Source organism: Azospirillum picis (genome assembly GCF_017876115.1).
Taxonomy (GTDB): Bacteria; Pseudomonadota; Alphaproteobacteria; order Azospirillales; family Azospirillaceae; genus Azospirillum; species Azospirillum picis.
This window is the reverse complement of record NZ_JAGINO010000017.1, coordinates 56,285-111,234: the sequence shown is the minus strand read 5'-3', so window position 1 is coordinate 111,234 and position 54,950 is coordinate 56,285. Positions and strand designations below refer to the sequence as shown.

General features: G+C 69.6%; 61 protein-coding genes and 1 other RNA gene (2 of these 62 running past the window's edge). 36 read left to right on the top strand and 26 right to left on the bottom strand.

Annotation, left to right across the window (positions count from 1 at the left end; translation table 11 throughout):
• The 9 genes from J2850_RS21090 to J2850_RS21050 all read left to right on the top strand — a co-directional run.
• Positions 1-96: the end of a hypothetical protein gene (locus J2850_RS21090; protein ID WP_209985839.1), read on the top strand. 897 nt of this gene lie to the left of the window's left edge; the window shows 96 of its 993 coding nt (coding positions 898-993); its start codon lies beyond the left edge, outside the window; it ends in the stop codon at positions 94-96.
• 368 nt (positions 97-464) lie between these two features.
• Complete coding sequence (locus J2850_RS21085) at positions 465-797, top strand: hypothetical protein (protein WP_209985837.1); 333 nt, start codon at positions 465-467, stop codon at positions 795-797.
• Between the two features lie 4 nt (positions 798-801).
• The gene (locus J2850_RS21080; RefSeq protein ID WP_209985834.1) at positions 802-993 is read left to right on the top strand and encodes a hypothetical protein; all 192 of its coding nucleotides are present in this window, start codon (positions 802-804) and stop codon (positions 991-993) included.
• A 10-nt stretch (positions 994-1,003) separates the two neighbouring features.
• Positions 1,004-1,477, top strand: coding sequence for a hypothetical protein (locus J2850_RS21075; protein WP_209985831.1), 474 nt, complete (start codon positions 1,004-1,006; stop codon positions 1,475-1,477).
• Positions 1,467-1,757 (top strand): hypothetical protein, encoded by a 291-nt coding sequence (locus J2850_RS21070; protein ID WP_209985828.1) that lies wholly within the window; start codon positions 1,467-1,469, stop codon positions 1,755-1,757. The genes J2850_RS21075 and J2850_RS21070 overlap by 11 nt, the downstream gene beginning before the upstream one ends.
• 33 nt (positions 1,758-1,790) lie before the next feature.
• Entirely contained in the window at positions 1,791-2,072 is a 282-nt protein-coding gene (locus J2850_RS21065) for a hypothetical protein (protein ID WP_209985825.1), read from the top strand.
• Positions 2,065-2,370, top strand: a complete 306-nt coding sequence (locus tag J2850_RS21060; RefSeq protein ID WP_209985823.1) for a hypothetical protein — start codon at positions 2,065-2,067, stop codon at positions 2,368-2,370. Before J2850_RS21065 ends, J2850_RS21060 begins: the two co-directional genes overlap by 8 nt.
• Positions 2,363-2,680, top strand: a complete 318-nt coding sequence (locus J2850_RS32360) for a helix-turn-helix domain-containing protein (RefSeq protein ID WP_209985820.1) — start codon at positions 2,363-2,365, stop codon at positions 2,678-2,680. The genes J2850_RS21060 and J2850_RS32360 overlap by 8 nt, the downstream gene beginning before the upstream one ends.
• A 20-nt stretch (positions 2,681-2,700) precedes the next feature.
• Positions 2,701-3,561: a tyrosine-type recombinase/integrase gene (locus tag J2850_RS21050; protein WP_209985817.1), complete on the top strand. Its 861-nt coding sequence runs from the start codon at positions 2,701-2,703 to the stop codon at positions 3,559-3,561.
• Between the two features lie 29 nt (positions 3,562-3,590).
• Here the strand turns inward: J2850_RS21050 and J2850_RS21045 are convergent, their stop codons facing one another.
• The 3 genes from J2850_RS21045 to J2850_RS21035 form a co-directional block, all read right to left on the bottom strand.
• Positions 3,591-4,445, bottom strand: coding sequence for a phage capsid protein (locus J2850_RS21045; RefSeq protein ID WP_246513311.1), 855 nt, complete (start codon positions 4,443-4,445; stop codon positions 3,591-3,593).
• A 323-nt stretch (positions 4,446-4,768) separates the two neighbouring features.
• Positions 4,769-4,993: a hypothetical protein gene (locus J2850_RS21040; protein WP_209985812.1), complete on the bottom strand. Its 225-nt coding sequence runs from the start codon at positions 4,991-4,993 to the stop codon at positions 4,769-4,771.
• Positions 4,990-5,412, bottom strand: coding sequence for a Fur family transcriptional regulator (locus tag J2850_RS21035; RefSeq protein WP_209985809.1), 423 nt, complete (start codon positions 5,410-5,412; stop codon positions 4,990-4,992). Before J2850_RS21035 ends, J2850_RS21040 begins: the two co-directional genes overlap by 4 nt.
• 151 nt (positions 5,413-5,563) lie before the next feature.
• On the opposite strand from J2850_RS21035, the gene J2850_RS21030 reads away from it, so the two are divergent.
• On the top strand, positions 5,564-6,115 hold the full coding sequence (locus J2850_RS21030) for a superoxide dismutase family protein (protein WP_209985807.1): 552 nt from the start codon (positions 5,564-5,566) through the stop codon (positions 6,113-6,115).
• Positions 6,116-6,435: 320 nt separating this feature from the next.
• Positions 6,436-7,947 carry a DEAD/DEAH box helicase gene (locus J2850_RS21025; RefSeq protein ID WP_209985804.1) on the top strand — a complete coding sequence of 504 codons (1,512 nt, stop codon included), beginning with the start codon at positions 6,436-6,438 and terminating at the stop codon, positions 7,945-7,947.
• Positions 7,948-8,041: 94 nt separating this feature from the next.
• Here the strand turns inward: J2850_RS21025 and gstA are convergent, their stop codons facing one another.
• The 7 genes from gstA to J2850_RS20990 form a co-directional block, all read right to left on the bottom strand.
• Complete coding sequence (gene gstA / locus J2850_RS21020; RefSeq protein WP_209985801.1) at positions 8,042-8,647, bottom strand: glutathione transferase GstA; 606 nt, start codon at positions 8,645-8,647, stop codon at positions 8,042-8,044.
• A 101-nt stretch (positions 8,648-8,748) separates the two neighbouring features.
• Complete coding sequence (locus J2850_RS21015; protein ID WP_209985797.1) at positions 8,749-9,573, bottom strand: acyl-ACP desaturase; 825 nt, start codon at positions 9,571-9,573, stop codon at positions 8,749-8,751.
• Between the two features lie 266 nt (positions 9,574-9,839).
• Complete coding sequence (locus J2850_RS21010) at positions 9,840-10,256, bottom strand: F0F1 ATP synthase subunit epsilon (protein ID WP_209985793.1); 417 nt, start codon at positions 10,254-10,256, stop codon at positions 9,840-9,842.
• Between the two features lie 149 nt (positions 10,257-10,405).
• Positions 10,406-11,827, bottom strand: a complete 1,422-nt coding sequence (atpD, locus tag J2850_RS21005; protein ID WP_209985791.1) for a F0F1 ATP synthase subunit beta — start codon at positions 11,825-11,827, stop codon at positions 10,406-10,408.
• An 86-nt stretch (positions 11,828-11,913) separates the two neighbouring features.
• Positions 11,914-12,798: a F0F1 ATP synthase subunit gamma gene (locus tag J2850_RS21000; protein WP_209985786.1), complete on the bottom strand. Its 885-nt coding sequence runs from the start codon at positions 12,796-12,798 to the stop codon at positions 11,914-11,916.
• 87 nt (positions 12,799-12,885) lie between these two features.
• Positions 12,886-14,415 carry a F0F1 ATP synthase subunit alpha gene (gene atpA, locus J2850_RS20995; protein WP_098739059.1) on the bottom strand — a complete coding sequence of 510 codons (1,530 nt, stop codon included), beginning with the start codon at positions 14,413-14,415 and terminating at the stop codon, positions 12,886-12,888.
• On the bottom strand, positions 14,415-14,984 hold the full coding sequence (locus tag J2850_RS20990) for a F0F1 ATP synthase subunit delta (RefSeq protein ID WP_209985784.1): 570 nt from the start codon (positions 14,982-14,984) through the stop codon (positions 14,415-14,417). Before J2850_RS20990 ends, atpA begins: the two co-directional genes overlap by 1 nt.
• Positions 14,985-15,441: 457 nt before the next feature.
• On the opposite strand from J2850_RS20990, the gene J2850_RS20985 reads away from it, so the two are divergent.
• Positions 15,442-15,846: a hypothetical protein gene (locus J2850_RS20985; protein ID WP_209985781.1), complete on the top strand. Its 405-nt coding sequence runs from the start codon at positions 15,442-15,444 to the stop codon at positions 15,844-15,846.
• Positions 15,847-16,012: 166 nt separating this feature from the next.
• On the opposite strand, the gene J2850_RS20980 is transcribed toward J2850_RS20985, so the two are convergent.
• Positions 16,013-16,516: a cache domain-containing protein gene (locus J2850_RS20980; protein ID WP_246513309.1), complete on the bottom strand. Its 504-nt coding sequence runs from the start codon at positions 16,514-16,516 to the stop codon at positions 16,013-16,015.
• Between the two features lie 194 nt (positions 16,517-16,710).
• Positions 16,711-19,026 (bottom strand): primosomal protein N', encoded by a 2,316-nt coding sequence (locus tag J2850_RS20975; protein ID WP_246513307.1) that lies wholly within the window; start codon positions 19,024-19,026, stop codon positions 16,711-16,713.
• Between the two features lie 105 nt (positions 19,027-19,131).
• Between J2850_RS20975 and fsa the strand changes: the two genes are divergently transcribed.
• The 4 genes from fsa to J2850_RS20955 all read left to right on the top strand — a co-directional run bounded on the left by fsa (position 19,132) and on the right by J2850_RS20955 (position 23,959).
• Positions 19,132-19,788 (top strand): fructose-6-phosphate aldolase, encoded by a 657-nt coding sequence (gene fsa, locus J2850_RS20970; RefSeq protein WP_209985775.1) that lies wholly within the window; start codon positions 19,132-19,134, stop codon positions 19,786-19,788.
• A 15-nt stretch (positions 19,789-19,803) separates the two neighbouring features.
• Positions 19,804-20,517 carry a DUF484 family protein gene (locus J2850_RS20965; protein ID WP_209985773.1) on the top strand — a complete coding sequence of 238 codons (714 nt, stop codon included), beginning with the start codon at positions 19,804-19,806 and terminating at the stop codon, positions 20,515-20,517.
• Positions 20,514-21,464 carry a tyrosine recombinase XerC gene (locus J2850_RS20960; RefSeq protein WP_209985770.1) on the top strand — a complete coding sequence of 317 codons (951 nt, stop codon included), beginning with the start codon at positions 20,514-20,516 and terminating at the stop codon, positions 21,462-21,464. The genes J2850_RS20965 and J2850_RS20960 overlap by 4 nt, the downstream gene beginning before the upstream one ends.
• A gap of 314 nt (positions 21,465-21,778) precedes the next feature.
• The gene (locus J2850_RS20955; RefSeq protein WP_307354502.1) at positions 21,779-23,959 is read left to right on the top strand and encodes a methyl-accepting chemotaxis protein; all 2,181 of its coding nucleotides are present in this window, start codon (positions 21,779-21,781) and stop codon (positions 23,957-23,959) included.
• A 109-nt stretch (positions 23,960-24,068) separates the two neighbouring features.
• On the opposite strand, the gene lpdA is transcribed toward J2850_RS20955, so the two are convergent.
• On the bottom strand, positions 24,069-25,466 hold the full coding sequence (gene lpdA / locus J2850_RS20950) for a dihydrolipoyl dehydrogenase (protein ID WP_209985766.1): 1,398 nt from the start codon (positions 25,464-25,466) through the stop codon (positions 24,069-24,071).
• Between the two features lie 87 nt (positions 25,467-25,553).
• Positions 25,554-26,204 carry a Uma2 family endonuclease gene (locus tag J2850_RS20945; protein WP_209985763.1) on the bottom strand — a complete coding sequence of 217 codons (651 nt, stop codon included), beginning with the start codon at positions 26,202-26,204 and terminating at the stop codon, positions 25,554-25,556.
• Between the two features lie 171 nt (positions 26,205-26,375).
• On the opposite strand from J2850_RS20945, the gene J2850_RS20940 reads away from it, so the two are divergent.
• Positions 26,376-26,534, top strand: coding sequence for an entericidin A/B family lipoprotein (locus J2850_RS20940; protein ID WP_209985760.1), 159 nt, complete (start codon positions 26,376-26,378; stop codon positions 26,532-26,534).
• Positions 26,535-26,592: 58 nt separating this feature from the next.
• On the opposite strand, the gene rfaE1 is transcribed toward J2850_RS20940, so the two are convergent.
• Positions 26,593-28,038, bottom strand: coding sequence for a D-glycero-beta-D-manno-heptose-7-phosphate kinase (gene rfaE1 / locus J2850_RS20935; protein WP_209985757.1), 1,446 nt, complete (start codon positions 28,036-28,038; stop codon positions 26,593-26,595).
• 128 nt (positions 28,039-28,166) lie between these two features.
• On the opposite strand from rfaE1, the gene J2850_RS20930 reads away from it, so the two are divergent.
• Both J2850_RS20930 and J2850_RS20925 read left to right on the top strand, forming a co-directional pair.
• Positions 28,167-29,636 (top strand): sensor histidine kinase, encoded by a 1,470-nt coding sequence (locus J2850_RS20930; RefSeq protein ID WP_209985753.1) that lies wholly within the window; start codon positions 28,167-28,169, stop codon positions 29,634-29,636.
• A 117-nt stretch (positions 29,637-29,753) separates the two neighbouring features.
• On the top strand, positions 29,754-29,942 hold the full coding sequence (locus J2850_RS20925) for a hypothetical protein (RefSeq protein WP_209985750.1): 189 nt from the start codon (positions 29,754-29,756) through the stop codon (positions 29,940-29,942).
• Between the two features lie 62 nt (positions 29,943-30,004).
• Here J2850_RS20925 and J2850_RS20920 read toward each other — a convergent pair whose 3' ends face one another.
• Positions 30,005-30,628 (bottom strand): ParA family protein, encoded by a 624-nt coding sequence (locus J2850_RS20920; protein ID WP_209985747.1) that lies wholly within the window; start codon positions 30,626-30,628, stop codon positions 30,005-30,007.
• A gap of 11 nt (positions 30,629-30,639) precedes the next feature.
• Positions 30,640-32,244: a CYTH and CHAD domain-containing protein gene (locus J2850_RS20915; protein WP_209985744.1), complete on the bottom strand. Its 1,605-nt coding sequence runs from the start codon at positions 32,242-32,244 to the stop codon at positions 30,640-30,642.
• A gap of 340 nt (positions 32,245-32,584) precedes the next feature.
• Here J2850_RS20915 and J2850_RS20910 point away from each other — a divergent pair, with 340 nt between their 5' ends.
• From J2850_RS20910 to recR, 5 genes are all read left to right on the top strand, one after another.
• A complete protein-coding gene (locus tag J2850_RS20910; protein ID WP_209985741.1) occupies positions 32,585-33,778 on the top strand; it encodes a phosphoglycerate kinase in 1,194 nt (397 codons plus the stop codon).
• Positions 33,779-34,082: 304 nt separating this feature from the next.
• Positions 34,083-34,180: signal recognition particle sRNA small type (gene ffs, locus J2850_RS20905), an RNA gene on the top strand.
• 110 nt (positions 34,181-34,290) lie between these two features.
• Positions 34,291-36,183, top strand: a complete 1,893-nt coding sequence (locus J2850_RS20900) for a DNA polymerase III subunit gamma/tau (protein WP_209985738.1) — start codon at positions 34,291-34,293, stop codon at positions 36,181-36,183.
• A 3-nt stretch (positions 36,184-36,186) separates the two neighbouring features.
• Complete coding sequence (locus J2850_RS20895) at positions 36,187-36,510, top strand: YbaB/EbfC family nucleoid-associated protein (RefSeq protein ID WP_085090301.1); 324 nt, start codon at positions 36,187-36,189, stop codon at positions 36,508-36,510.
• Positions 36,511-36,703: 193 nt separating this feature from the next.
• Positions 36,704-37,297, top strand: a complete 594-nt coding sequence (recR, locus tag J2850_RS20890; RefSeq protein ID WP_209985735.1) for a recombination mediator RecR — start codon at positions 36,704-36,706, stop codon at positions 37,295-37,297.
• Positions 37,298-37,353: 56 nt separating this feature from the next.
• Here recR and gluQRS read toward each other — a convergent pair whose 3' ends face one another.
• Together gluQRS and J2850_RS20880 are read right to left on the bottom strand one after the other, a co-directional pair.
• Entirely contained in the window at positions 37,354-38,199 is an 846-nt protein-coding gene (gluQRS, locus tag J2850_RS20885) for a tRNA glutamyl-Q(34) synthetase GluQRS (protein ID WP_209985733.1), read from the bottom strand.
• A gap of 102 nt (positions 38,200-38,301) precedes the next feature.
• On the bottom strand, positions 38,302-38,469 hold the full coding sequence (locus J2850_RS20880) for a hypothetical protein (protein WP_209985731.1): 168 nt from the start codon (positions 38,467-38,469) through the stop codon (positions 38,302-38,304).
• Between the two features lie 370 nt (positions 38,470-38,839).
• On the opposite strand from J2850_RS20880, the gene J2850_RS20875 reads away from it, so the two are divergent.
• A complete protein-coding gene (locus tag J2850_RS20875) occupies positions 38,840-39,403 on the top strand; it encodes an HNH endonuclease (RefSeq protein WP_209985728.1) in 564 nt (187 codons plus the stop codon).
• 121 nt (positions 39,404-39,524) lie between these two features.
• Here J2850_RS20875 and trxB read toward each other — a convergent pair whose 3' ends face one another.
• Positions 39,525-40,529 carry a thioredoxin-disulfide reductase gene (trxB, locus tag J2850_RS20870; RefSeq protein WP_209985726.1) on the bottom strand — a complete coding sequence of 335 codons (1,005 nt, stop codon included), beginning with the start codon at positions 40,527-40,529 and terminating at the stop codon, positions 39,525-39,527.
• 55 nt (positions 40,530-40,584) lie between these two features.
• Positions 40,585-42,522 (bottom strand): hypothetical protein, encoded by a 1,938-nt coding sequence (locus J2850_RS20865; protein ID WP_209985723.1) that lies wholly within the window; start codon positions 42,520-42,522, stop codon positions 40,585-40,587.
• Between the two features lie 247 nt (positions 42,523-42,769).
• On the opposite strand from J2850_RS20865, the gene J2850_RS20860 reads away from it, so the two are divergent.
• From J2850_RS20860 to sigJ, 10 genes are all read left to right on the top strand, one after another.
• Positions 42,770-43,414: a PadR family transcriptional regulator gene (locus J2850_RS20860; protein ID WP_209985719.1), complete on the top strand. Its 645-nt coding sequence runs from the start codon at positions 42,770-42,772 to the stop codon at positions 43,412-43,414.
• Between the two features lie 55 nt (positions 43,415-43,469).
• Positions 43,470-43,757: a DUF2218 domain-containing protein gene (locus tag J2850_RS20855; protein WP_209985716.1), complete on the top strand. Its 288-nt coding sequence runs from the start codon at positions 43,470-43,472 to the stop codon at positions 43,755-43,757.
• A 256-nt stretch (positions 43,758-44,013) separates the two neighbouring features.
• Positions 44,014-44,469: an RrF2 family transcriptional regulator gene (locus J2850_RS20850; protein ID WP_209985713.1), complete on the top strand. Its 456-nt coding sequence runs from the start codon at positions 44,014-44,016 to the stop codon at positions 44,467-44,469.
• A 188-nt stretch (positions 44,470-44,657) separates the two neighbouring features.
• Positions 44,658-45,617, top strand: coding sequence for a cysteine synthase A (gene cysK / locus J2850_RS20845; RefSeq protein WP_209985710.1), 960 nt, complete (start codon positions 44,658-44,660; stop codon positions 45,615-45,617).
• A 171-nt stretch (positions 45,618-45,788) separates the two neighbouring features.
• Positions 45,789-46,571, top strand: a complete 783-nt coding sequence (locus J2850_RS20840; protein ID WP_209985708.1) for a hypothetical protein — start codon at positions 45,789-45,791, stop codon at positions 46,569-46,571.
• Between the two features lie 101 nt (positions 46,572-46,672).
• Positions 46,673-47,461 (top strand): HesA/MoeB/ThiF family protein, encoded by a 789-nt coding sequence (locus tag J2850_RS20835; RefSeq protein WP_246513305.1) that lies wholly within the window; start codon positions 46,673-46,675, stop codon positions 47,459-47,461.
• A gap of 32 nt (positions 47,462-47,493) precedes the next feature.
• Positions 47,494-47,958, top strand: coding sequence for a DsrE family protein (locus J2850_RS20830; RefSeq protein WP_209985701.1), 465 nt, complete (start codon positions 47,494-47,496; stop codon positions 47,956-47,958).
• A gap of 83 nt (positions 47,959-48,041) precedes the next feature.
• Positions 48,042-48,299: a hypothetical protein gene (locus J2850_RS20825; protein ID WP_209985697.1), complete on the top strand. Its 258-nt coding sequence runs from the start codon at positions 48,042-48,044 to the stop codon at positions 48,297-48,299.
• A gap of 84 nt (positions 48,300-48,383) precedes the next feature.
• On the top strand, positions 48,384-48,836 hold the full coding sequence (locus J2850_RS20820) for a carboxymuconolactone decarboxylase family protein (RefSeq protein ID WP_209985694.1): 453 nt from the start codon (positions 48,384-48,386) through the stop codon (positions 48,834-48,836).
• A gap of 24 nt (positions 48,837-48,860) precedes the next feature.
• Entirely contained in the window at positions 48,861-49,814 is a 954-nt protein-coding gene (gene sigJ, locus J2850_RS20815; protein WP_209985691.1) for an RNA polymerase sigma factor SigJ, read from the top strand.
• 42 nt (positions 49,815-49,856) lie between these two features.
• Here the strand turns inward: sigJ and J2850_RS20810 are convergent, their stop codons facing one another.
• The 4 genes from J2850_RS20810 to J2850_RS20795 all read right to left on the bottom strand — a co-directional run bounded on the left by J2850_RS20810 (position 49,857) and on the right by J2850_RS20795 (position 52,284).
• Positions 49,857-50,231: a response regulator gene (locus J2850_RS20810; protein ID WP_209985687.1), complete on the bottom strand. Its 375-nt coding sequence runs from the start codon at positions 50,229-50,231 to the stop codon at positions 49,857-49,859.
• Between the two features lie 154 nt (positions 50,232-50,385).
• Complete coding sequence (locus J2850_RS20805) at positions 50,386-51,255, bottom strand: HAD family hydrolase (protein ID WP_246513304.1); 870 nt, start codon at positions 51,253-51,255, stop codon at positions 50,386-50,388.
• Positions 51,256-51,322: 67 nt separating this feature from the next.
• Positions 51,323-51,655, bottom strand: a complete 333-nt coding sequence (locus J2850_RS20800; protein ID WP_209985684.1) for a hypothetical protein — start codon at positions 51,653-51,655, stop codon at positions 51,323-51,325.
• 197 nt (positions 51,656-51,852) lie between these two features.
• Complete coding sequence (locus J2850_RS20795; RefSeq protein ID WP_209986042.1) at positions 51,853-52,284, bottom strand: Fur family transcriptional regulator; 432 nt, start codon at positions 52,282-52,284, stop codon at positions 51,853-51,855.
• Between the two features lie 392 nt (positions 52,285-52,676).
• Between J2850_RS20795 and J2850_RS31835 the strand changes: the two genes are divergently transcribed.
• Positions 52,677-53,924, top strand: coding sequence for an ATP-binding protein (locus tag J2850_RS31835; RefSeq protein ID WP_209985681.1), 1,248 nt, complete (start codon positions 52,677-52,679; stop codon positions 53,922-53,924).
• Here the strand turns inward: J2850_RS31835 and J2850_RS20785 are convergent.
• A protein-coding gene (locus tag J2850_RS20785; RefSeq protein WP_209985678.1) for an RNA-binding protein crosses the window boundary here: on the bottom strand, positions 53,892-54,950 show its 3' portion. The gene runs 114 nt beyond the window's last position; the window shows 1,059 of its 1,173 coding nt (coding positions 115-1,173); the start codon falls outside the window, past its right edge; it ends in the stop codon at positions 53,892-53,894. The genes J2850_RS31835 and J2850_RS20785 overlap by 33 nt on opposite strands.

Here is a 54,950-nt window from a genome sequence, read left to right as displayed (position 1 = left end):
GACACTATCGCCGCCGAGGATGGTCGCGTCGGGGCAATCGCCGATCTGGTGCGGACCTACGACGCCGCCCTCCGCGCCGCCGGGGAGGGCAAGTAAATGGCTGAGACGGGAGAGGGCGCAATATCAGAATTCACCAGACAGATTTGCCGGGAAATCTGCGCTCAACAGGGGATCGACTTGGAGATCGCGCGGCTTACCGCAAAGGCAGATGCCATGCGAGCGCGCGGTTACAAATCGTGGAGCGAGGCTACCGAAAGCGAGCGGCAGCTTGACGACGATATGGCGTGCCGGTCGGCACGGTTGCTGGACGCCGCCTCCCCAAAGACGCCGCTCGCACCCGCCCCCGGTCCACAGCCACGACCAAAGCAGATGGACATGTTTGATCCTCTCGGCCCGCGAACCGAGAGGCGGCGGAGGCTGGACCGCAAACACGAAACAGAGCGCGCTGCGAAAAGGAGGCTTTGATGACCGCCCCGAACCCCACCGCCGCGACCGACTTGGCGCAAGACGCGCTGAACCGCTTGCGTCGCGCTGATGCCCGCGGGACCGGCTGCCACCTGACCGCCGAAATGGTGCAGGCGCTGAGCGTCACCAACATCGGCGAAATCTGGAACCAACCGGACCCGCGCGATGAGACGGAGGACCAAGCCATGGCCATCCATGCCGCTGCGCCACTCGACCACTGTGTTGCCGGCAAGGACGGCGAATGCAACCACCCCGACTGTCCCCAACTCCGCGACGGCGAGCCGGCCAAGAGCCGCCGGCATTGCCCGCTGGATGCCGATGATGAGGACTGAACCGATGAGCACGACCCCCACCGCCGCGACGCCCTGCGTCGTCCCCGGCTGCGATCATCCCGCCACTGCCGGGGACCGGTGCCGTGCGCCCGCCCCCGACATGCTGTCGCTCGCCCCGGAAGATCGCTGCGGCGACTGCGGCGCCCACCTCCTGGTCGACACCGACGAATGCTGCCCCTGCTGTGGAGCCGGCTGAAATGAGCGAAGTGACCCCCAACGCCGCGACGCCGCAAGACGACGACGCCGAGAGTTTCGACGACATCCGGCTTGACCGCATCGGAAAGTTGATGGACGCCATTGCTGACGAGCAGGCAGAGAAGGACCGCCTGATCGAGGCCCAGCGGGCGGAGATCGAGCGGCTGACGAAGGAGAACGCCCGCCTTGGTTGGGGCCTCTCCTACGCTGAGGAAGGGCGCGACGACTTCAAGGCACGCGCCGCCGCCGCAGAGGCCGCGCTTGCCGATGCCAGGGCAAAATTCGAGAGGGCTGCGGCGGCGCATCATCGATGCCACGACGCAAGGGAGGCCGCGCTTTCCGCATCGCAGGAGCGCGAGCGGGCGATGCGGGAGGTGCTGGGACGCCTCGTCGATTTCGAGGGGTCGATCTGGACGACCGAATTCCGCAAGGCAATGGCCGATGCCCGCGCCGCCCTCCAGCAGGAGACCGCCGATGTCCGCTGACCTGTTGGAGCGCGCCCGCTCTGCCGTGACGGTGGAGGAGAAGCGCGAACGGCGCCCCATGACGAAGGCAGAAGCTAAGTGGTGGGGCGACTTGAAGGCCGTCCTGCGGCGGATGCCGAGGAACGTTGAGCTGCATGCCCGGATCGGCTGGGTCGGCATCGCACCCGCGGGCGCTGGGCAGGCCTATTCCAACAAGCACGGGCACGCCGACGACTTCGCCTCGACCGAGTGGGAGGGCGCCGCCGTCAAGCGTCTCGACGGAAGGGACAGCCACACATGAATGCTCTCATCGCCATCCTGGAGGCCAGCAACCATGGCTAGTGTCATCCGTCAGGCTTGGCGCCACGCCCGCACCGGCCACCACTGCTACCTCTGTGGCCACCCGATCCGGCAGCACGACGAATATCAAGACGTCACCTTCCGGGCCGGCTGTCACGATCGGTGGAGTGGCCTGCGCTTCGCCAAGGTGTGCCGCCACTGCTGCGGCTACACCATGAACCCGCACAGCGATTGCGATTACGTCGTCAAAGCCGAGGCGGCGGAGAAGATCCCCGACTGGCTCGCCGAACCCAGCCTGGAGGCACCCCATGGCTGACCAGCACCAGGGGCGCCAGGACGGAATGCGGCCGATGTCCGAAGCCCCGCGAGACGGAACGATCTTCCGGGCCGAAATCCGCGGCCACGGCGATAACCACCTGATCGCATGGATCGACTGCATCGGCGTGGATGATGACTGCAACCCGTGCGGCGCTTGGGTTCATCACGGCCCCGGCGAGCCGCCGCCGTGCTGGTCGGATGGCGCATGCTGGGACAGCAATGCTGATGAGGTGATGTCAGCGCCGCCCATGGCCTGGTGGCCGGCAGCGCAGGAGGGGGAGAAGGCGAATGGGTGACAGTCAACCGCCCTGCATGACCGTGCGTGATGTAGCGGCACATTTCGCCGTGTCGGCGGAAACGGTATACGCATGGTGCCGCGCCGGCCGGCTCCCCCACCTCCGCCTACCCGGCGGCAACATCCGCGTCAGGCGCTCCGACATCGCCACCTTCGAGGCGTCTCAATGGCAAGGCCAAGAAACCCCGTCCCAATCTACCGCCTCCGCCAAAACCGACATGGCGTCTGGTCGGTCACCTGGACCGAGGCTGGGCGCTCGCGATCCATTTCAACGGGGACGCGCGACCGCAGCGAAGCGGACGGCTGGTTAGCCAAGTTCGCGGCCGGGCAGATGGCCCCCATCCTGTCCGGCCCCTCCATCGACGCCATTCTGGACGCCTACCTCGCCGCCAAAACCGACCGCCCCAGCTACGGGAGCCTGGTCGCCACCGCCAACATGCTCCGCCCCAGGTTCGGTCGGCTGGAGCCGCGCCACGTCACCCAGGCACTGGTGCAGCAGCACGCCAAGGAGCGCGCCGCCGCCGGCCGATCGAACAGCACCATCGTCAACGATATGCTGATCCTGCGCGCCGCCGTGAACTGGGCCATCAAGCAGAAGCTGCTTCAACCGGCGGACAAGCTGACCTTCGAGGCGCCGGTTCCGCGCAGCAAGCCGCGGGACCGCTGGCTCACCCGCGAGGAGGCGAAGGCCCTGGTCCAGGCGTGCAAGGCCGCGCATGTGCGTCTGTTCGTCGTGCTGGGGCTGGTGACCGGCGCGCGCCGGGACGCGATCCTGTCGCTGACCTGGGATCGGGTGGACCTGAGCCGCCGGCGGATCGACTTCGGGGAGGGGGTGGGGAACAAGCGCCGGGCGGTGGTGCCGATCAACGACACGCTGCTGGCCGAACTGAGGGCCGCGCGGGAGGTGGCGACCACGCCGTTCGTGGTCGAATACGGCGGGCACCACGTCACCGACATCCGTACCGGTCTGGAGGCCGCAGCCAAGCGGGCCGGGCTGGATCACGTCCACCCTCACCTGCTGCGCCACACCGCGGCGACGCATATGGTCATGGCGGGCGTACCGACAGCGGAGGTTGCCCGGTATCTCGGCATGACGGAGGCGATGGTCGAGCGGGTCTATGGGAAGCACTCGCCGGAATGGCTCAGCCGGGCGGCTACCTCGCTGGACATGGACCTTTCGCCAGCAGGTTGATAGAATGGGTACGCGGAAATCGCGGGGGTTTATGCTGCACGGGTACGGAATAACTCCCCGCGCGCCCGGTCTGGACCGGTCGAAACCACACTGATTATAAAGGGTTTCCGCCGCGTCTGACGCCAAGCCGTAATGTTGTTGACGAAATGCGCGGCCCGGTCGCCGTGCCAGGTGATGTCGGTCTTGACGTCGGCGCCGGCGGCATGGCCGACCGCCGTCTTGTGGTACCAGTGGCACAAACGGACGCCGCCGGCCTGGGTCAGGCTGGAATGCGGCAGCCACAGGGTGCCCAGCCAGCGCTTGGCCTGGGTGCCGCGCCAGGGCAGCTCGTCGGAGCCGACATAGTCGGCGCTGGCGAACTCCTCGATGGCCAGGAGCTGGCTCCACTGCTTCCAGCCGACGACGGCGTAACGCTGGCCGTCGTCCGGCACGTCGGCGTTGCCGAGCATCTCGAAGGCGGTCAGGATCTTGGCCCTGGTCAGGCCGTCGCCGGCGTCGCCGGCATAATGGGTGGACCTGTTCAGCTCGGCGATCAGCAGTTCGTCGGTCTTGCGGCCCAGCGCATAGGCGCCGCCGTTGGCGATGATCTGCCGCTCGTCGATGTTGGTCTTCAGCTCGTCCAGCCTGTCCACCCAGTCGCCGGCATAGAAATCGTAGAGCGGGCATTCGACCGGGGTGTGGTCCAGGTTCATCACCGGGATGGCGCCGTGGCGCGCCTTGGTGGAGGCGGCGCCCTTGCCCACCTTCTGGAAGACGGTGGAGGCGCCCTGCACGCTGTTCTTGGTGCGGACCGTGTTGCGCAGCTTGGAGCCCATGCGCTGGTAGGCTTCATGGACCTCGCGCTCGAACTGCTTGACGAACGCCTGGTTGACGGTTGTCGACATCAGTATTTTTCCTTTCGCGTTCCAGCGGAGCCCTCCGGCGCTGCCTGGAGGGGGGAACCCGTCCCGCCACCCGGTTGTCGGGATGCGCACAGGGGCGCGTCGCCGGCCGCGGGCGGAACGCGAAAACGAAAAAGGGCCGGCCGGGCCATCCTCTGGTCGGGGAACCAGGAGGGGTTGTCCGGCCGGCCCTGATCGGACCGAAGCGAGGGGGGAGCTTTGGTGCCGTCAGGCGGCGGTCCGGGGGATGGACCTGTCGCCTTGACGGGCTTGTTTTAGGACTTTATGCCAAATCGATCAAGGATTATTTTCATAAAATCGGCTGCTCAGTGTCGGACCGGTCCCGCGACCCAATGGCTGACGATGGTTTCGGCCTGGGACGGCGGGATCTCGGGATGATGGTAGCGGTAGACGGTGACCGCCGCCTCCAGCGCGTAGCGCTCAGGCTGGCCGCAGCGGCACAGGCCGGAATAGCAGCGCTGCACCGCATCGCGGCAGGCGATGGCGTCGGTGGGAGGCTGGTCGGCCTCCAGGAAACGGGGATCGGTCATGGACGGTCTTCCTCATCCAGCGGCACGCCGTAGATCTCCAGCCGATGGCCGACGATCTTGTAGCCGAGTTCGCGGGCGATGCGTTCCTTCATCGCCTCCAGCTCCGGGCTGGCGAACTCGATGATCCGGCCGGTGCGGGTGTCGATCAGGTGGTGGTGGTGGTCGGCGGTCGCCTCCTCGTACCGGGCGCGGCCGTCGCCGAGATCGACGCGCTCGATCACCTGCGCGTCCTCCAGCAGCCTCATGGTGCGGTAGACGGTGGCGATCGAGATGCGCGGGTCGATGCTCACCGCACGGCGGTGCACCTCCTCGACGTCCGGATGGTCGTCGGCCTCCGACAACACCTGCGAAATGACCCGGCGCTGGCCGGTCATCTTCAGGCCCTTTTCCAAGCACAGTGCTTCCAGACGCGACGTCATCACCCCAACCCTGGTCTTTGCTTGCCGAGACCCCCATCATACTGAAAACCGTTCGCAATCCCAGAGCGGTTTCGTCGCGGCGCAAGGTCGCGAACGATTGTCAGCCCGGCCGGCAACGCAGGCGGCCGGCCAAGATGGAGGAATAACCAGCATGATCCGTGCCTCGATGACCCCGGCGCTTCTGGCCGCCGGCCTGACGCTCGGCATCGCCGCCCTCGCCGCTCCGGCGGCGGCGCAGCAGGCGGCGCCCGCCCCGGCTCCTGCGGCGCAGGCCGCGATCGCCGACGCCCAGGGCAAGCCGCTCGGCACCGTCACCTTCACCAAATTCCCGCACGGCATCCTGGTCCATGGCCAGCTCGAAGGGCTTCCGCCGGGCTGGCACGGCATCCACATCCACGAAAACGGCGCCTGCACGCCGAATTTCGCCGCCGCCGGCGGCCATTTCGGCGCCAAGGGCTCCAAGCACGGGCTGGACGCCGATCCCATGCATTACGGCGAGCTTCCCAACATCTGGGTCGACCAGACCGGCAAGGCCGGCTTCGAGGCGATGACCCACATGGTCAGCCTCGGCGACGGCAACGACGGGCTGTTCAAGCAGGGCGGCACCGCCATCGTCGTGCACGCCCAGCCCGACGACTACCTCAGCCAGCCGGCCGGCAACTCCGGCGACCGCATCGCCTGCGGCGTCATCGGCAAGTCGTAAGGCGGCCGCGCGGCGGGGCGGGAGCAGCGGAAGCGGGGCGGCAGGGCGCGACCATTTGCCGCGCCTGCCGCAGGGCCGGACGGCGGCGGCCGCCCCCCGCCGCCGGGTTTCCCGGCTGCTGCACCCCTGCCGCGCGCCGAGTTTTCTTGCCAAATCAAGCCGCCGGCCCTATCTGTCCGGAGTCGGCCGGCGGTCGACGCCGCGCAGGTTCGCGGTCCCGCCGCCACCGATGGCTCCGCGCCACCCCGCCGCGGAGCGCGCAAGCCCGGCCGCCCCCTCCTGGAGCGGCCCCCATTCTGGTGACCAGGACCATCTCCTCCATGACCGAATTCTCCGGCCTCGGCCTGATCGAGCCCCTGCTGCGCGCCGTCGCGGAAGAGGGATACGCCACGGCCACGCCGATCCAGGCCGGCACCATTCCGCTCCTGCTGGCCGGCCGCGACGTGCTCGGCCTCGCCCAGACCGGCACCGGCAAGACCGCCGCCTTCACCCTGCCCATGCTGCAGCGGCTGTTCCAGAACAAGAAGCGCGTGGCCAACAAGGCGCCGCGCGCCCTGATCCTGACGCCGACGCGCGAGCTGGCGCTGCAGATCGGCGACAGCTTCTCCACCTACGGCCGCCACCTGCCGATCCGCCGCACCGTCATCCATGGCGGCGTCGGCCAGAGCCCGCAGGTCGCCGCCATCGCCCGCGGCACCGAGGTGCTGATCGCCACCCCGGGCCGCCTGCTCGACCTGATGGCGCAGAACCACCTGCGGCTGGACGCCATCGAGCTGTTCGTGCTCGACGAGGCCGACCGCATGCTCGACATGGGCTTCATCCGCGACGTGCGGAAGGTGGTCGCGGTGCTGCCGAAGGAGCGGCAGACGCTGCTGTTCTCCGCCACCATGCCCGACGCGGTCGTGGAGCTGGCCAACAGCATCCTGACCGACGCCGAGCGCGTCGAGGTCACGCCGCAGTCGACGACGGTGGAGCGCATCAACCAGCGCGTCCTGTTCGTCGACCGTGCCGACAAGCGCCGCCTGCTGGCCGACCTGCTGGAGGACGAGGCGATGGAGCGCACCATCGTCTTCGCCCGCACCAAGCACGGCGCTGACCGCATCGCCGACCACCTGAAGAAGGCCGGCATCGCCGCCGACGCCATCCACGGCGACAAGTCGCAGTCGGCCCGCGTCCGCGCGCTGGAGAGCTTCCGCAACGGCGAGCTGCGGGCACTGGTGGCGACCGACATCGCGGCGCGCGGCATCGACATCGACGGCATCAGCCACGTCATCAACTTCGACCTGCCCAACGAGCCGGAAAGCTACGTCCACCGCATCGGCCGTACCGCCCGCGCCGGCACCGAGGGCAGCGCGGTGTCCTTCTGCGACCTGGAAGAGGTCGGCTACCTGAAGGACATCGAGAAGACGATCCGTCAGCCGATCCCGGCCGACACCGGCCACCCCTACCACGCGGTGGAGGTGGCGGAGGTCCACGCCTCGTCCAAGCGGCCGCCCAAGCCGAAGGCGCCGGGCAGCAACCGCAACCAGAACAACCGCAACCAGCAGCCGGCCCGCCCGACTGGCACGGCCCCGAAGGCGGCTCCCCGGTCGGCCGCTCCGAAGCCGGCGCCGCAGGCTGCCAAGACCCCGCAGAAGGCTGGCAAGCCGGCCGGGGCGCTGCGTCCGGATAGTGCCCGCAGCGACCAGAACCGCCATGATCGCCGCCCGGCCCCGCACGCCGTGTCGCATGGCAGCGGCCATGGCGCCAACGGCGGCGGCAAGCAGGCACCGCGCGCGGCTGGCACCCCCGGGGGCAACACCCCGATGCGCCGCAAGCCCAGCGCCGCCTGATCGGACGGAACGGGCGGCACCCGCAGGTGCCGCCGCAGCAAAAAGGCCCCGCCTCTCATGAGGCGGGGCCTTTTTCATGGCAAGGCGGTCGTCCTCAGCCCTGCTGTTCCGCGGCGAGCGCGGCCTGGACCGCCGGCCGCGCCGAAACCCGTTCGGAGAAGGCCGCCAGGTTGGCGAAGGAGGCCATGTCGACGCCGAGGTGCGGCATCCATCTCAGCACCACGAAGGCATAGGCATCGGCGACGGTGAACCGCTCGCCGGTCAGGTACGGCTTGCCGTCAAGCCCCTGGTTCAGGATCGCCAGCTTCACCGCCAGGGTCTGGCGGACGGTCTCCTTGACGGCATCCGGCGTGCCGGGACGGATCAGCGGCGAGGCCGTCTTGTGCAGTTCGGTGCCGACGAAGTTCAGCCACTCCAGGACGCGGTAGCGCTCGATGCTGCCCGGCGGCGGCAGCAACCCGCTCTCCGGCACCCTGTCGGCGACATACTGGACGATCACCGGCCCCTCGGTCAGGATGCCGCCCTCATCGAGCGCCAGGGCCGGTACCTGCCCCTTCGGGTTCACCGCGCGGTAGTCGCTGCCGTCGTCCAGCGTCTTGGCCGTCAGATCGACCCTGGCCAGTTCGACGGGCAGGCCGGCCTCGCGCAGGACGATGTGCGGCGACAGCGAGCAGGCGCCGGCCTTGTAATAAAGCTTCATCTCTTCAAATCCCCGTTCGGGTGATGAGTCCACCCGCCGGTGCTACAGCATTCCCGGGTCCGCCGCCAGCGTACCGCCAGGAAGCCGCCGCGTGCCGCCGCTCAGAGCGTCTGGCCCGCCAGCTTCCTGGCACGACGGTCCACCAGCCACCAGGCGCCGCTGGAGGCCAGCGTGCACAGGCGGGTGTGCGGCTTCAGGCCGCATGCCTTGAACACCATGGCGACCGCGCGATCGACATGCTTGCGGCGGTAGCGGCCATAGGCCCGCCGCATGTAGGCGGCATTGTAGAGCTTGTGCTCGTAGGTGGCGTCGGCCGGGGCGTTGGCGGCGTAATAGGCGTAGGCCAGTTCGTCGTCCTCGGACTCGCCGATGCGCGACAGCGCGACCTTGAGGCGCTGGACCTTGTTCAGGCCCTCCCGCTCCAGATACTTCTTGGTGTAGGTGTAGAACAGCTTGTAGTGGCGCAGCTCGTCGGCGGCGATGTTGCGGCAGATCTCCTTCAGCACCGGCTCGTCGGTCGAATCGCCGATGGCGGCATAGTAGGAGCTGGTGCCGGTCTCCACCATGCAACGCGCGATCATCTCGCCGGTGCGCGAGCCCCGGACCGAGGCGTCAAGGTCGATCGGCACGCGGTAGCCGGCGCGGAAGCGCTCCACCGCCGCCCGGAAGTCGAAGGCCGGGTCGACCAGCTCCGCCCAACGCCCCAGGGCTTCGCCATGCTGGACCTCCTCCACCGCCCAGCCGTGGGCGGCGTCCTGGAATTCCGGATCGTCCTTGAAGACGTTGCACAGGTAGGCCGTGTAGTCGTCGGCGTTGTACTCGACCAGGGCCGCCGCCTTGATCAGCGGGACCAGGTCGGGATCGACCCGCCCGGCATCGAAACGGTCCCAGGGAAGCTCGTCGATCCGCCAATGCGCACGCGCCATGTCCGCTCTACCGCCTCGTCTTGGGCCGCCCTGGCGGCGGCCGTGCCGTTGTCCGACACGGGAGGTCGGTCCCGTGTCCATGTCTGGTGCCCGCAAGCCGCCGGCCAATCCGGCAGAGCCCGCGGTTCAAGCCTTCGAATGTAATCGGTCCTCGCCGCGATGCAACCAAGTCACCAAGCAAATGGGCGGCCTGGTTGCCCAAGCCGCCCATTCGTCTGAAAAGATGTATGCCCTTTGCCCTGGCGATCGCGGACTTGCGCCCGCGCTCAGTGGGCGGAGGACTGGCTCAGCGCGTCCAGCTTGGCGCGCGCGACGGCCAGCCGGGACTCGGCGGCGGCGCGCTCGGCATCCGACTTGCTGTCGTCCAGATCCTCGGAAAGGTCCTTGATCTGCTTCTCGACCGCGGCGCGGTCCAGGTCGGTCAGGGCCACCGCTTCCTCGGCCAGCACCGTGCAGCGGGCCTCGGTGACCTCGGCGAAGCCGCCGGCGACGAAGACGCGGTCGACGATGCGGTCGCCTTCATAGACGTCGATGACACCCGGACGCACGGTCGAGATCATCGGCGAGTGACCGGCGAGGACGCCGAAATCGCCTTCCGAACCCGGCACCACGACCATGTCCACGGGCTGCGACTTCAGCAGCTTTTCCGGCGAGACCAGCTCGAATTCGACTTTATCGGCCATGGGTTTCCTGGTGCCTCTTCATAGGAACCCCCTCCCCCGTTACGGGAGGGAGGGGGCGTGCTGATGTCGGTTCCCGCCCGGCCGCCACCCTCCAGGAAATGATCCCTTCAGGCTTGGCCGAGTCGGAATGCCGCGATCCCCGGCGGGGATCAGGCGGCGGCCAGCTTCTTGGCCTTGGCGACCGCCTCGTCGATGGTGCCGACCATGTAGAAGGCGGCTTCCGGCAGGTGGTCGTAGTCGCCGTTCACGATGCCCTTGAAGCCCTTGATGGTCTCCTCGAGCGGGACCAGCACGCCCGGCGTGCCGGTGAACACCTCGGCGACGTGGAAGGGCTGCGACAGGAAGCGCTGGATCTTGCGGGCGCGGGCCACGACCAGCTTGTCCTCTTCCGACAGCTCGTCCATGCCCAGGATGGCGATGATGTCCTGCAGCGACTTGTAGGTCTGCAGGACGCGCTGCACCGAGCGGGCGACCTGGTAGTGCTCCTCACCGACGACGCGCGGGTCGAGGATGCGGCTGGTCGAGTCGAGCGGGTCCACGGCCGGGAAGATGGCCATTTCGGCGATCGAGCGCGACAGCACCGTGGTGGCGTCGAGGTGGGCAAAGGAGGCGGCCGGGGCCGGGTCGGTCAGGTCGTCGGCGGGCACGTAGATGGCCTGCACCGAGGTGATCGAGCCCTTCTTGGTCGAGGTGATGCGCTCCTGCAGGGCGCCCATGTCGGTGCCCAGCGTCGGCTGGTAGCCCACCGCCGACGGGATGCGGCCCAGCAGAGCCGACACTTCCGAACCGGCCTGGGTGAAGCGGAAGATGTTGTCCACGAAGAACAGCACGTCCTGGCCTTCCTCGTCGCGGAAGTATTCCGCGAGCGTCAGGCCGCTCAGCGCGACGCGGGCGCGGGCGCCCGGCGGCTCGTTCATCTGGCCGTACACCAGGGCCACCTTGGAGCCCGGGCCGTCGAGCTTGATGACGCCCGACTCGATCATCTCGTGGTAGAGGTCGTTGCCCTCGCGGGTGCGCTCACCCACGCCGGCGAACACCGACACGCCGCCGTGCGCCTTGGCGACGTTGTTGATCAGCTCCATGATCGTCACGGTCTTGCCGACGCCGGCGCCGCCGAACAGGCCGATCTTGCCGCCCTTGGCGTAGGGGGCCAGCAGGTCGATGACCTTGATGCCGGTGATCAGCACCTCGGCGTCCGTCGACTGGTCGACGAAGTCCGGGGCCTGGCGGTGGATCGGCAGGGTGCGGGCGGCGTTGACGGCGCCACGCTCGTCGATCGGCTCGCCGATGACGTTGATGATGCGGCCCAGCGTCTCCGGGCCGACCGGCACGGCGATCGGGTTGCCGGTGTCCGTCACTTCCGAGCCACGCACCAGACCGTCGGTGCTGTCCATGGCGATGGTGCGGACCGTGCTCTCGCCCAGGTGCTGCGCGACCTCCAGGACGAGGGTCTTGCCGTCGTTCTGGGTGTGCAGCGCGTTCAGGATCGCCGGCAGGTCGCCGTCGAACTGCACGTCCACGACGGCGCCCGTGACCTGCGTGATCTTGCCGACAGAATTGGTGGTGGCCATGGAGTAAAGCTCCCTAGGAACTCGGTAAGTGTCGGTATGCCGTCGCCGGCGCAAATAGGCTGGACGCTGCGTGCCGGATGCCGCCGTCAGAGGGCCTCGGCACCGGAGATGATCTCGATCAGCTCCTTGGTGATGTAGGCCTGGCGCGTCCGGTTGTAGGTGATCGTCAGCTTGTTGATCATGTCGCCGGCGTTGCGCGTCGCGTTGTCCATCGCCGTCATCCGGGCGCCCTGCTCGGACGCGGCGCTCTCCAGGAGGGCGCGGTAGATCTGGATCGACAGGTTGCGCGGCAGCAGTTCGGCGAGGATCTGCTCCTCGTCCGGCTCGAACTCGTAGAGCGGCTTCACCTCGTCGGTGGCCGCGGCCGCCTCGCCGGGGACGGCGAAGGGGATGAGCTGCTGAACCGTAACGATCTGGGAGATCGCCGACTTGAACTTGTTGAAGATGACCGAGCAGACGTCGAACTCGCCGGCGTCGAACATCGCCAGCACCTTCGTCGCCACCATGTCGGCGTCGCTGAAGCCGAGGCGGCGGCGGCCGACATCCTCGTAGCTCTCGACGATCAGCGAGGCGTACTCGCGGCGGAGCTGATCGCGGGCCTTGCGGCCGACGGTCAGCAGCTTGACCGTCTTGCCCTCGCCCTGCAGGCGGGTGATCTGGCGCTTGGCCTCGCGGACGATGGAGCCGTTGAAGGCGCCGCACAGGCCGCGGTCGGAGCTGATGACGACCAGCAGATGCACCTTGTCGGCACCCGTCCCGGTCATCAGCTTCGGGCCGTTGCCGCTGTCCTGCACGTTGGCGGCCAGCGACGACAGCATGCGGCCCATACGCTCCGCGTAGGGACCGCTGGCTTCCGCCTGCTCCTGGGCGCGGCGCAGCTTGGACGCCGCGACCATCTTCATGGCCGAGGTGATCTTGCGCGTCGACTGGACGCTCGCGATCCGGTTCTTTAGGTCCTTGAGGTTAGGCATGCCGGCCCTTCAATTCCGCGAGAGGTCGTTCCGTGACCGTCCCTTCAAGACGGTGGGGGGCGGTTTCCCGCCCCCGCGCGCGGTCGGTCAGGCGAAGACCTTGGCGAAGCCGTCGAGGAACGCCTTCAGCTTCTCTTCGGTCGCCGAGGTGATCTGCTTGTCGGTGCGGATCGCCGCCAGGATATCGGCGCCCTTGGCGCGGATCTCCGACAGGAACTTGGCCTCGAAGCGGTTGACGTCCTCGACCTTGATGGCGTCCAGGTAGCCCTTCACGCCGGCGAAGATCGACACGACCTGCTCTTCGACGGGCAGCGGCTGGAACTGGCCCTGCTTCAGCAGCTCGGTCAGGCGGGCGCCGCGAGCCAGCAGGCGCTGGGTCGAGGCGTCGAGGTCCGAGGCGAACTGGGCGAAGGCGGCCATCTCGCGGTACTGCGCGAGTTCCATCTTGATGGTGCCGGCGACCTGCTTCATCGCCTTGATCTGGGCGGCGGAGCCGACGCGGCTCACCGACAGGCCGACATTGATGGCGGGACGGATGCCCTTGTAGAACAGGCCGGTTTCCAGGAAGATCTGACCGTCGGTGATCGAGATCACGTTGGTCGGGATATAGGCGGACACATCGCCGGCCTGGGTCTCGATGACCGGCAGAGCGGTCAGCGAGCCGTTGCCGTGGGCGTCGCCCATCTTGGCGGCGCGCTCCAGCAGGCGGCTGTGGAGGTAGAACACGTCGCCGGGGTAGGCTTCGCGGCCCGGCGGACGGCGGAGCAGCAGCGACATCTGGCGGTAGGCGACGGCCTGCTTGGACAGATCGTCGTACACGATCAGGGCATGCATGCCGTTGTCGCGGAAATACTCGCCCATCGTGCAGCCGGTATACGGCGCCAGGAACTGCAGCGGAGCCGGCTCCGACGCGGTGGCGGCGACGACGATGGAGTATTCCATGGCGCCGGCGTCTTCCAGGGTCTTGACGATCTGGGCGACGGTGGAGCGCTTCTGGCCGACGGCGACGTAGATGCAGTAGAGCTTCTTGCTCTCGTCGTCGCCCTGGTTGATCGGCTTCTGGTTCAGGAAGGTGTCGATGACGACGGCGGTCTTGCCGGTCTGGCGGTCACCGATGATCAGCTCGCGCTGGCCGCGCCCGATCGGAACCAGGCTGTCGACGGCCTTCAGGCCGGTCTGCATCGGCTCGTGCACCGACTTGCGCGGGATGATGCCGGGGGCCTTCACTTCCACGCGGGTGCGGGTCACGTCGACCAGCGGCCCCTTGCCGTCGATCGGGTTGCCCAGGCCGTCCACGACGCGGCCCAGCAGGCCGCGGCCGACCGGAACGTCGACGATGGTGCCGGTGCGCTTGACGGTGTCGCCTTCCTTGATGCCGCGGTCGTCGCCGAAGATCACGATGCCGACATTGTCGGTCTCGAGGTTCAGCGCCATGCCCTGCAGGCCACCGGGGAACTCGACCATCTCGCCGGCGCGGACGTTGTCCAGACCATGCACGCGGGCGACGCCGTCACCCACCGACAGGACCTGACCAACCTCGGCGACATCCGCCTCGGTCCCGAAATTCGCGATCTGCTGCTTGAGGATCGCAGAGATTTCTGCGGCGCGGATATCCATCAGACTGATCCCCCTGAGGCCTTCATGGCGAGTTGCAATTTGTTCAGCTTCGTGCGCACCGAGGTATCGACCATGCGCGAGCCGAACTTAACGATCATGCCGCCGATCAGCTCGGGATCGACGGAGGTGTTCACCAGCACCTTGGAACCGATGGACGCCTTGAGCGCATCGACCACGGCGTTGCGCTGGGCATCGCTCAGCGGCTGGGCCGTCGTGACCTGCGCCGTGACCTCGCCGCGGCGCCGGGCCAGCTCGGCCAGGAAGCCGTCGATCATGCCCTCGATCGCGAACAGGCGGCGGTTGGCCGCCACCAGCCCGATGAAGCGCTTGGTCAGGTCGGACAAGCCGGCGCTGTCGAGGACGGCGACCATGGCCTTGCCCTGATCGGCGCGGCTGATGACGGGGCTGCGGACGAGGCGGCGGAGGTCAGCGCTCTCGGCCAGGATCTGCTTCAGCGTGGTCAGGTCGCTCGCGACCGTGTCCAACGCCTGGTTTTCGTCCGCAAGCTCGAACAGCGCGGTGGAGTAGCGCGCGGCGAGTTCGGATACGCCTGTTCCTTCGGATGCCACCTGATCCCTCGAATTGAGTTCGGTAGACGGTGAATTCGGCGGCCTTATAGGGTGTCAACCCGAGGCACAAACACCCCGGCCGCGAAAGCGAGCGGTCCAATATCACAGGAATCGCCCCCACGCAACGGGGTCTGGACAATTTGACTGCGGCCATTTGAGCAATTGCGGAATCTTCGATCGCGACTGGGTTCGTCAGCGCATCGTCCCCGACTCCGGACCGGTTCGACTGGTCATACCGGCTGTGACTTAGAAGTGGCCCGGACATCAGCTTAATTCAAGGTTAACCAATCTAATACAGGGTCGGGACCTGCCGCGCGACGGCCGGTTCGCCCCATGACCGCCCTGGCCATGGCCCTGTCCGGCCCCGACTCCCAAGAGCCGCCCCCTCCGGTTGGCCCAACTCTACCGGCCGCCCTTCCGGCCGCCGTTCCGGTCAAAGAGACCAAGGGCTCCCGCCATGACCATCAAGCCGACGAACGACAGCGCCGTCAGCACCGCCGCCGAGCCCAAGGCGCCGCAGGCCGCCGAGCACCAGGCCGCCGAGCCGACGAACGTCGTCCAGTTCTGCCGCGCCCGCTTCACGCCCGAGGATCTCGACGCCTTCGCCGCCGTGGCCGACCTCAAGCTGCGCGACGGCCATTGGGCCGGCGTGATGCGCGAGTCGGACCGGAACCACGACCGGCTGCTGGTCCTGCTGCCGGAGGTGGACCGTCCGGTCTTCCGCTTCGAGCGGGATTCCAGGGGCCGCTACAGCCTGTCCTTCCATGACCGGTCCGGATGGTACGGGATCGGAGCCGGCGACAGCGCCGGCGAATGCCTGTCCATCTGGCGGCCGCGCGGCCGGGCCGCACGCCAGCGCTGACCCCCCCGCGGCCGCCGGGTTTTCCGCCTTCCGGAAAAGAGGCGTGCGGCATCACGCCGCATCCCGGCCACCTGCCCGCCAGCTCCGTGTCCGACTGCGGCGCCGGTCCGATGCCCGTCGGCCACCGGCCCCGCTCCTTCCCATGGGAAACAGTGCCGCCCGCGCCTCAGCGGTAGACGCCGACCGCCAGCATGTACGGCCGGCCGTTCAGCACCAGCCGGCGGGCGTGGATGGTCTTGCGCGCCACCTGTCCGGTCAGCGGGTCGATCCACTGGTAGGTGACGTCGGTGCTGCCCTCCCGCGCGCTGCCGTCCAGCGCCTCGCGGATGAACGCCTTGCCGTCGACGTCGCGCAGGTCCTTCAGGTCGGACCCGTTCAGCGTCGCGGTCCAGCCATGGGCGATCATCGTCCCCTGGTCGTCGAGCAGCATCGGATAGAGGTCGCGGTCGATGAAAGCGCTATCATGGCCGGCAAAGGCTTCGGGGGCCGCCTCCGCGCCGATCCGCTCCAGCAGATGCTGGGCGCGGTCCATCATCCGCAGCGCCTCGGCATCGCTTCCCCGCGTGCGGGCGGGGGCGCCGGCGGCGAAGGCGATGACCACCAGCAGCAGCAGGACCGGCAACACCGTCAGCAGGGTCTGACGATGAAAGCGGAGGCGGAGCTTCGACATCACGCTGCACATGTGCCTGAACCTGATATCAGTCTCGGAAGGTGCGGTTGGAGGGGCGGGAGCGGCCGGGGAGGACCATGGTGGCGGATGGGCCATGAATGCTTTGATCCGGAACCATCCCAACCGTGGTAATACCGTGCCCCGCGCCGCGCAATGGACCAAACGTCACAGGGGCCGCGCATCGGCCTTCGCCGCTAAAGGAAGCTGTAGGGGTCGACATCGATCTGCACGCGGATCGCGGGCGGAATGTCCACCCTTTCCAGCCATTCGGCAATCAGGGGCTGCACGGATGCGCTGCGCGGCGCCTTCAGCAGCAGGCGCCGCCGGTGACGGCCGCGAAGAAGCGCCAGCGGCGCCGGGGCCGGACCCAGCACATGGACGGTCTCGCTGCGCGGCGCGGCGCGGCCGAGCGCCATCGCCACCCGCTCGACCAGGGTCGGGTCCTCGCCTGACACGATCAGCGCCGCCAGTCGGCCGAAGGGCGGCATGCCGGCCTCCAGCCGCATCTCGGCCTCCAACTGGTAGAAGCCGTCGCGGTCGCCGGCGGCCAGCGCCTGCATCACCGGGTGTTCCGGCATGAACGTCTGCAGCATCACCCGCCCCGGCCGCTCGCCGCGCCCGGCGCGCCCGGCCACCTGGTGCAGCAACTGGTAGGTGCGCTCCGCCGCCCGCAGGTCGCCGCCGTTCAGGCCGAGGTCGGCGTCGACCACCCCCACCAGCGTCAGCATCGGGAAATGGTGGCCCTTCGCCATCACCTGGGTGCCGATGATGATGTCCAGCTCGTGGCGGCCGATGCTCTGCACCATCTCCTGGATGGCGCGCGGGCCGAACAGGGTGTCGGACGCCATGATGGCGGCGCGCGCCTCCGGGAACAGCTCCGCCACCTCCTCGGCGATGCGCTCGACGCCGGGGCCGCAGGCGGCCATGGTGCCCTCCTCGCCGCATTCCGGGCAGGCATGGGGCAGCGGCTGCTGCAGGCCGCAATGATGGCACTGCAGCTTGCGGGCGAGCCGGTGCTCGACCAGCCAGGCGGTGCAGTTCGGGCACTGCATGCGATGGCCGCAGGCGCGGCAGAGGGTCAGCGGGGCGTAGCCGCGGCGGTTCAGGAACAGCATCGCCTGCTCCCCCTCCGCCAGCGTGTCGGTCAGCGCCTTGCGCAGGCTGGGGGCCAGCCAGTGGCGGGCCGGCGGGCGGTCGCGCCGGAGGTCGACCAGCTCGACGTCCGGCAGCACGGCGCCGCCGTGGCGGGACGGCAGGGCGATGCGGGCATAGCGGTGGCTGTCGGCGTTGACCTTGGTCTCCAGCGACGGGGTGGCGGAGACCAGGACGATCGGCAGCCCGCCGAGATGCGCCCGCGCCACCGCCATGTCGCGGGCATGGTAGATGGCGCCCTCCTCCTGCTTGTAGGCGGAGTCGTGCTCCTCGTCGACGATGATGACGCCGAGGTCGGGATAGGGCAGGAACAGGGCGGAGCGGGCGCCGACCACCACCGGCACCTCCCCCTTGGCGACCGCACGCCAGGTGTCGCGGCGCTGGGCGCCGGTCAGCTCCGAATGCCATTCCGCCGGCGGCGCGCCGAAGCGGCGGGCGAAGCGGTCGAGCCACTGCGCCGACAGCGCGATCTCCGGCAGCAGCACCAGCGCCTGCCTGCCCTGCTCCAGCGCCGCCGAGATCGCCTCGTAATAGACCTCGGTCTTGCCCGACCCGGTGACGCCGTCGAGCAGCACGGTGGAATAGCGGCCGGACTCCACGCGCCCGCGCAGGTCGTCGGCGGCGGCGCGCTGGTCGGGCGACAGCGACGGCCCCGGACGCGACCAGTCCGGCCGGCCGAGCCGCGTCGGCTGCAGCATCACCGGCTCCAGCAGCCCGGCCTCCGCCACGCCGCGCACCACGGTGACGCCGCAGCCGGCCTCCTCCGCCAGTTCCGCCGGGGTGCGCGGCGGCCCGCCGGCCAGGGTGTCCTGCAGCAGGGCGAGCACGCGGCGGCGCGCATCCGTCATCTTGAAGCCGGGCGGCGGCTCGGCCCCCGCCTTCAGCAGGTAGGCCAGCATCGCCTTGGGCGGCTCCAGCGCCGCCGGCACGCTGACCGCCATGCGCAGGACGAAGCCCGGCGGCGTCATCGTGTAGGCGGCGACCCATTCGACGAAGCGGCGCGCCACCTCGGTCATCGCCGGGGCGTCGAACCGGCGCACCACCGCCTTCAGCCGGCCGGAGTCCACCGTGCCGGCGCCCGGCCCCCATACCACGCCGATGATCCGGCGCGGCCCGAGCGGCACCTCGACATAGTCGCCGGGTGCGAGCGACATCCCGTCCGGCACGCGGTAGTCGTAGGCCTCCCGCAGCGGCAGCGGCAGCAGCACCGCGACCCGGCGGTCGGGGGACGGGAGCGCGGCCTCGGCCTTGGCCGGCGCTTCCGCCGCCCGGTCGCGTTCGGAGTGCTCCGGTCCGGCGGCGGGCCCAAGAAGATCCCCCTGGTCGCCCGGGGCGGAACTGGCGAAAATCCTGCGCATCGGCTAAAGTGGCCTCACGTCCCGGGCACCGGGCGGGACGGCGCGCCGGTCTGGTTTCCGGTACGGCCGGTCCCGGTCATCATCAGCAAGCATGGACCCTTCGTCATGAAGTTCTTCGTCGACACCGCCGACATCGCCGAGATCCGCGATCTGGCCGATACCGGTCTGCTGGACGGTGTTACCACCAACCCCTCCCTGATCGCCAAGTCCGGCCGTCAGTTCCTCGACCTGGTGGCCGAGATCTGCGACGTCGTCAACGGCCCGGTCAGCGCCGAGGTTGCGTCCACCGACTTCGAGACCATGCTCGCCGAAGCCCACAAGATCGCCAAGATCTCGCATCGCGTCGCGGTGAAGGTGCCGCTGACGCCGGCCGGCCTCAAGGTCTGCAAGATCCTGTCGTCGGAAGGGACGATGGTCAACGTCACGCTGTGCTTCTCCCCCGCCCAGGCGATCCTGGCGGCCAAGGCCGGCGCCAGCTTCGTGTCGCCCTTCGTCGGCCGCCTGGACGACATCGGCCAGGACGGCATGGGCATCATCAAGGACATCTGTGAGATCTACAGCAACTACGACGCCTTCAAGACCGAGGTGCTCGTCGCCTCGATCCGCAACCCGATGCACGTCGTCAAGGCCGCGCGCCTCGGCGCCCATGTCGTCACGGCGCCGTCGTCGGTGCTGAAGCAGCTCTTCAACCACCCGCTGACCGACAAGGGTCTCGCCCAGTTCGTCGAGGACTGGAAGAAGACCGGCCAGTCGATCCTGTAAGGCGCCGGCGCAACCATGGGCCGCGAGCCGGGACAGACCCACCGCCCGACGCCGACGCTCTCCTCGGAGGATGTGCGCGCCTACCTGCGGAACCACCCGGATTTCCTGGTCCAGAATGCCGACCTGGTCCACCACCTGACGCCGCCGTCGATCGACCGCGGCCGCGGGGTGGTGGACCTGCAGGCCTTCATGGTGGAGCGGCTGCGGTCCGAGCTGCGGACGCTGAAGGACCAGCAGCGGGAACTGATCGGCACCAGCCGCGCCAACCTGAACAGCCAGAACCGCATCCATGCCGCGGTGCTGTTCCTGCTCGACGCCCAGAGCTTCGAGCAGTTGATCCAGACCATCACCACCGACCTCGCGGTGCTGCTCGACCTCGACGTCGCCTGCCTGGTCATCGAGTCCAACGGCACCGACATGCCCCACGTCCACCGCTCCGGCGTGCGGGTGGTGGAGGCGGGCGCCATCGACGGCCGCCTGGGCCGCGCCGACGTGGTGCTGAACGGCGACATCGAGGGCGATCCCGAAATCTACGGACCCGGCGCCGGCCTCGTCCGGTCGGAGGCGCTGATCCGCATCCAGGTGTCGAGCGAGACGCCGGACGGCATGCTGGCCTTCGGCAGCCGCGAGCCCGACACCTTCCACGGCGGCCAGGGCACGGAACTGGTCGGTTTCCTCGCCCGCGTCATCGAGCGGGTGATCCGCGGCTGGCTGGAGCTGCCGGCGTGAGCGAACCGGTTCTGGGATTCTCCGCCAAGCCCGACGTCCAGGACCTGCTGGCCCACTGGCGGCGCTGGATGGAGAGCGAGAAGGCGGTTTCCCGCCACACCTTGTCGGCCTACACCGCCGACGTGGCGGAGTTCCTGCGCTTCCTCACCGAATTCCGCGGCGGCTCGCCACCGTCGCTCAACGACCTGGGCGAGCTGAAGGCGGCCGACTTCCGCGCCTGGATGTCCAGGCTGGCGATGGACGGGCTGGTCGGGGCCAGCCGTGCCCGCAAGCTGGCGGCGGTGCGCAACCTGTTCCGCTGGATGGACCGCAGCGGCCGCCTGCACAACCCGGCGGTGGCCAGCCTGGCGACGCCCAAGGTCAAGCGCCCGGCCCCGCGGCCGCTGACCGAGATCGACGCCGACCGCCTGCTCGAAGAGGCCGAGCGCGACCGCGACGACCCTTGGGTCGGCAAGCGGGACCGCGCGCTGTTCACCCTGCTCTACGGCTGCGGCCTGCGCATCTCCGAGGCGCTGGGGCTGGCGCGCAAGGAGGCCCCGATGGGCGAAACCCTGCGCGTCACCGGCAAGGGGCGCAAGGACCGCGTGATCCCGGTCCTGCCGGCGGTGACGGACGCGGTGCAGGCCTATCTCGACGCCTGCCCCTTCACCCTGGCTCCCGAGGGACCGCTGTTCGTCGGCACCCGCGGCGGCCGGCTGAACGCCAGCGTCGCGCAGCACCAGATGCAGAAGCTGCGCGCCCTGATGGGCATGCCGGACAGCGCCACGCCGCACGCCCTGCGGCACAGTTTCGCCACCCATCTTTTGGCCGATGGCGGCGATCTCAGGGCCATCCAGGACCTGCTCGGCCACGCCTCGCTCTCCACAACCCAGCGTTACACGGACGTGGAGAACGAGCAGTTGATGAACGTGTATCGCAATGCGCATCCGCGAGCGCGCAAGGGCTGACCACCCCGCCCCTTTGCCACCCGGCCGACATGCCGGACGATGCTGATGGCCTCGCTGCGCGTGGTCCCATCCACCGCTTCGCCCATCCGGCGCCGGCCACGCAACGAACCGCGCAGGCGCCGGCAATGAAAGCGCGAAAGCTCACACTATAAACAATACGCACTGCCACGATGAAAACGGAAGAGCAGAAGCTGCCTCTATATTATTCTTTGGCATGAAACGGCCATGTTTCCCCTCATCCGCCATTAAATCTTCATTAACACCACAAATAGACAGTCTTCACCCTGCGTGCCGATCATGTGGGGAAAGTGACCGTGCAAATAAAATCCATTCAATCCAAGATCGCGATGCTGTCGGGCCTGTGTCTGGCGGGCACGGTCGCCGTCCTCGTCGGCTTTGCCGTGCTGTCGGCGCGCTCGGGCAACGAGTTCGTGACCGGAAACGTCGAACGCATCCTTGAAAGCAAGACGACGGAATCCCTGCAGAATCTCGCCGCCACCCAGGCCGGGCTCCTACGGTCGGAGTTCGATACGGCGCTCAACGCCGCGCGGACGATGGCCAGCAGCTTCGCCAGCCTCGCCGACGACGACGCCCCCGGCCACATCCCGCCCGAACGGCGGCGCGAGGCGTTCAACGGCGTGCTCCTGTCGGTCCTGAAGCGCAACCCGCTGTTCAACGGCACCTACTCGGCCTGGGAACCCGACGCGCTCGATGGCCGGGACGGAGAGTTCCGCAACCGGCGCGAGACCGGCACCGATACCACCGGCCGCTTCCTCCCCTACTGGAACCGCGACCAGGGCGGCCGGGTCGCCATGCAGCCCCTGGTCGAATACGACAGCCGCGATCGCCACCCGAACGGCGTCATGAAGGGCGGCTGGTACATCGGCCCGCAGGAGAACGGGCGGGAAAGCGTGCTCGACCCCCTGCCCTACATCGTCCAGGGCAAGCAGGTGTTCCTGGCCACGCTGTCGGTTCCGATCGTCATCGGCGGCAAGTTCCGCGGCGTGGCGGGCGCCGACTTCAACCTCGACTTCGTGCAGCACCTGTCGACCAAGGTCAGCGGCGCCGTGTTCGGCGGCCGCAGCCAGGTGGTGATCGTCAGCAACATGGGACTGATCGTCGCCCACAGCGCCCGCCCGGAGCTGATCGGCCAGCCGATCTCGACCTTCGATACTTCCTGGCAGGCCGATCTCGCCAATGTCCAGGCCGGCAAGCCACATGTCGACGTCGACACCGCGACCGACATGCTGCGCAGCTTCGCCCCCATCCCGATGGGCGACACCGGGAAGCCCTGGGCGGTGCTGGTCCAGGTGCCCAAGGATCTGGTGCTGGCCGACAGCATGACCCTGTCCGCCCTGCTGGGCGAGCGGGCCGATTCCGGCATCCTGTGGCAGGTGGCCGTCGGCGCGCTCGTCGCCATCGGCGCGGTCGCCGTGATGTGGGGTGTCGCCGGAGGCATCGCCCGGCCGATCCGTGCCAGCGTCGCTTTCGCCGAAGGGATCGCCGCCGGACGCTTCGACCAGACCCTGGACATCCGGCAGTCCGACGAGGTCGGCGCCCTGGCGGACGCCCTCCGCAAGATGCTGGCCGACCTGAAGCGCATGATCGACCAGCGGGCGGAGGACCAGGCGAAGGCCGACGCCGAGCGCCGGGACGCGATGCGGCACCTCGCCGACAGCCTGGAGGCGCAGGTGATGAAGGTGGTCGACGGCGTCGACCAGGCTGCCCAGGCAATGAACGGCACCGCCCAGGCGATGACCGCCACGGCGACCCAGACCAGCCAGCAGGCGGGCGTGGTCGCCGCCGCCTCGCAGGATGCCAGCGGCAACGTGCAGACGGTTGCCAGCGCCACCGAGGAGCTGTCGGCCTCCATCCAGGAGATCGGCGAGCGCGTCAACCACTCCGCCGGGATCGCCCGTGGGGCGGTCGAGGCGGCGCGGCAGGCCAACGGCCAGGTCCTCAGCCTGACCGACGCCGCGGAGAGGATCGGCACGGTGGTGCAGTTGATCCAGGACATCGCCAGCCAGACCAACCTGCTGGCGCTGAACGCCACCATCGAGGCGGCCCGCGCCGGCGAGGCGGGAAAGGGATTCGCCGTGGTGGCGCAGGAGGTGAAGAGCCTCGCCAGCCAGACCGCCCGCGCGACGGAGGAGATCGCCGGCCATGTCGCCGGCATGCAGCGCGTGACCGGCGAAACCGCCGGCGCCATCAGGGACATCGGCGGCATCATCGCCCAGATCGACCAGATCTCCACCGCCATCGCCGCCGCCGTCGAGGAGCAGGGGTCGGCCACCGCGGAAATCGCCCGCAACGTCCAGCAGGCCGCGGGCGGAACCCACGAGGTCACCCGGACGATCGCCGACGTGCGCCGCGCCGCCGTCGAGGCGGGCCAGGCGGCCGAGAGCGTCCTGTCGGTCTCCGGCCAGCTCGCCGGCGACGCCGGCCGCCTGCGCAGCGTGGTGAACGGCTTCCTCTCCACCATCCGTGCCGCCTGAACGGCGACGGCCGGATGCAGCAGCAAAACGCCCTCTCCCGCGGATGCGGAAGAGGGCGCCTGCGTTCGCAACCCGGATGGAACGGGATGGCCGGTCAGATGACGGCCGGTCAGATGTGGATCGGACGCGCGTCCACCGCCAGGGCCGCTTCCTTCACCGCTTCCGACAGCGTCGGGTGGGCGTGGCAGGTGCGGGCGACGTCTTCGGCGGACGCGCTGAACTCCATGGCCAGGACCAGTTCGCCGATCATCTCCGACACGTTCGGGCCGATCATGTGGACGCCCAGCACCTTGTCGGTGGCCGCGTCCGACAGGATTTTCACGAAGCCGTCGGTGTTGCCGCCGGCCCGCGCGCGCCCGTTCGCCGTGAACGGGAACTTGCCGGTCTTGTAGGCGGTGCCCGCGGCCTTTAGCTGCTCCTCGGTCTTGCCGACCGCGGCGACTTCCGGCCAGGTGTAGACGACCCCGGGGACCAGGTCGTGGTTGACGTGGCTCTTCTGGCCGGCAAGCTGCTCGGCGAGCGCGACGCCCTCCTCCTCGGCCTTGTGGGCCAGCATCGGCCCGTCGACCACGTCGCCGATGGCGTAGATGCCGGGCACGTTGGTCTGGAAATGGCCGTCGATCTTGACGCGCCCGCGCTCCAGCTCGACGCCGACGGCTTCCAGCCCCAGCCCCTCGGTGTAGGGGCGGCGACCGATGGCGACCAGGACGGCGTCGGCGTCGAGCGTCTGCGGCGTGCCGCCGGCCGCCGGCTCGACCGTCAGGGTCACGCCGGTTTCCGACACCGTGGCGCCGGTCACCTTGGTGCTCAGCTTGAAGTCCATGCCCTGCTTGGCGAAGATGCGCTGGGCCTGCTTGGACAGCTCGTTGTCCATGGTCGGCAGCACGCGGTCGAGGAACTCGACCACCGTCACCTTGGCGCCCAGGCGGCCCCAGACCGACCCCAGCTCCAGGCCGATCACGCCGCCGCCGATCACCACCAGATGCTTCGGCACCTCCGGCAGGGCCAGCGCGCCGGTGGAGGACACCACCCGCTTCTCGTCGATGGCGATGCCCGGCAGCGGCGTCACGTCCGAGCCGGTGGCGATGACGATCGCCTTCGACGCGGTGATGGTGCCGACGCCCTCGACCTCGACGGTGTTGGCGGCGGTGATCTTGCCGGCGCCCTTCAGCCAGGCGACCTTGTTCTTCTTGAACAGGAACTCGATGCCGCCGACGTTGTCCTTAACGACCTTGTCCTTGTGGGCCATCATGCCCGGCAGGTCGAGCTCGACGCTGCCGACCTTGACGCCGAACTTGGCGAGGCCGTGCGCGGCCTCCTCGAACTTCTCCGACGCCGCCAGCAGAGCCTTGGACGGGATGCAGCCGACGTTCAGGCAGGTGCCGCCCAGCGTTCCGCGCTTCTCGACGCAGGCGACCTTGAAGCCGAGCTGCGCCGCACGGATCGCGCAGACATACCCGCCGGGACCGCCGCCGATCACAACGACGTCAAAAGTGCTTTCAGCCATGAGAGGCTTTCCTTTCGCCATTCTTGCTCGTTGCCAAAAGCCGTCCCGTCCAGCGGGGAGGGCCAGCGGGAAGTTCCGCGGGGCGATTTATGCCCGCGCTTCCGCCGTGAGGCAACGGGACACTTCGTCCGGCCGCTCGGCCTTTCGGCTCAATAGCCGAGGTCGCGGTAGAGCGCGGCCAGCGGCATCGTCAACCCGGCCGTCTCCAGCACCAGCACGGAGTCCTCCTCCAGCACCTAGGGGGGCCACCGGCCAGCGGCCGTCCGCATCGCGGCGGTGCAATTCGGCGCGGATGATCCGGGAATCGAGGAACAGGATCTCGCGGACCGACGGCATGGCGGCACAGACATGCAGCTTGGCCCGCTGGGCCTTCTCCTCGGTCGGTGACAGGATCTCCACCAGCAGCACCGGTGCTACGGTGAAGGAGACGTCCGGATCGAAGGGTTCACAGGTCACTGCCAGATCGGCGACGCGGTAATTGTGGGTCGGATCGAATTGCGGACGGATACCGGCCTCGGACAGGGCGCGGCAGCGCGTGCCATCCCGCCTTGCCCTGTCCCGCAATGCCTCACGCAACGCGGCGCCCAATTCCACCTGCAATGCGCTGTGCGCCGGGCTCGGATGGGCCTGTCCGACGACCTCCCCGTCGACGAGTTCGTAGCGGGCTTCGCCCGCGAACTCCGTGGCAAGGAAATCCTCGACCGTCACCAGCGGGGTGAAGCGGCGTGCAGGCGGCATGTCTGCCTCAGATCCGGGGGACGGGATCCTCACCCAATGTAGGCGATCATCCTGCCGAAGCGAAGGGCACCCCTTTTGCGCAAGCCCCCTCCCCCTTCGATTCAGGAAACCTTTACGGCCCCGCTTGCGTTCCAACTTGCGATCGCACCGCCACCAATCGGGAGACAACCCATGACCACCGTCAAGAAATTCGCCCTGCTCGCCATCCTGGGCTCGCTGCTGGGCACCACGCTGGCCGCCTGCAACACCGTCGAGGGTGCCGGCCAGGACGTGCAGGCCGGCGGCCGCGCGATCGAGCGCGGCGCCGACAACGTCCAGAAGAAGATGTGAGAGAGCGGGCGGGATCGGGGAGCGCGGCCTACCAGCCAGCCGGCCGCCTTCTCCGGCCCTAGCCCTTCATGCGCTTTATGGTGTTGGTCGTGCTCTGTCCCTGGACGAGCTCGGCCAGCACCACTTCTCCGCCGTAGCTCTGCACGAAGTCGGCCCCGACCACCGTGGCGACGGTGTAGTCCGCCCCCTTGACCAGCACCTCGGGGCGCAGCGCCCGGATCAGCTCCTCTGGCGTGTCCTCGCCGAACACCACCACCAGATCGACGCAGCCCAGCGACGCCAGCACCGTGGCGCGCGCCGTCTCGTTCTGCACCGGCCGGCTTTCGCCCTTCAGCCGCTTCACCGAGGCGTCGCTGTTCAGCCCGACCACCAGCACGTCGCAGGCCGCCCGCGCCTGTTTCAGCAGCGAGATGTGGCCGGGGTGCAGCAGGTCGAAGCAGCCGTTGGTGAAGCCCACCCGCTTGCCGCGCAGGCGCCAGCGCTCCGCCCGCTCCGCCGCGGCGTCGCGGGTCACCACCTTCTCCTCGCCGTGGCGCCACTGCAGCTCGTGCAGGCTCGACAGCAGCTCCGCCGAGCGGACGACCGCGGTGCCGACCTTGCCGACGACGATGCCGGCCGCCAGGTTGGCCAGCCGGGCGGCATCCACCAGCTCGATCCCCACCGACAGCGCCGCCGCCAGCGTCGCCACCACCGTGTCGCCGGCACCCGACACGTCGAACACCTCGCGCGCCTCGGCCGGCAGATGCACCGCGTTGGTCGCTGTCACCACCGACATCCCCTGCTCGCTGCGGGTGGCGACCACCGCGCCGATGCCGCAGCCCTCGATGAGCTGGCGGGCGGCGGCGACGACCTCCGCGTCGGTGCGGACCGGCAGGCCGGTGGCCTCCATCAGCTCCTTGCGGTTGGGCGTGACGATGTCGGCCCCGCGATAGCGGCGGTAGTCGCGCCCCTTGGGATCGACCACCACCGTGCGGCCGGCCGCGCGGGCGGCGGCGATCACCGCGACCACCAGCTCGTCGGTCAGCACGCCCTTGCCGTAGTCGGACAGGATGACGCCGCCGACCTCGGGCAGTGCGGCGCGCACCCGCTCCAGCACCCGGTCGCCGACGGTGATGGGGACGACGGTCTCGACGTCGGTGCGCAGAAGCTGCTGCTGCCCGGCGATGAAGCGGGTCTTCACCGTGGTCTGGCGGTCGTCCTCCACCACGATGGCGTCGCTGCCGACCCCTTCGCGGCGCAGGAGCCCCAGCAGGTCCCCGCCCACCGCGTCGCCGCCGACCACCGAGACGAAGCGGCAGGCGGCGTCCAGCGCCACCAGGTTCGCCGCGACGTTGCCGGCCCCGCCCAGCTTGGGCAGTTCCCGCTCGATGCGCAGCACGGGGATCGGCGCCTCCGGCGACACCCGCTCCACGGAGCCATAGACGAAACGGTCGAGCATCACGTCGCCAAGGCACAGCACGTTGGCACGCGACAGGGTGTCGATGTGACGGGCAAGGTCGCTCATGGCGCCTCTCTTATCAACCCGTGGGGGGTAACGCCAGCGGATCGGCGCCTTCTCACCGGTGACGCATGTTTGTCCCCGTCATAGGATGGCAGCCCGGCAACACTGACCATCCAGGCGCCCCTCCGTCCATGCCCCTCCCCACCGTCGCCACCAGCCTGTCGGCGAAGCTGCTGGTCCTCACCATCCTGTTCGTGCTGCTGGCCGAGGTGCTGATCTACACCCCGTCGATCGCGCGCTTCCGCATGGGCTATCTGGAGGAACGGCTGGCCGCCGCCCACATCGCCGCCCTGTCGGTGGAGGCCGCTCCCGACTTCATGGTGACCAGGGAGCTGCAGGCCAAGCTGCTGGCCTATACCGGGACCCACGTCATCGACGTGATCCAGCCGGGCGCCCGGGTCTACATGCTGTCCCGCCCGATGCCGCCGGAGGCCGCCGCCGTCTACGACCTGCGCGGCACCGGCCTGTGGATGCAGATCGTCGACGCCGCCGCGGCACTCGGCCGCGGCCTGGGCGACCGGGAAAACCGGGTGATCCGGGTGATCGACCGCTCGCCCAACGATCCCGCCCAGCGGGTCGAGGTGACGATGGACGAACGGCCCGTGATCGAGGCCATGCTCGATTTCTCGCGCCGCATCCTGGCGGTGTCGGTCGGCATCTCGCTGTTCGCCGCCGTGCTGGTCTACCTGACGCTGCACGCCCTGCTGGTGCGGCCGATGCGGCGGCTGACCGCCGACGTCGTCGCCTTCCGCCGCGACCCCGACGGCGCCCCGCCGGTCGTCCCCGGCCGCCGCCGGGACGAGATCGGCGTGGCGGAGCGCGAGCTGGCGTCCATGCAGGGCACGGTGCGGGCGGCGCTGCGCCAGCGCGAACGCCTCGCCACGCTGGGCACCGCGGTGGCGAAGATCAACCATGACCTGCGCGGCATCCTGTCGACCGCCTCGCTGCTGTCGGAACGGCTGACGGAAAGCGGCGATCCCGAGGTGCGGCGGGTGACGCCCCGGCTGCTCGCCTCGCTGGACCGCGCGGTCGAACTGTGCGGCCAGACCCTGTCCTTCACCCGCGACGGCGTCCTGCCGCTGGCCCCCGCCCCCGCCGACCTGCACCGTCTGGCGGAGGAGGCCGGCGCCGAGGTGCTCGCCACCGTCCGGCCGGACGGTGGCCCCGTCGAGGCGACCTGGATCAACGACATCCCGGCCGGGACGCTGGCGGTGGTGGACGCCGCCCAGTTCGGCCGCCTGCTGGTCAATCTCGGCCGCAACGCGGTGCAGGCCGGCGCCGACCGGGTGCGGGTCGCCGCCGAGTCCGGGCCGGGTGGGCAACCGGACGGCAGGCTGCTGCTGACCATCGCCGACAACGGTCCCGGCCTGGCGCCGCGGGCGCGGGAGAACCTGTTCCAGCCCTTTGCCGGCTCCGCCCGGGCCGGCGGGATCGGCCTCGGCCTCGCCATCGCCCGCGAGGTGGCCCGGGCGCATGGCGGCGATCTCAGGCTGGTGGAGAGCGGCGCCGGGGGGACGGTTTTCGCACTTGATTTACCGCAAGGAAAACCGGGCGCCGGCGGTGTAGCTGTTGCCCGTCACAGGTCGATTGTGTCGCATTGATTCGGCGGGCGCCGTCCCGCAGGATCCCTTCCAATGCGGATCGTCTGCGGTTCCCGGCGGGACGGGGGCACGCCGGCTCCGCGCCCCTCCTCCCCTGGCCTGAAAGGATCCCGGGACGTGAAAGCCTTCTCCTTCTGGATCAACCCCATCCTCGCCGGCATCATGGCCTTCGTCGCCCTGCTGGCCTCCTCGCGCGCGTCGGACAGCGCCTTCGCCGTCGGCGGGCTGATCGTCTTCCTCGGCTGCGTGCTGTTCATCTTCTCGGCGATCGGCCGCTACTTCGACCGCATGGGCGGCGCACACTGAGGCCGGCTGGCGCCGGTCCCGCCTGACCTCGGCCGGCGCCATGCCCCTCCGCCCCTGGCGTTTCACACCGTATCGATGTAGCTCAGCAGCGGCTGCCAGTCGCCGCGATGCTCGGCCGCGCGCTTGCCCGGCATGTCGAACAGGCTTAGGCCGCTTTCGGCCGCGTCGGCGTAGATCTGGCTGTCGCGCAGCCGCGTGACCACCTGATGGCCGATGCCGCCGAGGAAACGGTCGAGCCGGTCGGCGGCCTTGGTGCGGGCGCGCATGCGGTTGCCGACCACCGCGACGGCGGTCTTGTTCTTGGCGATCGGCTTCAGCTCCTCCAGCTTGGACAGGAAGCGCTGGGTCGCCTGCTCGTCGAAGGCGCCGGGCAGGACAGGCAGCACGACGACGTCCGCCATCTTCACCAGATCCTCGATCTGCCTGGTCTTCAGCGCCGCCGGGGCGTCGATCACCAGCCGCTTGGTGCCGCGCGGCGCGTCGCCGAGATCCTTGGCCCAGTCGAGGCCGACCAGCAGCGGCGCCTGGGCCGGCCGGCGGCCGAGCCAGCCGAGCGAGGATTTCTGGCGGTCCACGTCGGCCAGTACGGTGGGCAGGCCGGCCGCGGCGGAGGCGGCGGCGAGATGGGTGGCGACGGTGGTCTTGCCGCAGCCGCCCTTGATGTTGGCGACGAGGATCGTGAGCATGGAAGCGGACTCTACACCGCGGCGTCCGGCTTGGACCAGAACTGCTTGGTGTCGAGGAACTCATGCCACAGGGCGACCAGCGCCGCCTCGGTATCGGCCACCCCGCGGGCGTGCCAGCCGATGACGATGCCGGCGGCCCGCGGCTCGCCGGGGGCCGAGCGGCTGCCGTCCTCGTGCAGTTCGTGCAGCAGCCGGGTGGCGGTGGCGACGTCGTTCAGGTGGCCCAGCGCGTCCTGGAAGGCGGCAAGCTGCTGGATGTAGCGGCGCACCGGCTTGTCGTCGTAGAGGCTGCGGAAGAACTCCACCGCATAGCGCAGCTTCTTCAGCGCGATGCGCAACTGGTGGCGCTGGGCCACCGGCAGGTGGGCGAAGCCGTGCCCGGCCCGCTTCGCCTTCTTGTGGCGCTTGTTCAGCAGGTGGTCGGCCAGCCCGATCACCGGCTGGAACAGCCGCACCGACTCCTCGCTGACCGGCTGGTCGCGCCAGCCGCGCTTCTCCACCCAGCTTCCGACGCCCAGCAGGAAGGCGGTGTAGCGGTCCGAGCGGATGGCCTCGCGCACGCCCTCGTAGGCGCGCAGGCGCCGCGCCTCGGCGGCGGCGGCCAGCGTTTCGAGGTCCTCGACCGCCGAGCGGCCGTGCCCGTCGGCGCGCTGGAACGCCTCGCGCACCGGCGCCAGCAGCTCCTCGCCGAACACGTCCCAGTCGCGTGCCGGCCCCAGGCTGCCGGCCAGCCATTTGATCTCGCCGACCAGCCAGAGATACTGCGTGGTCGGAATGAAGGGACGGAACAGCGCGGTGGCCGAGCGCAGGCGGCGCAACGCCACCCGCATCTGGTGCACGCCCTCCGGATCGTCGCCGGCCAGCGTCACCGCCTCGTTGGCGACGAGATGGGCAAGGCAGGCGCGCACGATGCGGGCGACCGCCCCCTCCACCGTCGTCTCGGGATCGAGCAGCAGCTTTTCCGCCTTCAGCGCCTTGTCGGTGGCGCCGCTCGCCAGCGCATGGCCGCGCTCGGCCTTGGTCCGCACCTCCAGCCGCAGGGGGGCGACCTGCGTCAGCTCGCGCGCCAGGTCGTAGAGCGCGGCGGGTGGCCCCTCCTTCAGCTCCAGCTCCACCTCGCAGAGGTCGCGGGCGGCACCGTCGGGCAGGATGATCCGGCCGCGGTCGAAGGCGACCTCGATGCGGGCCGCCTCGTCGCCCTCGCCGAAGGAGACATCCTGCGTCGTCCGCTCGACCAGCGAGGTGAAGACCGGCCGCAGCTCCGATTCGCTGAGGCTGCCGAGCAGGTCCAGCGCCTCGGCGTCGCTGATCAGGGTCAGGTCGGGTGCGGCGGAGGTCACCGCGCACTCCCACTCGCCGCGCCCCAGCCCGTCGGTCTCCGGCGCCGCCTTCACCGTCTGGACGAAGCCCTCGCCGGTCTTGCGCACCCGCAGCGTCACCTTGCGGCCCGCCAGCCGGCGGTCCTCGGTGTCGTAATAGGTGCTCTCCAGGGTGCGCGTCGCCGCCGGGCCGGCCGACCGCCCGGCGATGGCCGGCGCGGCGAACAGGGCGTCCAAATCCTGCGGCCTCGCGGCCAGCTTCAGTTCCGTCTCGCGGTTGGTATCCGCCTCAGCCATCGCCTGCGCTTTCAACCCCCGTTCCACGGCCGGTCCGGGGCCGGTCCGGCCTGTAGTTGGGTGTTTGCACAGGCCATGGACAGGGTCAAGTTACGGAAAAATGACAGACCCGCCGGCCGGCTCCGGCGGAAAGTTGCGTCGTTGCGCCGCATCCGCCGCCTCCTTCCCGCCGCGAACCGCCCGACCGGCCGGAGGTGCGGGGCAATATGCCCATTTTCACCCCACCCCTGGAGCGTTGCAAAGCCGGCGGGCCTGTGCTTGGGTCGCCAAAACCGCCACGGCCGGCGCGCGGGTCGTCGAGATCGCCCTGCCGCCGGCCCCAGACATGGGACGCGCGACGATGACCGAGTTCAACACGATCGACGACCTTGAGGTGAACGGCAAGACGGTGCTGGTGCGCGCCGACCTGAACGTTCCGATGCAGGACGGCAAGGTGTCCGACACCACCCGCATCGACCGCCTCGCCCCGACCCTGAAGGAGCTGTCCTCCAAGGGCGCCAAGGTCGTGGTCCTGTCGCATTTCGGCCGGCCGAAGAACGGCCCGGACGCCAAGAACTCGCTGCGCAACGTGCTCGACGCGCTGAGCGCCGCCGTCGGCCAGAAGGTCGCCTTCGCCGAGGACTGCGTCGGCGACAAGGCCAAGGACGCCATCGCCAAGGTGCACGAGGGCGCCATCGTCCTGCTGGAGAACACCCGCTTCCACGCGGAGGAGGAAAAGAACGACCCGGCCTTCGCCAAGCAGATGGCCGAGCTGGGCGACCTCTACGTCAACGACGCCTTCTCCGCCGCCCACCGCGCCCACGCCTCGACCGAGGGCGTCGCCCGCCTGCTGCCCAGCGCCGCCGGCCGCCTGATGGAGGCGGAACTGAAGGCCCTGACGCTGGCGCTGGAGAAGCCGCAGCGCCCGGTCGCCGCGGTCGTCGGCGGCGCCAAGATCTCCACCAAGCTGGAGCTGCTCGGCAACATGGTGCGCAAGGTCGACCTGCTGGTGCTCGGCGGCGGCATGGCCAACACCTTCCTGTTCGCCCAGGGCACCGACGTCGGCGCCTCGCTGTGCGAGAAGGACATGGCCGACCAGGCCCGCGCGATCATGGCGACCGCCAAGGACGCCAACTGCGAGATCCTGCTGCCCAAGGACTTCGTCGTCGCCAAGGAGTTCAAGGCCGGCGCCGCCAACCGCGTGGTGGCCTTCGACGCCATCGGTGCCGACGAGATGGCGCTGGACGTCGGCCCGGCGACCGTCGAGTTCCTCGGCCTCAAGCTGCAGGGCGCCAAGACCATCGTCTGGAACGGCCCGCTCGGCGCCTTCGAGATCCAGCCCTTCGATGCCGGCACCAACGCGGTGGCCGGGCTGGTCGCCGCCCGCACCGCGGCCGGCGGCCTGCTGTCGGTGGCCGGCGGCGGCGACACCGTCGCGGCGCTGGCCCATGCCGGGGCCGAGGACAAGTTCACCTACGTCTCGGCTGCCGGCGGCGCCTTCCTGGAATGGCTGGAAGGCAAGGAACTGCCGGGGGTCGCCGCGCTGAAGAAGTAAGCGGCTCTCAAGCCGGGTTTCCGAACCCCGCCCGCAGATGGGCGGGCTCGGAAACCCTGCAAAGCCTGCTTAGCGGGCACGGGTGGAAAAGGCTCCGGGTTCCGGCCCGGGGCCTTTTTGTCTGGTCACCCCGCCCCGGGCCGGGGTGGCATAGGCGGCCTCATCAGGACAAATTATGGAACGAACCATAATTTATGGTCAGGAACCTAATCGCCAATAATCCGCCGCCGGCGCGGAGACCGCCCGCGCACATTGAGGCGTTTTCCCCTTGCATCCGCCTGCGCGAATGCCCATAACAGCGGCGGGAGACTGGCGTCGGACGAGTCCCTCGCCAACCCGGTCAGGTCCGGAAGGAAGCAGCCGCAACGAGTTACGGCTCGGGTCGTTCGTCCAGTCTCCCACCCTCTGCAAAAATTGCCAGCACGAAACAGACGGCGACAGCGCGGCGCCGGGACGCTATCCTGCGGCCCTAACGAGCCCCCCTCCCCCCGTCGTTTCGACAGGCCAGCCGCGTGACCGATACCACCGCCGATACCACCGTCGACACCCCCGCCGTTTCCTCCCCGGCCGCCTCTCCGGCCACCGGCCAGGCCTACCGGGTGCTCGCGCGCAAATACCGGCCGAAGACCTTCGACGAGCTGATCGGGCAGGACGCGTTGGTCCGCACCCTGACCAACGCCATCCAGTCCGGCCGCATCGCCCAGGCCTTCATGCTGACCGGCGTGCGCGGCGTCGGCAAGACCACCACCGCCCGCATCATCGCCCGCGCGCTGAACTGCACCGGGCCGGACGGCACCGGCGGGCCGACGGTCAGCCCCTGCGGCGTCTGCGACAACTGCCGCGCCATCGCCGAGGACCGCCACGTCGACGTGATGGAGATGGACGCCGCCAGCCACACCGGCGTCGACGACATCCGCGAGATCATCGATGGCGTGCGCTATGCCGCCGTCTCCGCCCGCTACAAGCTCTACATCATCGACGAGGTCCACATGCTGTCCAAGAGCGCGTTCAACGCGCTCCTGAAGACGCTTGAGGAACCGCCGAGCCATGTGAAGTTCGTCTTCGCCACCACCGAGATCCGCAAGGTGCCGGTGACGGTGCTGTCGCGCTGCCAGCGCTTCGACCTGCGCCGCGTCGACGCCCAGGTGCTGAAGGAGCATTTCACCCGCGTCACCGCGCTGGAGGGCGCGCAGATCGAGGGGGACGCCGCCTCGCTGATCGCGCGCGCCGCCGACGGGTCGGTGCGCGACGGCCTGTCGCTGCTCGACCAGGCGATCGCGCTGGCCGCCGGCACGGTGACGGCGCAGCAGGTGCGCGACATGCTGGGGCTGGCCGACCGCACCCGGGTGATCGACCTGTTCGAGGCCGCGGTCTCCGCCCGGCCGGCCGAGGCGATGGACATCCTGTCCGACCTCCACCGGGTCGGCGCCGACCCGGTGGTGATCCTGCAGGACCTGCTCGACCTCGTCCACAACCTGACCCGGCTGAAGGTGGTGCCGGCGACCGCCAGCGACCCCTCGCTGCCGGAGGCCGAGCGGACGCGCGGCGCCGACCTGTCGGGCCGGCTCGGCATGCCGGCGCTGACCCGCGCCTGGCAGCTCCTGCTGAAGGGGCTGGGCGAGGTGCAGGCCGCCCCGGTGCCGCAGCAGGCGCTTGAGATGGTGATCGTCCGCCTGTCCTACGCCGCCGACCTGCCGACCCCTGGCGAACTGATCCGCCAGTTCCAGGCCCAGCAGTCCGCCGGCGGCGCGAATGGCGGCGCACCGGTGGGCCGCGGCCCAGGCAGTCCAAGCGGCAGCGGCGGCCCCGTCGCGGTCGCCCATGCCGCCACTCATGCCGTTGCCCGCTCCGCCCAGCCGCAAAGCGCCCCGATGGCGCAGGCCGCTCCGGCGGCGGCCCTCCCGGTTCCGGCCGGCGAAGAGCTGTCGGCGATGCCGCCGGATTTCCGCGCGCTGGTGCGGCTGTTCTCGGAACGGCGCGAGGGTGCGCTCTACGGCTACCTGATGGAGACCGTCCAGCTCGTCCGCATGGAGCCGGGCCGGCTGGAGCTGAAGCTCCGCCCCGCCGCCCCGCCGACCCTGCCGGCCAAGGTCGGGCAGTTCCTGACCGAATGGACCGGCCAGCGCTGGATCGTCGCCCTGTCCGACGGGCAGGCCCAGCCGACCCTGGCCGAGCAGGACCAGGCCGAGCAGCGCCGCGCCCTGTCGGAGGCGGAGGCCAACCCGGTGGTGCGCGCCGTGCTCGACGCCTTCGGCGGCGCCAGGATCATCGACATCCGCGATCTCGCCGAAGTGGCCGCCGCCGAGAGTGCGGCGGTTGCGGATGACGGCGAGACACCCGACTTTATGGTTCAGCAGCAGGACGATGGGGTCTATTACCCCCTCGACGACGAAGGAGAGTACTGACCGATGAAGAATATCGGCAACATGATGAAGCAGGCCCAGCAGATGCAGGCCAAGATGCAGGAGATGCAGGCCAGCCTGGAGCAGGTCGAGGTGACCGGCCAGAGCGCCGCCGGGATGGTCGTCGTGACCGTCAACGGCAAGAGCGAGATGAAGAAGGTCAAGCTCGACAAGTCGGTCGTCGATCCCGAGGACGTCGAGGTGCTGGAGGACCTGATCGTCGCCGCCTTCAACGACGCCAAGAAGAAGGTCGAGCAGCATGTCGCCGAGGAGACCTCGAAGATGATGGGCGGCCTGAAGCTGCCGCCCGGCATGAAGCTGCCGTTCTGATCGATCGTGTTTTACCCTCTCCCGCCCCGGGAGAGGGAGGGTACCCGCGCCGAAGGCGTGGGGAGGGCGAGGGGCAATCCGGACACGGATCCCCCGATCCTCGCATTGCCCCTCACCCTTCCCATGGCCTGTGCCATGGGCCCCTTCCCTCTCCCGGGGCGGGAGAGGGAGACGTGTGTCGGCCGCCAATTCCATGATCGGACCTGAAATCGAACGCCTGATCCAGTTGCTGTCCAAGCTGCCGGGGCTCGGTCCCCGGTCGGCGCGGCGGGCGGCGCTGCATCTGATGAAGCGGCGGGACAGCCTGCTGGTCCCGCTGTCGGAGGCGATGGCCGCCGCCGGCGAGTCGATCCGCGCCTGCTCGGTCTGCGGCAACCTGGACAGCCGCGATCCCTGCACCGTCTGCTCCGACCCGACGCGCGACCGCTCGGTCATCTGCGTGGTCGAGGATGCCGGCGACCTGTGGGCACTGGAACGCACCCGCGCCTTCCGCGGCACCTACCATGTGCTGGGGGGGCTGCTGTCGGCGCTGCAGGGCGTCGGCCCCGACGACCTGAACATCGCCGGCCTCGCTGGGCGCGCCAGGGATCCGGCGGTGCGCGAGGTCATCCTGGCGTTGAACGCCACCGTCGACGGCCAGACCACCGCCCATGTCGTGACCGACCGCCTGACAGACACCGACGTCGCCGTCTCGCGCCTCGCCCACGGCGTTCCGGTCGGCGGCGAGCTGGATTATCTCGACGACGGCACGCTGACCGCGGCGCTGAAGGCGCGGCGGCCGCTGTAGCCACATAAGGCCCCTGCCCGCCAAGCCCCTGCCTTCAAGACTTCTGCCCGCCTCCCTCAGTCGGGGAAGCCGGCCAGCGCCCTCACCTCCGCCGGACTGCGGCCTTCGTCGCGCAGCGAGCGCAGGGACTGCGCGCGGTCGCGCTTGGCCAGCCGCTCCCCCGCCGCGTTCCGCAGCAGGCCGTGATGGTGGTAATCGGGGGGATCGACGCCCAGCAGCGCCTGCAGCAGCCGGTGCAGGTGGGTGGCGAAGAACAGATCCTCGCCGCGGGTGACCAGAGTCACGCCCTGCAAATGATCGTCGACGGTGACGCTGAGATGGTAGCTGGTCGGCGTGTCCTTGCGCGCCAGCACCACATCGCCCAGCAGCTTCGGCGTCGCGTCCTGCCAGCCGCGGGCGCGGTCGTGCCAGCGCAACGGCCCGGTCAGCCGGCCGGCCGCCGCGATGTCGAGCCGCAGCGCCCAGGCGTCGCCGCGGGCGATCCGCTCCGCGCGGTCTTCCGCGGACCGGTGGCGGCAGGTGCCGGGATAAAGCGGGCCATCGGGTCCATGCGGCGCCGAGCCGGCGCGCGCGATCTCCGCGGCGATGTCCTTGCGGGTGCAGAAGCAGGGATAGAGCACGCCCAGCGTCCGGAGCCGGGCGAGTGCCGCGCGGTAGTCGCCGAAATGGTCGGACTGGCGCCGGACCGGGCCATCCCAGCCGAGACCGAGCCACGCCAGATCCTCGATCAGGTCGCGCTCGTATTCGGGACGGCAGCGGTTGGGGTCGATGTCCTCGATCCGCAGCAGGAAACGGCCGCCCGCCTTGCGGGCCGTCGTCCAGCCGAACAGGGCGGAATGGGCGTGGCCGAGGTGCAGGTGCCCGGTCGGGCTCGGGGCGAAGCGGGTGACGGGATCGCTCATCCCCGCTTTATAGCGGAACGGAGGTCCGGATGCGCCCGCCGTATTCGCAACCGAACCGGTCGGCAGGCGGGAGCGCGGGACGCAACGTGGAACGCGGGTGGCTCAGATGTAGGGGTTGTCGCGGATCGGCTCGACCGGGATTTCCTCGCCTTCCAGATAGAGCGCCAGGCGGCGGCGCAGCTCGCGGTCGAAGGCGTCGATGCGCTTCTGGCGCGCCAGCTCTTCACGTTCACGGCGCTTCTGGGCAAGGTCGATGATGACGGCGGTCATGTGGGCTCTCCCTCGGTCGCGTCCGGCCGGGACAGCCGGCGGGATCATCTCCGTTCGATGAGCCATACGATGCCCGCTTATGGTTAACGATGGGTAAGCCGCAAGGGGATGATTTGGCCGTCGTGACGATGTCACAGCCCACCGGCGGCCACCGGCGAACAAAGCCCTCGCGATACCCCCGATGCGAAAAAGGTTACAGGACGGTGAAGAAATTCGGCCCCCGGCCGTCAAGATGTTGAGTCCGGGCCATCGATCAACTATGTATCTGGTTGTCCCGGATCGGCGATCCGGCCGCCGGGGCGGAGCAGACACGACCCCGCGCGCAGCCGCAACAGTGTCCCGCGCCGGGATCCAGACGAGGGAGTGGCCATTGGCTCCACCACCCGATCACTGTCCGGCTCTGGTGCTGAACGCGGATTTCCGCCCGCTCAGTTACTTCCCCTTGTCGCTATGGTCCTGGCAGGAAGCGGTCAAGGCGGTCTTTCTCGAACGGGTCAACATCGTCTCGCACTATGACCGGGTCGTCAGATCACCCAGCTTCGAAGTCCGGTTACCCAGCGTCATCTCGCTGAAAGAGTTCATCCCGGCGACACGCCGGCCAGCCTTCACCCGTTTCAACGTCTTCCTGCGCGACCGCTTCACCTGCCAGTATTGCGGCCGCCCCTTCCCCACCCACGACCTGACCTTCGATCACGTGGTCCCGCGCTCGCGCGGCGGCCGGACGACGTGGGAGAACGTCATAACCTCCTGTTCGGCCTGCAACCTGGCCAAGGGCGACCGCCTTCCCCACGTCTGCGGCATGATCCCCCTCAGTCCGCCCTTCCAGCCCAGTGCCTACGAGCTGCAGGAGAACGGACGCGCCTTCCCGCCAAACTTCCTTCATGAAAGTTGGCGGGATTTTCTTTATTGGGACACCGAACTGGATCCGATCTAGCTGCGGCCCCGGCGCCGCAGGCGAACGGCGGACATGGAAACGCCGCCGGCCTGCGGACAGGCCCGGCGGCGTTTCCACCTCGATACCGCACGTCAGGCCGCTCCAAACCCGGCCGGCGCGATCACCAGGTGCCGGCCGGGCTGGTGTCGCCGTGGGCGCCGGCGGCCGGCTCGTGGTGGGCCAGCCAGCGCTCGGCCTCCAGCGCCGCCATGCAGCCCATGCCGGCGGCGGTGACGGCCTGGCGGTAGACCTTGTCCTTGACGTCGCCGGCCGCGAAGACCCCGGCGATGTCGGTGGCGGTCGAATCGGGGGCGGTGATGATGTAGCCGGACTCGTCCATCTTCACCTTGCCCTTGAAGATGCCGGTCGCCGGCTCGTGGCCGATGGCGACGAAGACGCCGGCCACCGGGATCACGCGCTCCTCGCCCGACTTGACGTTCCTGATCCGCACGCCGGTGACGCCGCGCGGGTTGCCCATGGTGCCGTCACCCTCGCCGACGATCTCCTCGACCACGCTGTCCCACACCACCTCGATCTTCGGGTGGCGGAACAGGCGGTCCTGCATGATGCGTTCGGCGCGGAAGCCGTCGCGGCGGTGGATGACCGTCACCTTGGTGGCGTGGTTGGTCAGGTAGAGCGCCTCCTCCACCGCCGAGTTGCCGCCGCCGATGACCGCCACCTCCTTGCCGCGGAAGAAGAAGCCGTCGCAGGTGGCGCAGGCCGACACGCCGAAGCCGCGATAGATCTCCTCCGTCGAGATGCCGAGCCAGCGGGCCTGGGCGCCGGTGGCGATGATGACGCTGTCGGCGGTGTAGGTGTCGCCGCTGTCGCCCTTGCAGACGAAGGGCCGCTGCGTGAAGTCGACGTCGGTGATCAGGTCGAACACCATCCTGGTGCCGACATGCTCGGCCTGCTTCTGCATCTGCTCCATCAGCCACGGCCCCTGGATCGGGTCGGCGAAGCCGGGAAAGTTCTCCACGTCCGTGGTGATCATCAGTTGCCCGCCCGGCTGCATGCCCTGGACCATCAGCGGTTCCAGGTTGGCGCGCGCCGCATAGATGGCGGCGGTATAGCCGGCCGGGCCGGCGCCGATGATGAGGACCTTGGTGTGATGGGTGCTGGCCATTGGCGTGATCCCGCAAAAATCTCGGCGAAGAATGGGAAGCTCGTTTGGAGGCGCGCTAGAAGCCGAACATATGGTCGAGGCTGAAGGCGTTTTCACCGGCGAGGCAGCCGTGGTAGCCGAACAGCCGGCAGGTGGTGTCGCGCACCATCACGTAGGCGTGCTCGCCAGCCGCCAACCGTTCCGCCTCCGAAAACATCTCGTGGTACCGCCAGAACTGCGACCCGCCACAGGGGATTGCAAGCCGCTTGCGCGCGACCTCGACGCCGTCCCGGCGCATCAGGATCAGGCTGGTGTCGGAGCTGGCATGCCATGCCGTCGAGGCTGGATAGACCAGGTGGCAGAGCGTGTCCCACGGCTCGCTCCCCAGCCGCAGGAACAGGCGGGTCGACAGGCCGGGAGGCCGGCCATGGTAGCTCTGCGGCTCGTCGCGGTAGACCATCGCCATGTTGAACATGTGGCTGCCGAAGCTCGTCTCGGCGACATGGCCGGTCCGTACGTCCTCGTAACGGACGAGCGCGTGCAGCCAACCGTCGGCGATCGTCCCGGCCTCGAAATCATAGACCAGCTCGACATGCCCCCAGCCATCCGCCAGCGGCCGGCCGGCGACCAGCCCGCCGACCAGCCCGCCGACGTCCAGCGCCACGCTGTCGGAGCGCTTCAGGTTGCCGAAGCGGTGCTCCGCCACCGCCGTACCGGCGCGGTCGTAGACCACCGCCTTCACCGGCAGCTCGGTCTGCGCCGTGCTCATCGGCGTCGGCAGCAGGACGGTGCGCCAGCGGTCCGTCGGCAGCAGCGGCGCCGGCAGGATGTGGCCCTTGCCGACCACGCCCTTGTCGGGTGCGCCGCCGGTCAGGACCGGCAGCCGCGGGTCGGGCTTCAGGTCGGTGCGCTCGACGTTGGCGTGGGCCAAGCGGCGCCGGCCGTCGGCCGCGACGATCTCGTAGCGCGGGCGGACGAAATGCTTGCCGGCCTGCACCTCGAACTGCTGCGGCCAGCGCGCCTCGGGGAACAGGCTGGCGACGTCGAGCTCGACGGTGGCGAAGGGCGCGATCGCGCGGTCCAGCCGGCGGATCTCGGCGGAGCCCATCAGGTTCAGCCCGACCGCCCCGGCCGGGATCGGCGTCGGATGGCTGTTCTGGATCCACAAGGACACCCGCTCGCCCTCGCGCGGCGCCGGCAGCCCGGCATAGAGGTCGGCCGGCCAGGCGTTGGCGTCGTGGGTGCAGGACAGCACGGTGTCGTCGTCGCCGTAGGTGTCGAGCGCGTATTTCACCACGTCGTGCCCGGCAGCGCCGATGACGTGCAGGAACAGCGAGCCGCAGAAGGGGCCGAGCCCGAGGCGGTCGCGCAGTTGCCGGCTGTCGATCACCACCGTGCCGTCGGACGGCGGCATCGGGTCGGTCCAGTCGGCGAGCGGGCGCCCGTCGCCATCGAACAGGCAGGCCCACAGGCGGGTGCCCTTGGCGCCGTAGCGCGGCCAGTAGTTGGCCGACACCACGCGGGTGTGGTGGCCGTCGCCGTCGCGGAACCAGGCGAAGTTCGTCGCCCAGTTGAACCTGGACAGGTAGTTGCCGGGATCGTTCAGCATGTCCTCCGGCACGCGCATGGCGTCCAGCGACACGACGCCGGCGGTCGGCGGGATCAGGTGGGCGATGTGCCCTTCCAGGCGCTGCGAGTCGAAGGCGACGACGAAGACGGTGCGCGCGCCGCTCGACGGCAGATCGGTCACCGGGCGGGCGGCGTGACCGCACATCTCCTCGCCCACCTGCTCGACGTCCTGGACATAGATGCCGCAGACCGGGACCTCCGACAGGTCGTAGAACGCCGCCAGCCCCGGCAGCAGCCCCAGCGGGTCATAGACCGCCACCGGCCCATGGGAGGCGAGCCGCGCGATCAGGATCGCCGCCTTGGGCGCCGCCAGCGGGTGGCCCACCGCCTTGAAGAAGCTGGAGCCGCCGGTGGCGTTGGAGAAGGTCTCGATCCGAAGGGACATGGGAGCACACGCGAACGAAAGCAAAGCCAGGGCGTCGGTTATAGCCGCTTCGGCAGGGTGGGCGACAGTGATTTGTCCCGACTTTGAGATAGCGCCACCGCTTCCCTGCCCGCTCGTCCACCCTTTGCCGCACCTGCCGCCGCCCTTGGCCCCGGGGCCGACTCCCTCTCCATGCCCCTTGAACCAGATGCGGTTTCGATATATCTAAGATTTCGTTATATCGAAACCGCATCGAGAGAGTGTTTCAATGTTCAGGCACCTGTTTCACGACCGCATCCGCCGCTTCTCCCGCCCCGATTTCGACGACGAGGCGCCCGACCAGGGTCCCGGCCGGCATGGCGGGCACGGCGGGCATGGCGGCGGACGGCATGGCCACCGCGGCGGCTGGGACCAATGGGCCGGGCGGGGTGGCCGCGGCGGCCAGGGGGGCCGCGGCCGGATCTTCGACCATGGCGACCTGCGCCTGGTCCTGCTGTGGCTGATCGCCGACAAGCCCCGCTCCGGCTACGACCTGATCAAGTCGATCGAGGATCTGGTCGGCGGCGCCTACAGCCCCAGCCCCGGCGTCGTCTACCCGACGCTCACCCTGCTGGAGGAGCAGGGCCACATCCGCATGGCCTCGGCCGACGGCAACAAGAAGACCTACGAGATCACGCCGGACGGCGTGGAGGCGCTGAAGGCGGCCGAGCCCACCGTCGCGGCGATCCGCGAGCGCATCGCCCATGCCCGCGCCCACCGCCAGCGCGAGTCGGCGCCGCAGATCGTCCGCGCGATCGAGAATTTCAAGCTGGCGCTGCGGCTGCGGCTGTCGCGCGGCGACCTGACCCCGGAACAGACCCAGGCGATCGCCGACGCCATCGACGACGCGGCGCGCGCCGTCGAGCGGTCCTGACCGGCATCGGCCCGGCGGACCGGACCCCCTCCCGACGCAGAAGGATAAGAACGGCATGGTCACCACCACCACCCGCATCGCGACCCCCAACGGGCGCCGCTACATGACCCAGCTCTGCAAGCACTGGGCGCACAAGTTCGAGGTTGCCTATGACGAGAACCAGGGGCTCGTCCCCTTCGGCCCCGACCGGCGCTGCCGGATGGCCGCGGACGCCGACGGCCTGACCCTGGTCCTGGAGGTCGAGGATGCCGCGCAGGTGGAGCGCATGCAGGGGGTTGTGATCGACCACCTCAAGCGCTTCGCCTTCCGCGAGGATCTGGGCGAACCGGCCTGGACCACCTGAAGCCCGCCTGAAGGCCGGCCTGAAGCCTGCCTCCCTTGGACGAACGGCCCGGACCCGGACCGGACGATTTCACCGACTCCGTCTGCGACAAATCCTGTTGTGAATTCCCGCGCGTGAGGTGTAAAACACCTTTTAACCAACAGGCGGGAATGGGGAAGAACCCGGCGCTTCCACCCGCCAACCGGCAGACACCGGCCGGCGCCTGAACGAATCGCCGGACCATCCCCCTTAGCCGGGACAGCAGGAGTGGGTCGTGATGCTCCGCATCTCCAAGAAGCTGATGTTCGCCATCGAGGCGGTCCTCGACATCGCCTACAACGCGGGCACCGAGCCGGTACAGTCCGGGGAGATCACCCGGCGCCAGGGCATTCCGAAACGCTACCTGGAACAGGTCCTGCAGCAACTCGTCCGCGAGGGCGTCCTGGCCGGGGTGCGGGGTCCGCGCGGCGGCTACCGGCTGGCGCGGGAGCGCCGGCGGATCACGCTGGGCGAGATCGTGCGGGTCGTCCGCTCGATGGAGACCGCCACCGACCCGATCGAGGAGCCGGCCGGGTCCATCCTCGGCCATCAGGTGGTCCGCCCGCTGTGGGGCGAACTGCAGGAGGAGTGCATGGCCAAGCTCGATACCGTCACCATCGAGGATTTGTGCATGCGCGCCCGCCGCGCCGGGGTGGAAAGCGAGACCGAGGACCGGATCGACTTCACCATCTGACCGGGCAGCCGGCACGGGCCGGCCACCCTGTTCGGCGGCCCATGGCCACATGGCGCCGCCGGTGGTGGCACCGTGGCGGCCGCCACCGGCGGAGGCCGACTTCCCGTTTGACAGGAACCCCGCGCTGGACGATTCTCGTCATTCGGGGTGTTGAAACCATACATAACACAAATCGCAGAGGTGGAATCATGGCTGCACCGGAATTCCGCGGCAGGATCTACGACAGCATCCTCGACACGATCGGCGCCACGCCGCTGGTGCGTCTGGACCGCCTTGCCGCCGACGCCGGCGTCCAGGCCCAGATCATCGGCAAGCTGGAGTTCTTCAACCCGCTGGCCAGCGTCAAGGACCGCATCGGCCGGGCCATGATCGAGGCGGCGGAACAGGCCGGCACCATCTCGCCCGGCCGCACCACCCTGGTCGAGCCGACCTCCGGCAACACCGGCATCGCGCTGGCCTTCGCCGCCGCCGCCAAGGGCTACAAGCTGATCCTGACCATGCCGGAGAGCATGTCGGTCGAACGGCGCAAGATGCTGAAGCTGCTGGGGGCCGAGCTGGTGCTGACCCCGGCCTCGGAAGGCATGAAGGGCGCCATCCGCAAGGCCGAGGAAATCCTCGCCGCCGACCCCGACGCCTATCTGCTGCAGCAGTTCAAGAACACCGCCAACCCGGCCGTCCACCGCGCCACCACGGCGGAGGAAATCTGGAAGGACACCGACGGCCAGGCCGACATCCTGATCTCCGGCGTCGGCACCGGCGGCACGCTGACCGGCACCGCCGAGGTCATCAAGGCCCGCAAGCCGTCCTTCAAGGTCGTCGCGGTCGAGCCGGAGGACAGCCCGGTGCTGTCGGGCGGCATGCCCGGCCCGCACAAGATCCAGGGCATCGGCGCCGGCTTCGTGCCCGACATCCTGAAGAAGGACCTGATCGACGACGTCGTCCGCATCTCCAATCAGCGCGCCTTCGAGACCGCCCGCAAGGTCGCCCGCCTGGAAGGCGTTCCGGTCGGCATCTCCTCGGGCGCGGCGCTGGCCGCGGCGCTGGAGATCGGCGCCCGGCCGGAGAATGCCGGCAAGCAGATCATCGTGATCCTGCCGTCCTTCGCCGAGCGCTACCTGTCGACCGCCCTGTTCGAAGGGCTGGAGTAAGACCGCCGGCCCGGCGGCTTCCGATCCCGGCCCGCCCGGATCGGAAGCCGCCGGAGCGCGTCCGGCCCGACCGGCGAAATTGATCCTCAAATTTGACGGACTTCGCGACTTCGGCTACTCTTGCCTGTACCCGCCCCGCTGCTTTCGTCCGTTCCCAGGGGAGTGACCGCCATGGCGGATATGTCCGTCTCCGTTCCGAACCTGTCGCTCAGTGCCTTTTCGCAACTGAAGGGAACGACCGACAAGGTGGCGCCCAGCGGCACGAACGCCGACTACCGCAACTTCACGGTCAGCAAGGCGGGCGAGTTCAACTTCAAGGTCAACAACAACTTCACCGACGTCGAAATCCGCAATGAGCGGAACGAGGTGGTGACGATCCTCCACTCCAAGGAGTCGTCCGCCGACGCCAGCGCCAGGCTCGGTCCGGGGAACTACACGGCGGTCATCTCGCAGGCGAACCGGACGGCCGGGGTGCGCGACTATTCGCTCGACATCTCGGAAAAGCAGAACATCCTGGTGACCGGTGCCGGCGCGACCCTGAAGGGGACCGCCCAGCCGCCGGCGAACGGCGACACCGGCGTGCAGAAGCACACCTTCAACGTCCTCCAGGGCGGCACCTTCACCGCCAACCTCAGCCTGCCCAACACGCGCTGGGCAATGATGGACAAGGACGGCAAGGTGGTCGCCGCCAGCGACAGCAGCGAAACCGACGCCCAGAACGATTTCCTGAAGAAGCCGACCTACAAGGTCCCTCCGGGCCAATACACGATGGTCCTGGTGCCGCCGTCGACCCTCAAGTCGCCGACGGACTTCCGGTTCAGCTTCGTGCCGCGCGACCCGTCGCTCACCGCTGCCGGCACGCAGGAAAGCGCCATCGCCAAGACCCTGCGCGAACGCCAGACCCGGCTGCGGGAATGGGCGTCGCAGGCGCCGCCGACCAAGACGTCGGCCTGACGCCCCGCCCCCTCCGCATGCGTCCGCCGCATGCCGCCGGGCGGAAAAGCACCGTGCGGAATGTTGCTGCAACGGCAGCGTCCTGCGCTATGCTGCGGGACATGGACTTCACGGACACCCAGCTTCACCGCTATTCCCGCCACATCGTCCTGCCGGAAGTCGGCGGCATCGGGCAGGAGCGGCTTCTGAACTCCAAGGTTCTGGTCATCGGTGCCGGCGGCCTGGGCGCGCCGCTGCTGCTCTACCTGGCGGCGGCCGGCGTCGGTACCATCGGCATCGTCGACGACGACACGGTGGACCTGTCGAACCTCCAGCGCCAGGTCATCCACGACGAATCGGCGCTCGGCCGGCCGAAGGTGGAGAGTGCCGCCGCCCGGATCGCCGCGCTCAATCCCGACGTCCGCGTGCAGGTCCACCAGGTCCGCCTGAACCGTGACAACGTCATGGATCTGCTCTCCGGCTATGATGTCGTCGCCGACGGATCGGACAATTTCGCCACGCGCTTCCTGCTGAACGACGCCTGCTTCTTCGCCGGCAAGACGCTGGTCTCCGCGGCGATCCTGCGCTTCGACGGGCAGATCGCCACCTTCAAGGCGCATCTCGGCGCGCCGCACCCCTGCTACCGCTGCCTGTTCCCCGAACCGCCGCCGCGCGGCACGGTACCGTCCTGCTCGGAAGGCGGGGTCCTCGGGGCGCTGGCCGGCTTCGTCGGCTCGCTCCAGGCGACCGAGGTGCTGAAGGAATTGCTGGGGCTCGGCGAAAGCCTGTCGGGCAGCCTGCTGATGATGGACTCCCTCTATGCGTCCTATCAGCGCATCACCGTCAGGCGGGATCCCGACTGCCCGCTTTGCGGCCATCATCCGACGATCCACGACCTCTCCGCCCATTGAGGGGCCTGCGAGAAAGACGGGAGGCGTCCACCATGTCCGATACCCTGTCCGCGCCTGCGGCCAACGGAATCGCCGCGCTGTCCATCGTCCTGTTCGCCGGCGGCTTCGACCGGGTGCATTACGCGCTGGTGATGGCCAGCGCGGCGGCGGCCACCAACCGCAAGGTCACGCTGTTCTTCACCGGGCGCGCCCTGCGGGCGCTGGTGCACGAGCGCGAGCCGGGCGTCCAGGGCTGGCACGACCTCGACCCGGCCGACGACGGGAGCACGCCGGTGGCGCGCGACCGCTATTTCGCCACCCACGGCCTCGCCACCTTCGAGGAGCTGCTGGAGGCCTGCGTCGCCATGGGCGTCACCGTCATGGCCTGCGAGATGGGCTTGCGGGCGCTCGGCCTGCCGCCGGGCGCGGCGCTCCGGCCGGACGTGCCGATCGCCACCGGCGGCGTCGTCACCTTCCTGAACGAGGCGCCCGCCGGCGGCGCCATGCTGTTCGTCTGAGCCGTTCGTTTTGAGCCGTTCGTTTTGAGCCGTTCGTTTTGAGCCGTTCGTTTTGAGCCGTTTCCTGGGTTGGCCCTGACCGCATGACCGACAACCGCGACATTCTCGACCTCGCCAACCGCTTCGAGGCGATCGCCGCCGACGGGTTCGAGGGGCGTCCCTACCGGCCGGCGCTGGCCGACCTCGCCCGACGCACCCGGAGCCGGCCCGAGGTGGCCCGGCAGGTGGCCCATGCGCTTGGCATCATGATCGGGCTGATCGGCGACAGCGACCCGGCCGGCCGCTTCGCCGTGAAGACCGCGATCTTGCGCGAGGCGGTGGAGATGCTGGCCGGGGAGTGAAGCGCAAGCAGGGCAGCCATGCGTCACACCGGCGGTGCGTGCCCCGTCAAGGGGGCGATGACCCCCTGAAAGAGGACGCAAGACATGGCTTTCCGTTTGACCGTCGCCCAGGACGCCCCTGCCCTTTACGCCGCGATGCACGCGGTCACCAAGGCCATCCGCTCCAGCGGCCTGCCGGCCGGCCTGATCCACCTGGTCGATCTGCGCGTGTCGCAGATCAACGGCTGCACCTACTGCATCGACCTGCACGGCAAGGAGGCCCGCCATGCCGGCGAGCCGGAGGCGCGCATCGCCGCGCTCGCCGATTGGCAGCGTTCAGACCTGTTCCTGCCGGAGGAGAGGGCCGCCTTCGATTGGGCGGAGGTGCTGACCCGCAGCCGCCAGGACCGGATCGACGATGCCCACCGTGAGCTGACGCTTCACTTCGACGAGGCGCAGGTCGCCGCCCTGACCGTGGCGGTGGCGCAGATCAACGCCTGGAACCGCGTCGGCATCGCCCAGCATGTCGGGACGGTCCCGGCGGCGTCGGCAGCCTGATGGAAACGGCCTGATGGAGACGCCATGACGCGGACGGCCGATCCGGATGCCGGCGACGCGCTCGCCGCCTTTGCCGGCGAACGGCCGCGGCTGCGCGCGTTGGCCTATCGCCTGCTCGGGTCGGTCGCCGACGCGGAGGACACGCTGCAGGACGCCTGGCTGCGCTGGAGCGCGGTGGCGTCCGGCAGCGTCGCCTCGCCGCCGGCCTTCCTGACCACCCTGGTGACGCGGCTGGCGCTCGACCGGATGCGGTCGGCCCGGGCGGCGCGGGAACGCTACTATGGCCTGTGGCTGCCCGAACCCGACGTCACCGGCTGGCCCGGCGACGCCGGCGAGGGGGATGCGGAGGCCGGCGAAACCGTGCCGATGGCGATGCTTCTCCTGCTGGAGCGCCTCGGGCCGGAGCAGCGTGCCGTTTTCGTCCTGCGCGAGGCGATGGACCTCGACTATGCGGAGATCGCGTCGGTTCTCGGCAAGTCGGCGGACGCCTGCCGCCAGGTCATGCGGCGCGCCCGCGCCCGCCTGTCCGAGCCCGCCGCCGCGCAGGCCGACCTGCAGGCCGGGCGCCGGATCGCCGACGCCTTCGCGGCGGCCAGTCTCAGGCGGGACTACGCCGCCATCGTGTCCCTGCTGGCCGACGACGCCCAGTGGCTGAGCGACGGCGGCGGCCTGGTGCTGACGGCGGTGAACCCGCTCCATGGGGCCGACCGCATCGCGCGCTTCCTGCTCGGCATCCAGCGCAAGCGCGCTACGAGCTTCGGCTTCACCGCGGTCCGGGTGAACGGCGCGCCGGGGTTCCTGACCCGGCTCGGCGACCGCTTCCAGGGTGTGTGGGCGCTGGACATCGCCGACGGGCGCATCCGCCGCATCTATCAGGTCGCAAACCCCCGCAAGCTCGGCCATATCGCGCTTGGCCATGCCGCACGTGGCCAAACCGCGCTTGGCCATCCGGCGCGGCCGGGGACGGACGCGGGGTGAGCGGCAGGCCCGGCGCGCCCGGCTCTCCGGGAGATCGGGGGATCAGGCGGTCGCCTCGTCCAGCCAGCGGTCGAGCGCCGAGAGGTCGACGGGGTTCGGCAGCACCGGGAAGGGAGCGTTCGGCAGGTCCCGGCCGGTCAGCAGGATGCGCGTCTGCGGAAAGAGCATCGCGGCAAGCGCGGCGGCCCGGTCGCCGTCGTCGCCCTCCCGGCCCAGCGGCAACAGGGCCACGGCCGGCGCCTCGGCACCGATGATGGTCAGCGCCTCCAGCGGGTGTTCGGTCTGCGACACCTGGAAGCCGCGGGCGGACAGATGACCGGCCAGCACCTGCCGCTGCATCCGGTCCGCGTCGGCGATCACCGCCCGGCGCCCGCCATGGCCCGGCGGCCGAATGTCGGCATCAATGCTGAACGCCACGATTCCCCTCCGTCCCGTCGCCGGCCGAATCGTCCGGGAATGGACCCGGACCGACTGACCGGGCCGAATGACCGGGTCCCACGCTGTGGCGGCGGCATGTTCTTGTTAAGGACGAGGCGAGTATGAGGACGGGCGCCGGGGTTGTAAACGGCTGCTACCCCTGGTTAGACCTTCGTCGAATACGAACGATTTCCCCCTTGTGCATCAGCGCCAGCATCGGCAGGTCGCTGGGGTGGTTCCCATATCCCCAGGTGGCGGCGACCGGGCCGTTGCGGCCGATCCAGTCGCTCACCCGTTCCGCCTTGTCGCGGCGGACGCAGTTGGCCGTGCTCAGCCGGCCGGTGAGCATGCCGTCCGCCACCTCCATCCCGGTCGCCAGCAGGTCGTCCACCTCCAGGCCGCGCAGCAGCGCCGGCATGTAGAGGTCGAGGGCGCCGGTGGCGACCACCACGCGGCGGCCCTGGCGCCGGTGCCCCTTCAGCACCTCCAGCATCGGCTGGTGCCAGCGGACACGCGGCACCAGCCGCTCCGCCGCCGCCAGCGCATCGGCGACCGGCAGGCCGCGCAGCGTCCGCTTCAGGAAGATCGCCTTGACCGAACCGGGGAAGTCGCAACCGGGACCGCGGCCGCGGATATGGCGGTGCAGCCCGGAGCGGATGGCGTCGGCCAGGGCCAGCGCGGCGCGGCGGCGGCCGATCACCTCGCCGACGAACATCGGCAGGCTGTCGCCATGGATCAGGGTGCCGTCGAAATCGAAGAAGGCGACGCCGGACGGTCCGCTCACGGCCCCCTCGCCCGCGGTTCCCGGAATGTCGGGTGTCCGGAGCCTCACCGATCCCGGCATCGCATGGTCCGACGGCGGAGCCTCCAAGGCCGATCCGCCTGAAGGCGGCTGGCCGGCCACCGGCGACTCGGGGGGAAGGGCGACCGCGCCGCCGGCCAGACGGCCGGCCAAGCGGTCGGCCAGATCGTCGGCGGATGTCGCGGATGCCGGGCGGGCCGGCTGTGCGGGCGAGATGTGCATGGATATGCTTATCCGACCGTCACCGACCGGCCGGCAAGGCTTTTCGCCGGATGCCGGATGCCTGCCGTCAGTGCAGCACCGGGCCGCAGGGCACCTCGAAGCCCGAGTCGTCCTCGCCATCGTCGCGGTCCGCGCGCCCGGCGGTCAGCTCCTCGGCCTCCTCGAGCTGGGCGACCAGATCGCCGGACGCTTCCTCCAGCCCGGCCTTGACCGCGATCAGCAGGTTGATGATCTCGCCATTGTCCTGTTCGAGACTGCGGATCCGCTCTTCCAGGCGGTCGAGGCGGCGGATCAGCAGGTCGGACAGGCGGTCCAGGCGGTCGAGCACGGGATCGGATCCCGGGCTGCCGGGCGGGCCGTGAGGCCGGGTTACGAGGCGGTCGTCGCGGGTGTCGTCCATGGTTCGGCCGGTTCCGGTCAGTGAGGAGGTTGCTCCACAGCTAACTTTGTCCGCAGGCCGCGCAAGATCCAGTCCGTCACCCGATGCACCCCGCAAGCGATGCGGGGGATGCCCACCCGTCGAGAAACTGGCGATTCCGGAGAATGCCGCCGCGGCCGGCACCTCTTGTGCGCATCGGCCGGCGGGTCCCTCTACAGTCAAGACTCCGATTTGTCGCTGCGGCGCTTGCGCGGAACACCGTACAGTTCAAGCCTATGGCCGATGAGGTCATAGCCCAGTTCGCGGGCGATGCTTTCCTTCAGCCGCTCCATCTCTTCGTTGGTGAACTCGATCACTTCACCGGAATCGACATCGATCAGATGATGGTGGTGATCTGTCCGCGTCTCCTCGTACCGGGCACGGCCGTCGCCGAAATCCAGGCGGTCGATGACATGCGCCTCTTCGAACAGCCGCATCGTGCGGTAGACGGTGGCGATCGAAATGCGCGGGTCGATGGCGGCCGCGCGGCGATGCACCTCCTCGACGTCGGGGTGGTCCGTCGCCTCCGACAGCACGCGCGATATCACGCGGCGCTGGTCGGTCATCTTCAACCCCTTTTTCACGCACAGCTCTTCAAGGCGCGAGGGCATGGACATCCCCTGTGATCCTGTCTTTGACGATGGGCGGCGCTTGGCCCTGCCGGTCTCCCTGATGATCGGAGCGCGGCGGCAGGCCGTCCCCCGACGGAAGACGGTCCGACACACGGCTGCGGCACTCCGAATATCCTAGCAATATACTGTGTCTCGTTCCCATTCTCAAATGCCCAGGCAAAGGCTTGGCAGCGTCCGGCACCTGCAGGCCGTCAGGGTACCGCCCACGCCCACCCACCCACGTCCCAGCCCTGCCCATCCGAGATAAGCCAATCCGGCGATCCGCAGGCCTCCGTGGAAACCAATTGCTCATAATCGCTTGCTAGGTTTTGTCGGGAGTGCCGGGCAATCCGCGACCGGTGCAGCGATTCCGAGGGAGGGGGTGAGACGCCGTGACGCCATTCGAACCGCCTGCCCCGCCCCCGCCTGCAAGCGATCCCCTCCCCGTCGAGCCCGCCTTCACCGCCGCCGGACTGGCTGTGCCGGTGCCGCCGCTGGCCCCCAGCGACGCGTGCGCCACGGCGCTCGCCCGCTTCGTCCGCCAGCCCGACCTGCCTGCCCTGCCGGTCGTGGAAGAGGACGGGCGGGCCGTCGGCCTGCTGGTCCGCGGCAGCCTGCTGCCCGATGGTCCGCCGCCGGCCGTGGTCCGGCACCCGTCGATGCCCGTCTCGTCGCTGATGGACGGCCGGCCGCTGCTGGTGGAGGGCAGGACGCCGTTGGCCGAGATCGGCCGCCGGCTGTCCGGGCTGATGCCGTCGGCCTGGGCGACCGGTTTCCTGGTGGTCGAGCAGGAGCGCTATCTGGGCCTCGGTACGGTGACCGGCCTGATGGCCAAGTCAGCCGAACTGGCCGACCTGCGCGCCCGCCAGTTGGATGAGGCGCGCCGGCAGGCCGAGCAGGCCATCCGGGCCCGGACCGCCTTCCTCGCCACCATGAGCCACGAGATCCGCACGCCGCTGACCGCGATGATGGGTTTCGCCGAGTTGCTGGAGCAGGAGGTGATGGGGCCGCACGGCGTCCCGCTCTACCGCGACTATGCCCGCGACATCGCCGAAAGCGGCCGCCACCTGATGGAGCTGATCAACGACCTGCTCGACCTCTCCAAGGCCGATGCCGACCGGCTGGAGCTGGTCGAGGGGACGGTGGACGTGGTCAGGGTCGCGATCGCCACCGCAAGGCTGCTGGCCGAACGCGCCGCCCGCCACGGCGTGCGCATCGTCACCGACGTACCGCCCGACCTGCCGCCGTTGCGCGCCGACGAGCGCAAGCTGCGCCAGATGCTGCTGAACCTGCTGTCCAACGCGGTGAAGTTCACCCCGGCCGACGGGGTGGTGACGCTCGATGCCTGGCTGGCGGACGACGGCACCCTGTGGCTGTCCGTCCACGACACCGGCATCGGCATGAACGGCGACGAGCTTGCCAAGGCGCTGGAACCCTGGGGCCAGATCGACAGCGTGCTCGCCCGCGGCCATGTCGGCACCGGCCTCGGCCTGCCCCTGACCAAGCGCCTGATCGAGTTGCATGGCGGCCGCCTCGACATCGTCAGCCGCCATGACGAGGGCACCGTCATGGCGCTCGTCTTCCCGCCGCACCGAATCGGGCGCTCGTCAAACCCCGCCGCCGCTCCCGGCGGATTCTAGGTTCCCTGCGGATTTTAGGAGCGCCGCCGGACGGCGGCCTCCCCGCCGCAGCAGCCGCAGCAGCCCGGCCAGCCAGAGGGCGGCGCCGAACAGGAACGACAGCAGGCCGATCAGCCCGGCCCCCAGCGACAGCAGCGCGCCGGCCAGCGCCATCGTGATCGCAGTGGTTGCGCCGAAGGCGCGGAACAGCGCCTTCCCGGTCAGCCGCAGGGCGCCGCTCACCGGCTTGCCGAGCAGCCTGGTCGCGCGTTCGGCATGGCGCAGATCCTCGACATCGTCGACGTGGCGCAGCAGCGCCAGCGTGCGCGACGGCGGCAGCGACCGGCCGATGTCGCCGAGCGAGGCGAACACGCGCCGCAGCTCGGTGACGTCGAGGCCCGCGGCATGGCGGTAGGCGGCGCGGGACAGCTCGTCCAGCCGGTACCAGGGCGTGTCGCGGACGGCCGCCCGGAAGGCCGGCAGGTCGGCGCTCCGCGCCACCATCATCCCCACCCGCCGCTGGAAGGCGGCGGTCAGCCGGCCGGTGCGGCGGGCCAGCTTGACGACGGAAATGCCGGTCTTGGCCGGCAGCGCGGTCCCGGCCGTCGCCACCGTCCCGGCGGTCAGGGCGACGCCGACCATCGACAGCCCGACCGCCAGCTCGTCCACCGACTCGCCCCGGATCATGCGGGCGGCCTGCTCCCCAAGGTCGCGGACGTCGCCCACCACCGTCAGGTCGGAGGCCAGGGCGCCCATGATGCCGGCCGTTCCCTCGCCCTCGCCGGTCAGGAAACCGTCGGCGGTGCGCTTGGCCGTCCGCACCGCGGCCTTCCAGCCGCTGGTTTCGTCCACCCAGCGCTCATGCAGGGCCGGATCGACCGGCACGGCCACCAGCCCGGCGACCTCGAAATATTCCTCCGCCCGGTCGGGGTCCCCCTCGTCCAGGGCGGCGGCGATCTCATGCTCCAGGCGGGCGCGGGTGGCGACCTCGCGGACCTGGGCGACCATCGCCTCGCGGGCCTGGGCGTCGCCGGGCGGGGCCGGCGG

Coding starts and splice junctions, on each gene's coding strand:
- J2850_RS21085 (WP_209985837.1), top strand. CDS start 465: ATGACCGCCCCGAACCCCACCGCCGCGACCGACTTGGCGCAAGACGCG.
- J2850_RS21080 (WP_209985834.1), top strand. CDS start 802: ATGAGCACGACCCCCACCGCCGCGACGCCCTGCGTCGTCCCCGGCTGC.
- J2850_RS21070 (WP_209985828.1), top strand. CDS start 1,467: ATGTCCGCTGACCTGTTGGAGCGCGCCCGCTCTGCCGTGACGGTGGAG.
- J2850_RS21065 (WP_209985825.1), top strand. CDS start 1,791: ATGGCTAGTGTCATCCGTCAGGCTTGGCGCCACGCCCGCACCGGCCAC.
- J2850_RS21060 (WP_209985823.1), top strand. CDS start 2,065: ATGGCTGACCAGCACCAGGGGCGCCAGGACGGAATGCGGCCGATGTCC.
- J2850_RS32360 (WP_209985820.1), top strand. CDS start 2,363: ATGGGTGACAGTCAACCGCCCTGCATGACCGTGCGTGATGTAGCGGCA.
- J2850_RS21050 (WP_209985817.1), top strand. CDS start 2,701: ATGGCCCCCATCCTGTCCGGCCCCTCCATCGACGCCATTCTGGACGCC.
- J2850_RS21045 (WP_246513311.1), bottom strand. CDS start 4,445: ATGTCGACAACCGTCAACCAGGCGTTCGTCAAGCAGTTCGAGCGCGAG.
- J2850_RS21040 (WP_209985812.1), bottom strand. CDS start 4,993: ATGACCGATCCCCGTTTCCTGGAGGCCGACCAGCCTCCCACCGACGCC.
- J2850_RS21035 (WP_209985809.1), bottom strand. CDS start 5,412: ATGACGTCGCGTCTGGAAGCACTGTGCTTGGAAAAGGGCCTGAAGATG.
- J2850_RS21030 (WP_209985807.1), top strand. CDS start 5,564: ATGATCCGTGCCTCGATGACCCCGGCGCTTCTGGCCGCCGGCCTGACG.
- J2850_RS21025 (WP_209985804.1), top strand. CDS start 6,436: ATGACCGAATTCTCCGGCCTCGGCCTGATCGAGCCCCTGCTGCGCGCC.
- gstA (WP_209985801.1), bottom strand. CDS start 8,647: ATGAAGCTTTATTACAAGGCCGGCGCCTGCTCGCTGTCGCCGCACATC.
- J2850_RS21015 (WP_209985797.1), bottom strand. CDS start 9,573: ATGGCGCGTGCGCATTGGCGGATCGACGAGCTTCCCTGGGACCGTTTC.
- J2850_RS21010 (WP_209985793.1), bottom strand. CDS start 10,256: ATGGCCGATAAAGTCGAATTCGAGCTGGTCTCGCCGGAAAAGCTGCTG.
- atpD (WP_209985791.1), bottom strand. CDS start 11,827: ATGGCCACCACCAATTCTGTCGGCAAGATCACGCAGGTCACGGGCGCC.
- J2850_RS21000 (WP_209985786.1), bottom strand. CDS start 12,798: ATGCCTAACCTCAAGGACCTAAAGAACCGGATCGCGAGCGTCCAGTCG.
- atpA (WP_098739059.1), bottom strand. CDS start 14,415: ATGGATATCCGCGCCGCAGAAATCTCTGCGATCCTCAAGCAGCAGATC.
- J2850_RS20985 (WP_209985781.1), top strand. CDS start 15,442: ATGACCATCAAGCCGACGAACGACAGCGCCGTCAGCACCGCCGCCGAG.
- J2850_RS20980 (WP_246513309.1), bottom strand. CDS start 16,516: ATGTCGAAGCTCCGCCTCCGCTTTCATCGTCAGACCCTGCTGACGGTG.
- J2850_RS20975 (WP_246513307.1), bottom strand. CDS start 19,026: ATGCGCAGGATTTTCGCCAGTTCCGCCCCGGGCGACCAGGGGGATCTT.
- fsa (WP_209985775.1), top strand. CDS start 19,132: ATGAAGTTCTTCGTCGACACCGCCGACATCGCCGAGATCCGCGATCTG.
- J2850_RS20965 (WP_209985773.1), top strand. CDS start 19,804: ATGGGCCGCGAGCCGGGACAGACCCACCGCCCGACGCCGACGCTCTCC.
- lpdA (WP_209985766.1), bottom strand. CDS start 25,466: ATGGCTGAAAGCACTTTTGACGTCGTTGTGATCGGCGGCGGTCCCGGC.
- J2850_RS20945 (WP_209985763.1), bottom strand. CDS start 26,204: ATGCCGCCTGCACGCCGCTTCACCCCGCTGGTGACGGTCGAGGATTTC.
- J2850_RS20940 (WP_209985760.1), top strand. CDS start 26,376: ATGACCACCGTCAAGAAATTCGCCCTGCTCGCCATCCTGGGCTCGCTG.
- rfaE1 (WP_209985757.1), bottom strand. CDS start 28,038: ATGAGCGACCTTGCCCGTCACATCGACACCCTGTCGCGTGCCAACGTG.
- J2850_RS20930 (WP_209985753.1), top strand. CDS start 28,167: ATGCCCCTCCCCACCGTCGCCACCAGCCTGTCGGCGAAGCTGCTGGTC.
- J2850_RS20920 (WP_209985747.1), bottom strand. CDS start 30,628: ATGCTCACGATCCTCGTCGCCAACATCAAGGGCGGCTGCGGCAAGACC.
- J2850_RS20915 (WP_209985744.1), bottom strand. CDS start 32,244: ATGGCTGAGGCGGATACCAACCGCGAGACGGAACTGAAGCTGGCCGCG.
- J2850_RS20910 (WP_209985741.1), top strand. CDS start 32,585: ATGACCGAGTTCAACACGATCGACGACCTTGAGGTGAACGGCAAGACG.
- J2850_RS20895 (WP_085090301.1), top strand. CDS start 36,187: ATGAAGAATATCGGCAACATGATGAAGCAGGCCCAGCAGATGCAGGCC.
- recR (WP_209985735.1), top strand. CDS start 36,704: ATGATCGGACCTGAAATCGAACGCCTGATCCAGTTGCTGTCCAAGCTG.
- gluQRS (WP_209985733.1), bottom strand. CDS start 38,199: ATGAGCGATCCCGTCACCCGCTTCGCCCCGAGCCCGACCGGGCACCTG.
- J2850_RS20880 (WP_209985731.1), bottom strand. CDS start 38,469: ATGACCGCCGTCATCATCGACCTTGCCCAGAAGCGCCGTGAACGTGAA.
- trxB (WP_209985726.1), bottom strand. CDS start 40,529: ATGGCCAGCACCCATCACACCAAGGTCCTCATCATCGGCGCCGGCCCG.
- J2850_RS20865 (WP_209985723.1), bottom strand. CDS start 42,522: ATGTCCCTTCGGATCGAGACCTTCTCCAACGCCACCGGCGGCTCCAGC.
- J2850_RS20860 (WP_209985719.1), top strand. CDS start 42,770: ATGTTCAGGCACCTGTTTCACGACCGCATCCGCCGCTTCTCCCGCCCC.
- J2850_RS20855 (WP_209985716.1), top strand. CDS start 43,470: ATGGTCACCACCACCACCCGCATCGCGACCCCCAACGGGCGCCGCTAC.
- J2850_RS20850 (WP_209985713.1), top strand. CDS start 44,014: ATGCTCCGCATCTCCAAGAAGCTGATGTTCGCCATCGAGGCGGTCCTC.
- cysK (WP_209985710.1), top strand. CDS start 44,658: ATGGCTGCACCGGAATTCCGCGGCAGGATCTACGACAGCATCCTCGAC.
- J2850_RS20840 (WP_209985708.1), top strand. CDS start 45,789: ATGGCGGATATGTCCGTCTCCGTTCCGAACCTGTCGCTCAGTGCCTTT.
- J2850_RS20835 (WP_246513305.1), top strand. CDS start 46,673: ATGGACTTCACGGACACCCAGCTTCACCGCTATTCCCGCCACATCGTC.
- J2850_RS20830 (WP_209985701.1), top strand. CDS start 47,494: ATGTCCGATACCCTGTCCGCGCCTGCGGCCAACGGAATCGCCGCGCTG.
- J2850_RS20825 (WP_209985697.1), top strand. CDS start 48,042: ATGACCGACAACCGCGACATTCTCGACCTCGCCAACCGCTTCGAGGCG.
- J2850_RS20820 (WP_209985694.1), top strand. CDS start 48,384: ATGGCTTTCCGTTTGACCGTCGCCCAGGACGCCCCTGCCCTTTACGCC.
- sigJ (WP_209985691.1), top strand. CDS start 48,861: ATGACGCGGACGGCCGATCCGGATGCCGGCGACGCGCTCGCCGCCTTT.
- J2850_RS20805 (WP_246513304.1), bottom strand. CDS start 51,255: ATGCACATCTCGCCCGCACAGCCGGCCCGCCCGGCATCCGCGACATCC.
- J2850_RS20800 (WP_209985684.1), bottom strand. CDS start 51,655: ATGGACGACACCCGCGACGACCGCCTCGTAACCCGGCCTCACGGCCCG.
- J2850_RS20795 (WP_209986042.1), bottom strand. CDS start 52,284: ATGCCCTCGCGCCTTGAAGAGCTGTGCGTGAAAAAGGGGTTGAAGATG.